The 57,671-nt window shown below is 64.3% G+C and carries 48 protein-coding genes (1 of these 48 only partly in view); 19 read left to right on the top strand and 29 right to left on the bottom strand.

Annotation, left to right across the window (positions count from 1 at the left end; translation table 11 throughout):
- The first annotated feature begins 88 nt into the window (after positions 1 to 88).
- Entirely contained in the window at positions 89 to 1,396 is a 1,308-nt protein-coding gene (locus VSR68_RS27200; protein WP_342942798.1) for an MFS transporter, read from the top strand.
- A 217-nt stretch (positions 1,397 to 1,613) separates the two neighbouring features.
- Positions 1,614 to 3,101: an MFS transporter gene (locus VSR68_RS27195; RefSeq protein ID WP_342942797.1), complete on the top strand. Its 1,488-nt coding sequence runs from the start codon at positions 1,614 to 1,616 to the stop codon at positions 3,099 to 3,101.
- A gap of 183 nt (positions 3,102 to 3,284) precedes the next feature.
- Here the strand turns inward: VSR68_RS27195 and VSR68_RS27190 are convergent, their stop codons facing one another.
- Positions 3,285 to 3,557, bottom strand: a complete 273-nt coding sequence (locus VSR68_RS27190; protein WP_342942796.1) for a hypothetical protein — start codon at positions 3,555 to 3,557, stop codon at positions 3,285 to 3,287.
- A 148-nt stretch (positions 3,558 to 3,705) separates the two neighbouring features.
- Positions 3,706 to 4,143 (bottom strand): DoxX family protein, encoded by a 438-nt coding sequence (locus VSR68_RS27185; protein WP_342942795.1) that lies wholly within the window; start codon positions 4,141 to 4,143, stop codon positions 3,706 to 3,708.
- 311 nt (positions 4,144 to 4,454) lie between these two features.
- Between VSR68_RS27185 and VSR68_RS27180 the strand changes: the two genes are divergently transcribed.
- Positions 4,455 to 5,177, top strand: a complete 723-nt coding sequence (locus VSR68_RS27180) for a DeoR/GlpR family DNA-binding transcription regulator (RefSeq protein ID WP_342942794.1) — start codon at positions 4,455 to 4,457, stop codon at positions 5,175 to 5,177.
- An 898-nt stretch (positions 5,178 to 6,075) separates the two neighbouring features.
- Here the strand turns inward: VSR68_RS27180 and VSR68_RS27175 are convergent.
- The 8 genes from VSR68_RS27175 to deoC form a co-directional block, all read right to left on the bottom strand.
- A complete protein-coding gene (locus tag VSR68_RS27175; protein WP_342942793.1) occupies positions 6,076 to 7,122 on the bottom strand; it encodes an ABC transporter permease in 1,047 nt (348 codons plus the stop codon).
- Position 7,123: 1 nt separating this feature from the next.
- Positions 7,124 to 8,656 carry a sugar ABC transporter ATP-binding protein gene (locus tag VSR68_RS27170; protein ID WP_342942792.1) on the bottom strand — a complete coding sequence of 511 codons (1,533 nt, stop codon included), beginning with the start codon at positions 8,654 to 8,656 and terminating at the stop codon, positions 7,124 to 7,126.
- Between the two features lie 75 nt (positions 8,657 to 8,731).
- The gene (locus VSR68_RS27165) at positions 8,732 to 9,736 is read right to left on the bottom strand and encodes an autoinducer 2 ABC transporter substrate-binding protein (RefSeq protein WP_342942791.1); all 1,005 of its coding nucleotides are present in this window, start codon (positions 9,734 to 9,736) and stop codon (positions 8,732 to 8,734) included.
- 107 nt (positions 9,737 to 9,843) lie between these two features.
- Positions 9,844 to 10,863: an ABC transporter permease gene (locus VSR68_RS27160; RefSeq protein WP_342942790.1), complete on the bottom strand. Its 1,020-nt coding sequence runs from the start codon at positions 10,861 to 10,863 to the stop codon at positions 9,844 to 9,846.
- 49 nt (positions 10,864 to 10,912) lie between these two features.
- The gene (rbsK, locus tag VSR68_RS27155) at positions 10,913 to 11,872 is read right to left on the bottom strand and encodes a ribokinase (RefSeq protein ID WP_342942789.1); all 960 of its coding nucleotides are present in this window, start codon (positions 11,870 to 11,872) and stop codon (positions 10,913 to 10,915) included.
- A gap of 5 nt (positions 11,873 to 11,877) precedes the next feature.
- Positions 11,878 to 12,342, bottom strand: coding sequence for an RbsD/FucU family protein (locus VSR68_RS27150; protein WP_342942788.1), 465 nt, complete (start codon positions 12,340 to 12,342; stop codon positions 11,878 to 11,880).
- 47 nt (positions 12,343 to 12,389) lie between these two features.
- Positions 12,390 to 14,810 carry an aldehyde dehydrogenase family protein gene (locus tag VSR68_RS27145; RefSeq protein ID WP_342942787.1) on the bottom strand — a complete coding sequence of 807 codons (2,421 nt, stop codon included), beginning with the start codon at positions 14,808 to 14,810 and terminating at the stop codon, positions 12,390 to 12,392.
- 13 nt (positions 14,811 to 14,823) lie between these two features.
- The gene (gene deoC, locus VSR68_RS27140) at positions 14,824 to 15,831 is read right to left on the bottom strand and encodes a deoxyribose-phosphate aldolase (protein WP_342942786.1); all 1,008 of its coding nucleotides are present in this window, start codon (positions 15,829 to 15,831) and stop codon (positions 14,824 to 14,826) included.
- An 839-nt stretch (positions 15,832 to 16,670) separates the two neighbouring features.
- On the opposite strand from deoC, the gene VSR68_RS27135 reads away from it, so the two are divergent.
- Both VSR68_RS27135 and VSR68_RS27130 read left to right on the top strand, forming a co-directional pair.
- Entirely contained in the window at positions 16,671 to 17,111 is a 441-nt protein-coding gene (locus VSR68_RS27135; protein ID WP_342942785.1) for an Hsp20/alpha crystallin family protein, read from the top strand.
- Between the two features lie 13 nt (positions 17,112 to 17,124).
- A complete protein-coding gene (locus tag VSR68_RS27130) occupies positions 17,125 to 17,532 on the top strand; it encodes an Hsp20/alpha crystallin family protein (protein WP_342942784.1) in 408 nt (135 codons plus the stop codon).
- A gap of 95 nt (positions 17,533 to 17,627) precedes the next feature.
- Here the strand turns inward: VSR68_RS27130 and VSR68_RS27125 are convergent, their stop codons facing one another.
- The 4 genes from VSR68_RS27125 to VSR68_RS27110 form a co-directional block, all read right to left on the bottom strand.
- Positions 17,628 to 19,190: a tetratricopeptide repeat protein gene (locus VSR68_RS27125; RefSeq protein WP_342942783.1), complete on the bottom strand. Its 1,563-nt coding sequence runs from the start codon at positions 19,188 to 19,190 to the stop codon at positions 17,628 to 17,630.
- A gap of 66 nt (positions 19,191 to 19,256) precedes the next feature.
- Positions 19,257 to 19,490, bottom strand: a complete 234-nt coding sequence (locus VSR68_RS27120; RefSeq protein WP_342942782.1) for a hypothetical protein — start codon at positions 19,488 to 19,490, stop codon at positions 19,257 to 19,259.
- A gap of 53 nt (positions 19,491 to 19,543) precedes the next feature.
- Positions 19,544 to 19,912: a nuclear transport factor 2 family protein gene (locus VSR68_RS27115; protein WP_342942781.1), complete on the bottom strand. Its 369-nt coding sequence runs from the start codon at positions 19,910 to 19,912 to the stop codon at positions 19,544 to 19,546.
- Positions 19,913 to 20,102: 190 nt separating this feature from the next.
- Positions 20,103 to 20,357, bottom strand: a complete 255-nt coding sequence (locus VSR68_RS27110) for a hypothetical protein (RefSeq protein WP_342942780.1) — start codon at positions 20,355 to 20,357, stop codon at positions 20,103 to 20,105.
- Between the two features lie 151 nt (positions 20,358 to 20,508).
- On the opposite strand from VSR68_RS27110, the gene VSR68_RS27105 reads away from it, so the two are divergent.
- The 6 genes from VSR68_RS27105 to flhC all read left to right on the top strand — a co-directional run bounded on the left by VSR68_RS27105 (position 20,509) and on the right by flhC (position 25,968).
- A complete protein-coding gene (locus VSR68_RS27105) occupies positions 20,509 to 21,414 on the top strand; it encodes a helix-turn-helix transcriptional regulator (protein WP_342942779.1) in 906 nt (301 codons plus the stop codon).
- 9 nt (positions 21,415 to 21,423) lie between these two features.
- Complete coding sequence (locus VSR68_RS27100) at positions 21,424 to 21,978, top strand: GNAT family N-acetyltransferase (RefSeq protein ID WP_342942778.1); 555 nt, start codon at positions 21,424 to 21,426, stop codon at positions 21,976 to 21,978.
- 124 nt (positions 21,979 to 22,102) lie between these two features.
- Positions 22,103 to 22,945 (top strand): 2OG-Fe(II) oxygenase, encoded by an 843-nt coding sequence (locus VSR68_RS27095; RefSeq protein ID WP_342942777.1) that lies wholly within the window; start codon positions 22,103 to 22,105, stop codon positions 22,943 to 22,945.
- Positions 22,946 to 23,223: 278 nt separating this feature from the next.
- Positions 23,224 to 24,438, top strand: a complete 1,215-nt coding sequence (locus VSR68_RS27090; RefSeq protein WP_342942776.1) for a YeeE/YedE family protein — start codon at positions 23,224 to 23,226, stop codon at positions 24,436 to 24,438.
- Between the two features lie 569 nt (positions 24,439 to 25,007).
- Complete coding sequence (gene flhD, locus VSR68_RS27085; RefSeq protein ID WP_342942775.1) at positions 25,008 to 25,328, top strand: flagellar transcriptional regulator FlhD; 321 nt, start codon at positions 25,008 to 25,010, stop codon at positions 25,326 to 25,328.
- A gap of 16 nt (positions 25,329 to 25,344) precedes the next feature.
- Positions 25,345 to 25,968 (top strand): flagellar transcriptional regulator FlhC, encoded by a 624-nt coding sequence (gene flhC, locus VSR68_RS27080; protein WP_342942774.1) that lies wholly within the window; start codon positions 25,345 to 25,347, stop codon positions 25,966 to 25,968.
- A gap of 138 nt (positions 25,969 to 26,106) precedes the next feature.
- Here the strand turns inward: flhC and VSR68_RS27075 are convergent, their stop codons facing one another.
- The 5 genes from VSR68_RS27075 to VSR68_RS27055 form a co-directional block, all read right to left on the bottom strand.
- A complete protein-coding gene (locus tag VSR68_RS27075; RefSeq protein ID WP_342942773.1) occupies positions 26,107 to 27,435 on the bottom strand; it encodes an Nramp family divalent metal transporter in 1,329 nt (442 codons plus the stop codon).
- Positions 27,436 to 27,666: 231 nt separating this feature from the next.
- Positions 27,667 to 29,226, bottom strand: coding sequence for an efflux transporter outer membrane subunit (locus VSR68_RS27070; protein WP_342942772.1), 1,560 nt, complete (start codon positions 29,224 to 29,226; stop codon positions 27,667 to 27,669).
- 14 nt (positions 29,227 to 29,240) lie between these two features.
- Positions 29,241 to 32,426: an efflux RND transporter permease subunit gene (locus VSR68_RS27065; protein WP_342942771.1), complete on the bottom strand. Its 3,186-nt coding sequence runs from the start codon at positions 32,424 to 32,426 to the stop codon at positions 29,241 to 29,243.
- A 73-nt stretch (positions 32,427 to 32,499) separates the two neighbouring features.
- Positions 32,500 to 33,846 carry an efflux RND transporter periplasmic adaptor subunit gene (locus VSR68_RS27060; protein ID WP_342942770.1) on the bottom strand — a complete coding sequence of 449 codons (1,347 nt, stop codon included), beginning with the start codon at positions 33,844 to 33,846 and terminating at the stop codon, positions 32,500 to 32,502.
- 32 nt (positions 33,847 to 33,878) lie between these two features.
- Positions 33,879 to 34,733 (bottom strand): alpha/beta hydrolase, encoded by an 855-nt coding sequence (locus tag VSR68_RS27055; protein ID WP_342942769.1) that lies wholly within the window; start codon positions 34,731 to 34,733, stop codon positions 33,879 to 33,881.
- 186 nt (positions 34,734 to 34,919) lie between these two features.
- On the opposite strand from VSR68_RS27055, the gene VSR68_RS27050 reads away from it, so the two are divergent.
- Together VSR68_RS27050 and VSR68_RS27045 are read left to right on the top strand one after the other, a co-directional pair.
- Entirely contained in the window at positions 34,920 to 35,924 is a 1,005-nt protein-coding gene (locus tag VSR68_RS27050; RefSeq protein ID WP_342942768.1) for a LysR family transcriptional regulator, read from the top strand.
- Between the two features lie 171 nt (positions 35,925 to 36,095).
- Positions 36,096 to 36,410, top strand: a complete 315-nt coding sequence (locus VSR68_RS27045) for a DUF4148 domain-containing protein (protein ID WP_342942767.1) — start codon at positions 36,096 to 36,098, stop codon at positions 36,408 to 36,410.
- A 225-nt stretch (positions 36,411 to 36,635) separates the two neighbouring features.
- Here VSR68_RS27045 and VSR68_RS27040 read toward each other — a convergent pair whose 3' ends face one another.
- The 6 genes from VSR68_RS27040 to VSR68_RS27015 all read right to left on the bottom strand — a co-directional run bounded on the left by VSR68_RS27040 (position 36,636) and on the right by VSR68_RS27015 (position 47,114).
- Positions 36,636 to 37,706 (bottom strand): purine nucleoside permease, encoded by a 1,071-nt coding sequence (locus VSR68_RS27040; RefSeq protein ID WP_342942766.1) that lies wholly within the window; start codon positions 37,704 to 37,706, stop codon positions 36,636 to 36,638.
- Positions 37,707 to 37,883: 177 nt separating this feature from the next.
- Complete coding sequence (locus tag VSR68_RS27035; RefSeq protein ID WP_342942765.1) at positions 37,884 to 38,810, bottom strand: cation diffusion facilitator family transporter; 927 nt, start codon at positions 38,808 to 38,810, stop codon at positions 37,884 to 37,886.
- A gap of 42 nt (positions 38,811 to 38,852) precedes the next feature.
- Positions 38,853 to 39,926 (bottom strand): selenide, water dikinase SelD, encoded by a 1,074-nt coding sequence (gene selD, locus VSR68_RS27030; protein WP_342942764.1) that lies wholly within the window; start codon positions 39,924 to 39,926, stop codon positions 38,853 to 38,855.
- Between the two features lie 140 nt (positions 39,927 to 40,066).
- The gene (locus tag VSR68_RS27025) at positions 40,067 to 44,911 is read right to left on the bottom strand and encodes an NAD-glutamate dehydrogenase (protein ID WP_342942763.1); all 4,845 of its coding nucleotides are present in this window, start codon (positions 44,909 to 44,911) and stop codon (positions 40,067 to 40,069) included.
- Between the two features lie 329 nt (positions 44,912 to 45,240).
- Complete coding sequence (locus VSR68_RS27020; RefSeq protein WP_342942762.1) at positions 45,241 to 46,080, bottom strand: alpha/beta hydrolase; 840 nt, start codon at positions 46,078 to 46,080, stop codon at positions 45,241 to 45,243.
- Positions 46,077 to 47,114 (bottom strand): M14 family zinc carboxypeptidase, encoded by a 1,038-nt coding sequence (locus VSR68_RS27015; RefSeq protein ID WP_342942761.1) that lies wholly within the window; start codon positions 47,112 to 47,114, stop codon positions 46,077 to 46,079. Before VSR68_RS27015 ends, VSR68_RS27020 begins: the two co-directional genes overlap by 4 nt.
- Before the next feature lie 272 nt (positions 47,115 to 47,386).
- On the opposite strand from VSR68_RS27015, the gene phnC reads away from it, so the two are divergent.
- From phnC to VSR68_RS26995, 4 genes are all read left to right on the top strand, one after another.
- Positions 47,387 to 48,238 (top strand): phosphonate ABC transporter ATP-binding protein, encoded by an 852-nt coding sequence (gene phnC, locus VSR68_RS27010; RefSeq protein ID WP_342942760.1) that lies wholly within the window; start codon positions 47,387 to 47,389, stop codon positions 48,236 to 48,238.
- 57 nt (positions 48,239 to 48,295) lie between these two features.
- Positions 48,296 to 49,267, top strand: coding sequence for a phosphonate ABC transporter substrate-binding protein (gene phnD / locus VSR68_RS27005; RefSeq protein WP_342942759.1), 972 nt, complete (start codon positions 48,296 to 48,298; stop codon positions 49,265 to 49,267).
- On the top strand, positions 49,264 to 50,097 hold the full coding sequence (gene phnE, locus VSR68_RS27000; protein ID WP_342942758.1) for a phosphonate ABC transporter, permease protein PhnE: 834 nt from the start codon (positions 49,264 to 49,266) through the stop codon (positions 50,095 to 50,097). The genes phnD and phnE overlap by 4 nt, the downstream gene beginning before the upstream one ends.
- A gap of 234 nt (positions 50,098 to 50,331) precedes the next feature.
- Positions 50,332 to 51,168, top strand: a complete 837-nt coding sequence (locus tag VSR68_RS26995; protein ID WP_342942757.1) for a DMT family transporter — start codon at positions 50,332 to 50,334, stop codon at positions 51,166 to 51,168.
- Positions 51,169 to 51,228: 60 nt separating this feature from the next.
- Here VSR68_RS26995 and VSR68_RS26990 read toward each other — a convergent pair whose 3' ends face one another.
- A complete protein-coding gene (locus tag VSR68_RS26990; RefSeq protein ID WP_342942756.1) occupies positions 51,229 to 52,785 on the bottom strand; it encodes a PLP-dependent aminotransferase family protein in 1,557 nt (518 codons plus the stop codon).
- A gap of 119 nt (positions 52,786 to 52,904) precedes the next feature.
- Here VSR68_RS26990 and VSR68_RS26985 point away from each other — a divergent pair, with 119 nt between their 5' ends.
- Both VSR68_RS26985 and VSR68_RS26980 read left to right on the top strand, forming a co-directional pair.
- Positions 52,905 to 54,188, top strand: a complete 1,284-nt coding sequence (locus tag VSR68_RS26985; protein ID WP_342942755.1) for a 4-aminobutyrate--2-oxoglutarate transaminase — start codon at positions 52,905 to 52,907, stop codon at positions 54,186 to 54,188.
- Positions 54,189 to 54,217: 29 nt separating this feature from the next.
- Positions 54,218 to 55,684 carry an NAD-dependent succinate-semialdehyde dehydrogenase gene (locus VSR68_RS26980; RefSeq protein WP_342942754.1) on the top strand — a complete coding sequence of 489 codons (1,467 nt, stop codon included), beginning with the start codon at positions 54,218 to 54,220 and terminating at the stop codon, positions 55,682 to 55,684.
- Positions 55,685 to 55,781: 97 nt separating this feature from the next.
- Here the strand turns inward: VSR68_RS26980 and VSR68_RS26975 are convergent, their stop codons facing one another.
- The 3 genes from VSR68_RS26975 to VSR68_RS26965 form a co-directional block, all read right to left on the bottom strand.
- Positions 55,782 to 56,093, bottom strand: coding sequence for a helix-turn-helix domain-containing protein (locus tag VSR68_RS26975; RefSeq protein WP_342942815.1), 312 nt, complete (start codon positions 56,091 to 56,093; stop codon positions 55,782 to 55,784).
- Between the two features lie 141 nt (positions 56,094 to 56,234).
- Positions 56,235 to 56,357, bottom strand: coding sequence for a hypothetical protein (locus VSR68_RS26970; protein WP_342942753.1), 123 nt, complete (start codon positions 56,355 to 56,357; stop codon positions 56,235 to 56,237).
- A gap of 432 nt (positions 56,358 to 56,789) precedes the next feature.
- A protein-coding gene (locus tag VSR68_RS26965; RefSeq protein ID WP_342942752.1) for an acetoin dehydrogenase dihydrolipoyllysine-residue acetyltransferase subunit crosses the window boundary here: on the bottom strand, positions 56,790 to 57,671 show its 3' portion. The gene runs 231 nt beyond the window's last position; 882 of the gene's 1,113 nt are visible here — the last part of the coding sequence; its start codon lies off the right edge, out of view — the gene reads right to left on this strand; it ends in the stop codon at positions 56,790 to 56,792.

Here is a 57,671-nt window from a genome sequence, read left to right as displayed (position 1 = left end):
GCGCTACCCCGCACCGTCGCACTTCCCGCCTGACGACCGCCGTACTCCGCGCGCAACGCGCGGCTTTTCTCTTTCATTACGACAGGCAATGCAAGCAACACAACTGGGTAGCCCACACGCCAGGGACATCGCGCACGCGCGTCCCCTGACCCGCCACGACTACAAGACGCTCAGCCTCGCCGCGCTCGGCGGCGCGCTCGAGTTCTACGACTTCATCATCTTCGTGTTCTTCGCCCCGGCGATCGGACAGCTGTTCTTCCCGCAATCGATTCCCGACTGGCTGCGCCAGTTGCAGACCTTCGGCATCTTCGCCGCCGGCTATCTCGCGCGGCCGCTCGGCGGCATCGTGATGGCGCACTTCGGCGACCTGCTCGGGCGCAAGCGCATGTTCACGCTGAGCGTGCTGCTGATGTCGCTGCCGACGCTGCTGATGGGCGTGCTGCCCACCTACGCGAGCATCGGCATCATGGCGCCCGTGCTGCTGCTCGCGTTCCGCGTGATGCAGGGCGCGGCCGTCGGCGGCGAAGTGCCGGGCGCATGGGTGTTCGTCTCCGAGCACGTGCCGCAGCGTCACGTCGGCTATGCATGCGGCACGCTGACGGCGGGCCTCACGGCAGGCATCCTGCTCGGATCGCTGGTCGCGTCGGCCGTGAACCGCCATTTCGCGCCCGCCGATATCGCCGCTTTCGGGTGGCGCATTCCGTTCCTGCTCGGCGGCGTGTTCGGCCTGTTCTCGGTTTATCTGCGCCGCTGGCTGCACGAGACGCCCGTGTTCGCCGAGATGAAGCAGCGCAAGTCGCTCGCCGGAGAAATCCCGCTGAAGGCCGTGCTGCGCGATCATGGCCGCGCCGTGATCGTGTCGATGCTGCTCACGTGGATGCTGTCGGCCGCGATCGTCGTCGTGATCCTGATGACGCCGACGCTGCTGCAAAAGCAGTTTCACATCGCGCCGTCGACGGCCCTCTTCGCCAACAGCATCGCGACGCTGTGCCTGACCATCGGCTGCGTGCTCGCCGGTTCGCTCGCGGGGCGCTTCGGCGCGGGCCGCACGATTTTCGTCGGCTGCGTCGCGCTCGGCATTGCGTACTTCGCGCTCTTCCAGCAACTCGCCGTCGATAGCGCGATGCTCGTGCCGCTCTATGCAATCGCGGGCCTGTTCGTCGGCGTAATCGGCGCGGTGCCGTTCGTGATGGTCAAGGCGTTTCCGCCCGTCGTGCGCTTCTCGGGCATTTCGTTTTCGTACAACGTCGCGTATGCAGTGTTCGGCGGCCTTACGCCGATCGTCGTGTCGCTGATGATGAAGTCGAATCCGATGGCGCCCACGCTCTACGTCGGCGCGCTGTGCGCAATCGGCGCGCTGACCGCTTGCTTCGTGAAGCGAGACGCGGCGCGATAAGCCGCATGCAGTGGCGTGCGTGGGCACGCCACTTGCGTCCGACGACGCATCGTCTGCCGGCCGCATCGGGACGGCAATCGGCAAGTCGATCGGCAAAACAATCGACACTTCGCGCCGGGCCGAAACGTCGCATGGCGCGGCAGTCCTATCATCGACGCATGGAAATTTCTGTCGACAGGAGTTGGCGCTTTCTCGCATGCTCCGCGTCCCATGCCAAATGACCCACACATCTCGTTTCACGCCGACGCTCGCGCGCATCGTCGCGACCGTCAGCATCGGCTTCGTCGTCACGCAGCTCGACGTGACGATCGTCAATATCGCGCTGGCGCAGATCGGCTCTGACCTGCACGCGAACGTCACCGGACTGCAATGGATCGTCGATGCGTACACGCTTGCGTTCGCGGTGCTGATGCTGTCGGCGGGCGTGCTCGGCGACCGCTTCGGCGCACGGCGTCTCTTCGCGTTCGGCCTTGGTCTCTTTGCGGCGGCGTCGCTTGCGTGCGGACTCGCATTCGACGCATCGACGCTCGTCGCCGCGCGCGCCGTGCAAGGCATCGGCGCGGCGGCGATGCTGCCCAATTCGCTCGCGCTGCTCAACCAGGCCTGCGGCCATGATCCGAAGCTGCGCGCCCGCGCGGTCGGCTTGTGGACGGCGGCGGGCGCGGTTGCGATTGCGGCAGGCCCCGTGATCGGCGGGCTGCTGATCGCCGCGTTCGGCTGGCGCGCGATCTTTCTCGTGAATCTCCCCATCTGCGCGCTCGGGCTCTTCGCGACGTTCGCGTGGGTGCCGGCATCACAGTCCGCTTCGCCGTCGTCGCACGATGCCGCGCACGACCGCCCGGCCGTGCGCGGCATCGATCCATCGGGTCAGATACTCGCGATTGTCGCGTTGACGGCCTTCACGGGCGCCGTCATCGAATGGCGGCCGCTCGGCTTCATGCATCCCCTCGTCGGCGGCAGCTTCGTGCTCGCACTCGTCGCGGCGGCCGCGTTCATCGTCAGCGAGCGGCGCGCCCACACGCCGATGCTGCCGCTCGCGCTCTTTGGCAACCGCACGTTCAGCGCGGCCGTGCTGTTCGGCATCTGCGTGAACCTGACGTACTACGGCGTCGTGTTCGTGCTGAGCCTCTATCTGCAACACGCGCGCGGCGAGACGGCGCTGCAGGCGGGCCTCGCGTTCCTGCCGCTGACGGGCGGCTTCCTGATTTCGAATGTCGCGAGCGGCTGGGTGGTCGGGCGGCTCGGCGTGCGCGTGCCGATGATCGCAGGCGCGATCACGGCCGCGCTCGGCTACGGGCTGCTGCATTTCGCCGAAGCCGCATCGCCGCTCTGGACGCTGCTCGTGCCCTTCCTGCTGATCCCGTCCGGCATGGGCCTCGCGGTGCCCGCGATGACGACGGCCGTGCTCGCCAGCGTCGACGCAAAGCGCGCGGGCACGGCCTCGGCTGTTCTGAACACGGCGCGCCAGGCGGGCGGCGCGGTCGGCGTCGCGCTGTTCGGCGCACTCGCGAGCGCGTCGGCGGCGAGTAGCACGGGCGCGGCGCATATCGTCAGCGGTCTCAAGGCATCGACGCTGATATCCGCGTGCCTGCTGCTGATTGCGCTCGTGCTCGCGTGCCTCGTGCATCCGCAGCCGCATGCGCACGCGCACGGCCGACAACGCAGCGCTGCTGGCGGCGCGCGGCCCGCCAGCGCAAACGAATGACGAACGTGCGACCGCTATACGGCCTATGCAGGGCCTACGCATGGCCTACGCGCGGCCCAAGCGCCTCTCAAGCACGGCCCACGTGCGACTGCTGCACTGCCCACGCACGACGCCCTGAAAGCACAACACCCACGATGCACGCGCATCGTGGGTGTTGCAATCTCCGGCAATCCCGGAAAAGGGCTACAGCGTAGCCTGCTGAATCACGCCTGTTTCAAGCGCTTTCTCGATGAGCCCATCGCTCTGCGCCTTGCTGATCGCATCGGCGATCTGCTTGTCGGGCTCTTCCATATCCGCCTTGATCGAGCCGATCAATCCGGCTGCATCGAAAACGACGAGTGTCTCCGCTGTGTCGGCCCGGCTGATGATCACGCGGTGGTGCATCGGCCCTTCGCCGAGACTCGCGCAAAACCGCATGACCGTGCCGCCGATCGTATGGTCGAAAGCTTGAATCATCGCGTGCTCCTTTAAGTCGAACAGGCTTGTCCGGATGCTGCATCCGGAAATGACGCAGGAATGATGCCCGCTCCCACCCGGTACCGCGAACCGGCTGCGGCATGAACCTGCCCCGTCGCGACGCTTCGCGCCGCTGCGCGCGCAACGATCACAGGCTGCTGCTCAGGCCGCCCCTCGGTGCGCGCGCGCCGTCGATGCTGATCCGTCCCGCGCCCGTCACGCACAGCAACAGAAAGCCGCCCGCGATGCCGACGTTCTTCCAGAAATGGATGACCATGTCGCGTTGCACGGCTGCATCGGTGATGTTCCAGAAGTCGTGCCCGAGGATGGCCGTCGCCACCGTGTACACGGCCATGAACAGCCCTAGCGCGCGAATCTTGAAGCCGACCACCAGAAAGATGCCGCCCAACACCTCGACGGCCGTCGCCACCGGTGCGGCGATCTGCACGAGCGGCACGCCCTTCGCGTGCAGATAGCCGACGAAGCCTGCATACCCGATCAGCTTCATCACGCCGCCCCAAAGAAAAAGTGCGGCAAGCATGAGCCGGGCAAGAAGAATTACGCCGGAATCGACGGGACGCGTCATGGGTGTGGCTCCTGAATTGAATAAGCAGCAGACCGACCGGCACGTCATCAGTTCCCGGACGCTGCAGTCAGAATAAGTGCAATGTTCGAGTTTTCCAAGGCGACAGATTAGGCCGAGTCTGCCTGAATTCCTGGGTTTGCGTGCGCGGAGCAAGACAGAAATGAATACGCGTCGCAGACCGTCAACCGGCAAATTCCTCGACCCGTCGATGCACGCGTTTGTTATAATCCTCTCAGGAAATCGAACAAAATCTAACGCGCGTTTTTCACCGCCGTCGTGCGCCATCCCATTGCGTTAGCGAGACCTTCCCCATGCTGAAAACCGAACGTCTGCGCATGCTCGCCGATGCGCTGGCCAAACAGAACGTGATGCGCCTGCGCGACGCGGCGACGCTGCTCGGCGTGTCGGAAATGACGGTGCGGCGCGACATCGCGGCGAGCCCGGACCATTTCACGTATCTGGGCGGCTATATCGTCAGCGCGACGGACGTGCCCAACACGGCCGGTTATTCGCTGGACCAGGAAAAGGACCACTTTGCGCAGGCCAAGGCGGAGGCGTCGGCCATCGCGGCGAAGCTGATCGGCAACAACGAGACTCTTTTCATCGATTGCGGCACGACGCTCACGACGCTCGCCCGCCTGATTCCGAACGACATGCACGTGACGGTCGTCTGCTATTCGCTTAACGTCGCGGAAATTCTGCGGCGCAAGCCGAACGTGCGGATGATTCTGCTGGGCGGCGTCTATGTGCCGTCGTCGGATTCGTTCTCCGGCGACGAGAGCATCGAAGTGCTGCGGCGCATGGGCATCAACAAGGCGTTCATCTCGGCGGGCGGCGTCGACGAGGCGCGCGGCGTGACGTGCTGGAACTTTCACGAAGTCGCGCTGAAACAGGCGGCGATGGCGAGTGCGGTGGAAAGCCATCTGGTCGTGGACAGCAGCAAGTTCGGCGTTGTGAAGGCTGTGCGGTTTTCGAAGATCGAAGACTTTACGTCGATCATCACTGAGAAGGGGCAGGAGGTACGGAAGCGTTAGTTTTTTGTCTGCGACGCGCTTTGTTTTTTGCCTTTGCGCTGGCATCCGCGATTGCGGTTTGTGTCTGCGACGCGCTTTGTTTTTTGCCCTTTCGCTGGCATCCGCGATGCGCCTCGCGGCGCGGGCGTTGCCCCTGTGCGGGGCGGCACTTGCTTTTGTTTGCAACGGCTTTTGTTTGTTTTTGCCTTTGCGCTGGCATCCGCGATAGCGCCTCGCGGCGCAGGCATTGCCCCTGTGCGGGGCGGCACCTACTTTTCTTTGCAGCGGCAAAGAAAAGTAGGCAAAAGAAAGCCGCTCACACCGCCAGTGCTCTGTATTTACCCACGGGCTCTCAACGTCCCCGCGCTTCGCACGGCAGTGTGCTCACTGATGTTTGTTGCCAACGTTCCGGCTAAACGCCTCACCCGCTTCTTGCACATGTGGCGCAGCAAAAGGGCATTGAAGATTTCAGCGCCGCATGTCGGTAGTGAATGAGGTTGCTGTGTCGTACAGGACGCCGCCCGCACTCAAAGCCGTATCGCGTAGCGAAGAAGGTGTCCTGTGCGGTGCGAATGCCTACACACAGTTTGCCGCAAAGGGGCACCGGCTATTCGATATCGCGAGCCGCGATGCGGATGCATGAAGCAGGTGAGGCGCTTGAGTAGTGCGCTGGCAACGAATGCAAGCCAGCACACTGCCACATGAAGGATGGGGACGTTGAGAGCCCGTGGGTAATTGTCAAGCACTGGCGGTGTGAGCCCGCTTTCTTTGCTTACTTTCTTTGCGGCGGCAAAGAAAGTGAGTGCCGCCCCGCACAGGGGCAACGCCTGCGCCGCGAGGCGCTATCGCGGATGCCAGCGAAAAGGCAAAAGCCAAAGCGCGTCGCAGACAACAACCAGACAATAACCAGACAACAACCCTACCCCTTCCGCTGCAAAGCAAACAACGTCCCCGCGATCAGAATGAACGCGCCGATAATCACCTTCTGCCACGTGCTCGGCACGCCGACGAGAATCAGCACGCTATTGATCAGCGTCACCAGCACGACGCCGAGCAGCGTGCCCGCCACCGTGCCCGTGCCGCCCGTGATGCGCGCGCCGCCGAGTATCACGGCCGCGATCACATCGAGCTCAGTGCCCACGAGATCGAACGGATTCGCAAGCCGGTTGTTCGACACGTGCAGAATGCCCGCAATGCCCGCGAGCATGCCCGTATAGCCGAACACGAACAGATGGATCGCCCGCAGGTTGTAGCCGAGGCGCTCAGCAATCGCGAGACTGCCGCCCATCGCATAGACGCCGCGTCCCATCATCGTGCGGTTCAGCAGCCACCACGTGACGACGGCAGCGATCACGAGCGCGAGCACCGACGCAGGCAACACCGCGCGCAAGCCGTCCACCGTGTGATAGAAAAAGAGCGGAATGCGGCCGAAGCGATCCATGCTGTGCGGAATGTTCATGAAGAACGTTGTGCCGATGAACGTCAGCAGGATGCCGCGATACAGATACTGCGTGCCGATCGTCACGATCAGCGAAGGCGCCTTCAGCCGATGCACGAGCACGCCGTTGATCACGCCGAGCACGATGCCGCCCACTGCGCCCGCAATCAGGATCAGCGCGAACGGCGCATCGGGCCACCATGCGAATACGGCCTTCGTGATCGCATACATCGTCAGCGCGCCGATCGCTGTGAACGACACGTCGATGCCACCCGACGCGAGCACGACCAGCGTGCCGAGCGCGAACAGCGAGATCGTCGTCGCCGAATGCAGCAGATCGAACAGCGTCGCGAACTGGAAGAAGCGCGGGTTGATCGCGCCGACGATCACGCACATCGCGACGATCAGCGCCACGGTGAACCACTCCGGGTTGCGCGAGAGCTTCGCGCGCCATGTCGGCGGCTTGATCTCGGGCGCGATTTCGGCGACGTTGGGGGTAGTCATGGTCCGGTTCATGATAGACGACATCTCATGCAGCCTCTGACAACAGAGCGTGATACAGCTCGGCTTCGTTCAACTGATCCGCGCGATACTGGCTCGCCACGCGGCCTTTCTTCATCATCAGAATGCGGTCGCAATTCTGCAGCAGCTCGGGCAGGTCATCGCTGATCAGAATGATGCCGATGCCACGCTGCGACAGCTTCTGCATGATCCTGTAGATGATGTCCTTCGAGCCCACATCCACACCGACAGTCGGCCCATGCAGGATCAGCACGCGCGGATCGATCGCGAGCCAGCGGCCGATCAGCACGCGCTGCTGGTTGCCGCCCGACAGCGACTGCACCGGCTTGTCGACGCCGGGCGTCGCGATCTGCAAGTCCTTCACCGTCTGTTCGGCAAGCTGTTGCGCGCGCATGCGGTCGATCTGGCCGAAGCGGTCGCGCAGACTCGCGATCATCGCGGTGATCACGTTGTCGCGAATCGGCTTGTCGAGAAAGAGCCCTTCGTTCAGGCGGTCTTCGGGCACATAGCCGATCCGGTGATTCTTTGCATCCGACGGCGTGTGCAACACGACGGGCTTGCCGTCAAGCGCGACCTTGCCGCCCTCGGCGGGCGCGACGCCCGCGAGCGCACGCGCAAGTTCGTTGCGGCCCGAATCGAGCAGACCCGTCACGCCGAGAATCTCGCCGCGATGCAGCTTGAGCGACACGTCGCGAAACTGCGTGCCGCGCGTGAAGCCCTGCACGTCGAGCACGACTTCATCACCGACCGCGCCATCGCGATAACGCTCGTTCGACAAATGCCGTCCCGTCATCAGTTCGCTGATCTGCGCTTTCGTGTAGTCGCCAATAGGGCCTTGCGCCATCTTCTGACCATCGCGCAGCACGATCACTTCGCCGCCGATCGCATAGCACTCGTCGAGCTTGTGGCTCACGAACAGCACGGTCACGCCCTGCGCGCGCAGATTGCCGAGCACGGCGATCAGGTTGTCAACTTCCTTTTGTGTGAGCGACGTGGTCGGCTCGTCCATGATGACGAACTTCGCTTCGCTCGCAATCGCGCGCGCGATCGCCACGAGTTGACGCGTCGCGAGCGGCAACTGTTCGATCAGCGTCGACTGGAATTCCGCATCGCCGGGCAGGCCAACGGCTTCGAGCGCTTTCGCCGCCGTGCGCGCGAGCGCCTTGCGGTCGAACGTGCGCGTGAGACGGCCGTTGTGCTCGGCAAGCTCGGACGTCAGCGCGACGTTCTCCGCGACGCTCATGTTCGGCAGCAGCGACAGATCCTGATAGACCGTCTCGATGCCCGCCGCCAGCGATTCGAGGGCCGACAGCCGCGCATGATGCACGCCTTCGATGATCAGCTCGCCTTCATCGGGCGGCTGCGCGCCGGAGATGATCTTGATGAGCGTGCTCTTGCCGCAGCCGTTTTCACCGAGCAGGTGATAGATCTGTCCGCGCTCGAACGAAAGGCTCACGCCGCGCAGCGCATGCACGCCTGTGAACCGCTTGTGTACGCCGACCACCTGCAAAAACGGCGTGGAGGAAACGTTTTGATTCATGCCGAAAGCCGTGCTCCAGATGAATATCGCCGCATGCCGGCTTTGATCGAAAGCCGGCACGCGGTCATGCCGCGCTCAGAAGTTGTACTGCTTGTAGTTCGACTTGTCGACGTTCACCCAGCCCTGGCCGCGCACGATGATGCCCTTGCCCGGCCCCTTCTCGACCGTCACCTTCGTATAGCCCGGAATGCCGAGATCGGCGCCGTTCTGCACGGTCTTGCCGTCGACCAGCATCTGCGCGACCTTGTTCATCGCGATGCCCGCGAGCTTCGGGTCCCAGAACGCGATGCCGTTCACTGCGCCGCTTTCGAGGAACTTGCCCGCTTCCGTCGGCAGGCCCGTACCGTACACGCAGATCTTGCCCTGCATGCCAGCTTCTTCGACGGCGCGCCCAATGCCGATCACATCCAGCGACGACGAGCCCTGGAAGCCCTTCAGATCAGGATGCTTGCGCAGCACTTCTTTCGCGACTTCATACGCCTTCTCGCCGTCGTTGTTCGTTTCGAGCTTTGGCTCGACGAGATTCATCTTCGGGTACTTGGCCTTTGCGTTGTTGATGCCGCCGTCGGCCCACTGCACTTGCGAGCGGCTGCCGAGCGAGCCGACCAGCACGGCCCACTTGCCGTCGTCGTGCATGCACGATGCGAGGCGCTCGTTCAGGCCCGCGCCATACGCGCTGTTGTCGAACGCCTCGATGTCGACCATCGTGTTCTTCGCGTTGTCCGCTTCATGCGTGACGACCTTGATGCCGCGATCCATCGCTTTCTTCAGCGCCGGTTCGAGCGTCGGCGGATCGTATGGCACGACCGCGATCGCCGTCACTTTCTTCGCGATCAGGTCTTCGATGATCTTCAGCTGCTGCGCGGCGTCGGCGCGGCCCGGGCCCGTCTGATACGCCTGCACGCCGGGGTTGTCCTTCGCGAATTGCTTGACGCCCTCGTCCATCCGGTTGAACCAGTTGATGCCCGTCACCTTGACGACGGTGACGATCGTTTCGTTGGTTGCGGCCTGCGCGGCGGCGATCACGCCCACCGCGAGTGCGCCGGCAGCGAGTGCAGTGCTCAGTCGAGTCAGTTTCATGCGTTTGTCTCCTTTGTCTTTGGTCGTTCAATGTCGCCCCTTCATCTGCATGTGTACGCCGGCGGATATCCGGGGCTCCGATGTCCGCTTGAACCGGTGATACCGCGCTAACGCCTCTGGTTCGGCTGCGCGAAGCCGAAGATCGCGCGCACCCGCTCGCCGCCCGCGAACGCGAGCGACAGCAGCAGCAGAAAACCCCACGCGCAATCGCCGAAAAACTGCGAAACGCCGAGCAGATTGAAGAGGCTCGACAGGAACTGTAAAACCGTCGCCGCGAAAAACACGCAGATGATGCGGCCATAGCCGCCCGCCGGATTCACGCCGCCCATCACGGCAATCAGGATCGCGATCAGCAGATACGAATTGCCGTAGTCCCACTTCGCGCTCGACGTATGCGTGACGCTGATCAGCCCCGCGAGCGACGCGAGCACGCCGCACATCGTGTACGTGAGAATGAGCATCCGCGCGCGCGGAATGCCCGTGTAGAACGCGGCCTTCGGGTTCGTGCCCATCAGATAGAGACGCAAGCCGAACGGGCTGCGCCGCAACAGCCAGCCGAGCACGACGACGGCCGCGATGAAGATCACGAACGAAACGGGTACCTGAAACCACGTGCCATTGCCGATATCCGACAGCGGCTCGACATAATCGACGTGCACCGACGCGCCGTTGCTCAGCACGACCGCGCAGCCCGTGAACAGCAACTGCGTGCCGAGCGTGCAGAGAATGGGCGTCAGGCGCAGCCGCGCGATCACGACGCCGTTCAGAAAGCCGCCGATCAGCCCCATGCACGCGACGATCGCGCAGAACGCACTGGTGTAGAGCATCGGCGAGTCGTCGCCGCTGATGAACTTCGGCACGATCAGCGCCGCGACCATGCCCGACAGGTTCGCGAGCCCGACACCCGACAGATCGATGCCGCCGTTGCCCGACACCATCGACAGCATGATGCCGAGCGCGAGCAGCCCGAGTTCGGGCAACTGCCCGCCCATCGACTGAAGATTGTCGAGCGAGACGAACTGGCCTTGCGATACCCACGTCGCGACGAGCACGACGAGCACGTTGACGGCGAGCAGAAAATTCAGTTGCCGGTCGCGAAAGAGGCCAGTGAAAAGCGAGGACTTCATGTCGAAACGAACTCCTTCAGACTGCGCACCGCGCGAGCGGCGCGCTCGCTCAATGCGTTGAAAGCGGATCGCGCGACTGCGCGAGCACGGCGTTGACTTCCGCGAGCATCGGCATCGACGGTGCGGTGCCGGCGCGCGTCACCGAAATGCCCGCAAGCGCGCAGCCGAAGCGCGTCGCCTCGACGGCATCCGCGCCGCGCGCGAGCGCCGCTGCGAAGCCGCCCGTAAAGCCGTCGCCCGCGCCCGCCGTTTCCACCACGCGTCCGCACTGGAACGCCGGCACGAACACCGACTGTTCAGCCGAATGCAGCAAGGCGCCCGCTTCGCCGAGCGTCACGATCACGTTGCGCACGCCCTTTCTGAGCAGCACGTCGGCGGCGCGGCGCGCGTCGTCGACGTTGTTGACCTCGATGCCCGTCAGCGCGGCCGTCTCCGTTTCGTTCGGCGTGATGTACTCGCACAACGGGAAGATGTTGTCGTCGAGCGGCAGCGCGGGCGCGGGATTGAACACGGTCGTCACGCCGTGCCTGCGCGCGACTTCGAGTCCGCGCCGAGCGGCGGCGACGGGCTGCTCCAGCTGCGTGACGAACACGCGCGCCGACGCGATGTCTTTTTCGATCGCATCGACGTCGCTCGCGTTCATCGTTCCCGCCGCGCCCGACGCGACGATGATCGCGTTCTTGCCGGTGATGTCGTCGACGAAGATGTGGGCCGCGCCCGTCGATGCGCCTTCGATCACCGACGCGCGCGCCGTGATGCCTTCCGCGGCCCACGTCGAACGGGCGATCGCACCGAACGCGTCGTTGCCGATGCGCGTGCAGAACACGACGTCGGCGCCCGCGCGCGCCGCCGCGACGGCCTGATTCGAGCCCTTGCCGCCCGGCCCCATCTTGAACGCGGAGCCCGCGATCGTTTCGCCGATCAGCGGCATGCGGTCCGCGCGGAACGTGAGATCGGTCACGTAGATGCCGAGAATGACGACGCGGCCTTCTTTCTGTTGCGTGGCCATCGGCGTTATTCCCTTGGAGCGTCCGGCGCGAGCAGCACGCCCTTCTTGAACACGAAGCAGCCGTAGCCGCGTTGCTCGCCCGTTGCGATCACGCAGTACGCTTTTTTCGCGCGCGCATAGAACGCAAAGCGCTCGATGCCGACGAACGGCACGTCGCGCCCTTCCGCGTTGTTCACTTCGGCTTGCGCTTCGCGCTGCACGGCGGGAATGGTGTTGGGCTCGCCGACCACTTCCATGCGCAGCGCCGGATCGTCGACAAACGTATCGAGCGGCAGCACGGAAAGCACAGCGCGAATCGCGCGCGGCGCATCGACGCCGTCGAGCCGCAGCAGCTTGCCGGTAATGGTTTCGCGCGCAACGGAGTCGCCCGGGAAATTCGCGTCGCAGATCACGACTTCGTCGCCGTGGCCCATCGCGCGCAGCGCGTGCAGCACATCGGCATTCAACAGCGGGTCCAGATTCTTCAGCACGTTGTCTCCTCCGTTTTCGGTTGGCGCGCTGTCGCTTTGTCTAGCGATCAGTCGCCGTACGGTATCCAGATGTTCTTCACTTGTGTTGCCTGCCGCAGGAACGCCGGGCCTTCGCTCGATGCGTCGAGCCAGTCGAACGCGCGGCCATGATCGACGAACGTGCGCTTCAGGTTGCCGACCGACTCGCGCTCGGCCAGCGCCGCATCTTTCGCGGAGCCGAAGCACCACAGCGCATCGACGTCGTCGTGCTTCGCAAGCGCCGACAGCAGCGGACCGCGTTCGCCCGTCACGATGTTGAGCACGCCCGCGGGCACGTCCGACGTCTCGACGACCTGATAGAAGTCGGTCACTGTAAGCGGACTCGACGAACTCGGCAAGACGACGACGCGATTGCCCATCGCGAGCGCGGGTGCCACCAGCGAGATGAACGACAGCAGCGGCGCCTCGTCCGGGCATGCAATGCCGATCACGCCGAGCGGCTCGTTCATCGCAAGCGCGACGCCGCGCAACGGCGGCGCATGCACCGCGCCGTCGAACTTGTCGGCCCACGCAGCATACGTGAAGAGGCGAGCCACCGAGGCGTCCACTTCGCGGCGCGCAGCCGTTTCGCCGGCGCCCGTGCGAACGGCGAGCTGATGCGCGAATTCATGCGCGCGCACGGCTACATTTTCGGCGAGATAGTAGAGCACTTGCGCGCGGTTGTGCGCGCTCGCCTGCGACCACTTCTGCGCGCCGCGCGCCGCCGCGACGGCGTTGCGAATGTCCTTGCGATTGCCGTCGCCCACTTCGCCGACGACCGCACCATCGGGTCCGTAGACGGCCAGCGAATAGCCGCTGTCGGGCCGCGCCTGCTTGCCGCCGATGAAGAGCTTCGCGGTGCGGTCGATCGCGAACGCGTCGGCCTGATTCGACTCGCGATGCGGCCCCTCGTTCGATTGCGACGACACATCACGCACGCGCTGCACGGGCCGCCGTTCTTCGAGCGCGAGCCACGCCTTCGGCTTCACATATTCGTAGATGCCTTCGCGGCCGCCTTCGCGTCCATAGCCCGACTCGCGATAGCCGCCGAAGCCGACGGCCGCGTCGAACAGGTTCGTCGCGTTGACCCACACGACGCCGCACACGAGACGCGGCGCGATGTCGAGCGCGCGGCCGATCGTCTCGCTCCAGATGCTCGCCGCAAGCCCATAGCGCGTGTTGTTCGCGAGCGCGACGGCTTCATCGGGCGTGCGGAACGTCATCGTCACGAGCACGGGGCCGAAGATTTCTTCCTGCGCGAGCGTCGATGCGGGCGCGACGCCCGTGACGAGCGTCGGCGGATAGAAGCTGCCGTGGGCGGGCATGCTGCTGCCGTCAGTCTCCGGCGACTGGTAGATCGCGCAACCTTCGCGGCGGCCCGCTTCCACCAGCGCTTCGATGCGCTCGAGCTGAACCTTGTCGACGATCGCGCCAATATCGATGCACTTGTCGAGCGACGGCCCGACCCGCAGCGTCGCCATGCGGCGCTTGAGCTTGTCGATGAAACGCGCCTCGACGCCTTCCTGCACCAGCAGACGCGAGCCCGCGCAGCACACCTGCCCCTGGTTGAACCAGATCGCGTCCACGACGCCTTCGACGGCGCCGTCGAGGTCCGCATCGTCGAACACGATGAACGGCGACTTGCCACCCAGTTCGAGCGTCAACGATTTGCCCGTGCCCGCCGTGGCCGCGCGGATCAACCGACCCACTTCCGTCGAACCCGTGAACGCGATCTTGTCGACGCCGGCATGATCGACGAGCGCCGCGCCCGTGCGCCCGTCGCCCGTGACGACGTTCAGCACGCCCTTCGGCAGGCCCGCGCGATGCGCAAGCTCGGCGAACAGCAGCGCCGTGAGCGGCGTGTATTCAGCAGGCTTCAACACGACGCAGTTGCCCGTCGCGATCGCGGGCGCGATCTTCCACGCGAGCATCAGCAGCGGGAAATTCCACGGCACGATCTGGCCGATCACGCCCAACGGCGCGAAGCTCGCGAACTCGCTGTCCTGCAGCTGCGCCCAGCCCGCGTGATGCAGAAAGTGCCTTGCTACAAGGGGAATATCGATATCGCGCGTCTCGCGAATCGGCTTGCCGTTGTCGAGCGCTTCGAGCACGGCGAAGAGGCGGCTGTGACGCTGCACCATCCGCGACAGCGCATACAGATGACGCGCGCGCCCCGCGCCGCCGAGCGCGGACCACGCGGGCTGCGCGGCACGCGCGGCGGCGACGGCGGCGTCGATGTCGACGGCGTCGCCTTGCGCGACGTGCGCGAGCAGTTCGCCCGTCGCGGGCTCATGCGTCGGGAAGCGCTCGCTCGCAGCGGGCGCGCGCCATCCGCCGTCGACGAAATGGCCGAACGTCGCGTCGTGCTGCGCGAGCCACGCGCGCGCGGGCTGATCGTCCTCGAGTGCGGGACCGTACTCCATCGAAGAAAAATACTCGGCTACGCTCATGGGATCGGTCTGCTCAGGCTACAGGGTGACGGTTGAAGGCGGAATAGCGGCCAGTCGCGTGATGCTCCAACTGGCGTTCGATATCGGCGAGCAGGCTCGATGCGCCGATGCGGAACAGTTCGGGTTCGAGCCACGGACGGCCCAGTTCTTCTTTCATCAGGATCTGATACGACAGCGCCGTCTTCGCATTCGATACGCCGCCTGCGGGCTTGAAGCCGATCAGGATGCCCGTGCGCGCGTGGTATTCGCGGATCATGCGCGCCATCACGAGCGACACGTCGAGCGTCGCGTTCACGCCTTCCTTGCCCGTCGACGTCTTGATGAAATCGGCGCCCGCCATCATGCAGATCATCGATGCGCGTGCAACGTTCGACAGCGTCTGGATATCGCCCGTCGCGAGAATCGCCTTCAGATGCGCTTCGCCGCACGCGGCGCGAAAGTCGCGCACTTCGTCGTGGAGCGCCTGCCAGTTGCCCGTCAGCACATGCTCGCGCGTAACGACGATATCGATTTCCCGCGCGCCGTCGGCCACCGATGCCTCGATCTCCTTCAGCTTCAGCGGATGCGGAACGAGGCCGGCGGGAAAGCCCGTCGACACGGCGGCCACGGGAATGCCGCTGCCCGCGAGCGCATCGACGGCGGCGGCGACATAGCGGTGATACACGCACACGGCGCCCGTCGTGATGCTGCGCGGCGGCACGCCGAGCGCCGCGAGAATGTCGTCGCGGACCGGCTGCTTCGCCTTCGCGCACAGGCGGCGCACGCGGCCTTCCGTGTCGTCGCCGCTGAGCGTCGTGAGGTCGATGCACGTGATGGCCTTCAACAGCCACGCGGCCTGCGCATCCTTCTTCACGGTGCGGCGCGCGCCGAGCGTCGCCGTGCGGCGCTCGACGGCCGACTGGTTCACGCGCAGTCCGTCGAGCCACGCAAGGTCGAAAGGTACGCCGGGATTGCGCACGGGATGAACGTGGGCTGCGCGCCGCAACGCGATCACCGACGAGGGCATGGAAAGTTCAGGCATGAGACGTCCGCAGGTTTGTGCAATGCACAGCAACGGCTGATGGTTTATTCGCAGTCATCGTACATCGCTTGATAGGATTCTAACAAGCGTCGTTATGATCGTTTCCATGCGCGACGGCACGGGAGAAATGTCGCGCGACACGGCGAAAGCGCCGCCTGGCGGCGCTTCGGTCGTCGTCGGAGGAAGAAGTTGGTGTTTTCACCAGGGCGAGTGGCCCGCCTGGATAGTGAGAAATCCGTGCCGCGCGCGGGCGGCGTAACAGACGCGGTAACAGCGAAGGCAATCGAACGGGCCGTGCTCGCGCGACGACACTTTCCATCGCGGGCGATCATGGCGGCGCCGCGCGTCGTTGCATTCGTCGGTGCCCAATTCGGGCTCGCGGCACGCGCGGGAGCGCTGTTCGGCGATCGAGCACGCAATGACATCTCATGCCACTTCGCCGATCAGCGCGACGCAGTGATCAGCGGCTTGTGTCCGTGCCGCGTATCACGACGAAATGCAGCGACAAATCGCGGCGACCCAGCGCGGCGACATAATGCGGCGACCCCGCGCCGCCGGATGTGAATCGCCAGTCGATGGCGCTCTCACTCGTTGGCATCCAATTCCGTTTCGGCATGACAGAGCCGCCACGGCGCCGCGATATAAGGTCGCCCACCGCGCTTTTCAAGGGCCTGATTTTTGCAGAAATCGCGCTTGAAAATTTGCAGAGGCTTCCTATTTACCGATCACAAGGCAGATGCCGCGTCGACGTGACGGGCACTGCGCGTATCCACTTCGTTCGTCGCGGCACGACAGGCATTCAGCCCGGAATGTCTTGCCGCTCAGAGGAGAGAGCGACCATGAGTGACTATTACTTCGGAACCGACCTGTTCGCCGAACTCGACCGCTTGCAGCGGCACATGTCGAGCCGCTTCGGCGCGTTTCCGTCCAGCATCCGTTCGAGCCGTCTCGGTGCGTTTCCGAGCCTAAACATCGGCGTAACGGACGATGCGATCGAGATCGTTGCGTTCGCACCCGGCATCGATCCGTCGAAGCTCGAACTGTCGATCGACAAGGGCCTGCTGACGATCGCAGGCGAGCGCCCTTCGGCGCGCGCCGCGTCGGACGAAGGCGCCCGCGCGTATGCACAGGAGCGCTTCAACGGCGCGTTCCGCCGGGTCGTCGAGTTGCCGCAGCACGCGGACCCCGACAACGTGCAGGCGCGCTATGTCGATGGCTGTCTGCTGATCACGGTCGGCAAGCGCGAAGCGTCGAAACCGCGCGCGATCACGGTTCAATAAGCGAGGTGAAATCATGAGCGACAACACTCAAGTGACCCAGCGCGACGACAGCGCAGTGACCCGCAACGGCGCACGCGAGCAGGAACGCCGCGCGACGCTCACGCCGCCCGTCGATATCGTCGAGGACAGCAAGGCGGTGACGCTATGGGCCGACTTGCCCGGCGTGTCGAAGGACAAGCTCGACGTGCGCGTGCATGACGGCAGTCTGACGATCGAAGGTGAATCGGCGCTGCCCGTGCCCGCGAACGTGCGGCTCTCGCATGCGGAAGTGCGCGCGCCGTTTTTTGCGCGGCGCTTCACGATCAGCGACGACTTCGACACGTCGAAGATCGAAGCGAATCTGAAGGACGGCGTGCTGAAGCTCGTCATTCCGCGACGCGAGCAGGCGCAGCCCCGGCGTATCGACGTGAAGCTCAGCTAACGCGTTTGCCTGAGCGCATCGACGAATGCAAATGAAAACGGAGCACTCGCGAAGTGCTCCGTTTTTTATGCGCGCACCGCCCGATGGCGCTTCGTTCAAGCCCGCACTTCCAATGCCGCTTGCAGATCGCGCACAACGTCGCTCCAGTCGTTGCGCTTCGACTGGCGGAAGAGGCGCATGTGCGGATACCACGGACTGTCGTCGCGATTCAGTTGCCAGCGCCAGTCCGGTGTAAACGGCAACGCGAGCCATACGGGCTTGCCGAGCGCGCCCGCAAGATGCGCGACGGCCGTATCGACGGAGATCACGAGATCGAGTTGCGTGACGAGCGCGGCCGTGTCCGCGAACGTCGTCAGGCGACCGGACACGTCGCGTAGCACGCCGCGCTGCACGAGCCCGTCGATGCCGGCGCGATCGATGTCGCGCACGTCCTTCACCAGCGAGACGAACTGCGCGTTCGCATCGAACAGCGGCGACAGTTGCTCGAGCGGAATCGAGCGGTTGCGGTCGTTCAGATGCGTGCGGCTGCCCGACCACACGATACCGACGCGCAGTCGGGTGCCGCCTTGCCTGAACACGTCGTCCCATTGCTCGACCCATTGCTGATCCGCGTGAACGTACGGACTCTCGCCGACAAAGTGGGCCTCGCGAATCTTCAGCGCGAACGCGAGACTCAGCATCGGAATGTGATAGTCGAACGCGGGCAGCGGCGCCGTTTCGCCGATCACGTCCGCTGGGCCCGGATAGCCGTGCAACAGCGGCAGCAACGCGTCCTGAACGCGCACGATGACGCGCGCCCCTTTCGCGCTCAAGCGGTCGACGAAGCGAATGAACTGCAGCGTATCGCCGTAGCCCTGCTCGCAATGCACGAGCACGGTCTTGTGTTCGAGCGGCTGCTTGCCCGTCCACAGCGTCGCGTCGGGCAGGCCGTGGCTCATCGTGCCGTCGAGCCAGCGCCATTCGTACTCGCGCCAGCCGTGCTCGAATTCGCCGAGCAGCAGATTGGTCTGCGCGCGGTTGGTGCGCGCGCCGGCATCGTGGGTGTCGATCGACACGGCCTTCTTGAACTGCTGCAACGCTTCGTCGAAGCGATGCAGATCGCGCAGCGCGACGCCGAGGTTCACGTGGGCGCGCACGAAATTCGGTTTGAGCGCGATCGCCTGCCGATACGCCGCGAGTTCTTCTTCATGGCGCTCCATCTGGCCGAGCAGCGTGCCGCGGTTGTACTGCGCCTCCGCGGATCGCGGATAGCGTTGCGTGAGCCGCGCGAGATATTGCAGCGCGCGCTCGTGATCGCCCGTTTGCACGAGCGACATCGCCGCGCCATGCAGCGCTTCGGCGTGGTCGGGATAGGCGGCGAGAACGCGGTCGTACAGCGCGACGGCATCCGCGTGACGCCCAGCCATCTGGCAAAGATGCGCGGCGAAATGTAGTTGCTGCGCATTCGTCGATGCGGGCTGCGCGGCGCGCATCGCGTAATCAGCGGCGCGCGCGTAATTGCCCTGTTTCGCGGCGACGTAACCGAGCGCTTCGAGCGCCTCGTTGTGATCCGGCTCGATCGACAGGATGTCGTGCAGCAGCGCAGCGGCTCCGTCGAACTGGCCGGCCGTGAACTTCTGCTGCGCGTCTGCGAGCCGTTGGGCGATGTCGTGATTCATGATGCAGCGCTTGCGCGCAGCGCGTTGCTGCGCGATGGGACGGAGAGGTCGATTGTACGCGACGCCCTACGCCGGCCGCACGTTGCCGCGCCAGCACCACCGGATCCAGCCGACGAGCGCGAGCAGCATGAGCCCCGCGCCGCCGAGCACGGGCTCGCGCCACGCGACGAGCGCGATGAACGTGAACGCCCGGGCGCCCGCGAGCAGCGCGAATCCGGCGACGACGCCCGATGCCGTATCGATTGCGTCCTGCACGCGTTCATACGCGGCGGGGTTCGACGTGACGGCAGGCTCATGCATGATTTTTCTCCTTGTGTATGCGGACAGACGGTAACGCGTCAGGTATCGACGTCTCAGGCGGCGCCGGGTGCTTCGTCGAGAAAGCCGGTGACAGCCTGCAACCGCCCGGCCGCATCGACGACGCCGAAGTCAGAGCCCTTCACGATCGAAGCACCCGAGGGCGTCAGCAGTTCCCACGAGAAGCGCAGACGGTTCGCGAAGCCGTCGACCTGCGTCGTGCGGCGAAACGTGTGATGAGGAAAGCGCTCATGGACGGCGCGAATCATCGCGTCGATGCCGTCGTGTCCGTCGCCCGTCAGCAGGGGATCGGCGTAAGCGGCGTCGTTCGCCCACGTCGCCGCGATCAGCTCGCGGCGGCGGCCGGCGTCGGTTTCGTTCCAGGCGTCGAAGTAACGGTCGATCAGTGCGGTATGCGCGTTCATCAGAAACTCCTTCAGTCGGTGGAGGGTCGAGGCGTGCGCCGCTTGCATGATGTCGGCGGCGGCCTCGGACTGAAGATTCGTCGATGAACGGATGCGAGTCGATTACCCGGAAGGTAATGATCGGTCGGCACCAGCGTCGTCGAGGCACGCTGGTGCGGTGGAAAAGATGTGAAGCGTTGCGGACGGCGCGCTAGCCCTTCGCGCCGGACAGGCCGTCAGCGAGCCGTCTGCCCTCGGCATACCCGGCTTCGCGAGCCTCTTCTTCGCTGCGGAACGTCGCGACGAGCTCCTGAAAGCGCTGGCTTTGCCCTTCGAGATGCGCATCCGCGCCATGCCGGCACACGTAGCCGACGTAGTGCCACAAGGTTTCCGGCACGGGCGGCCCATAGGCCGTGACGGGGAGGACCCAGACTTCACGTCCGTTGTGCTCGATCTTGTCCCACATGTTCGCCTCCGCAGCGGTAGCAAGGGTCTCCAGTATGACTGCCTTTGCGCGCGCCAGCGACGGGAGGGCGCGCTGCATCTCGATCCCTACGCCGGACTCGAAGGCAGCTCATGCTCATGCTCATGCGCGGCGGCACATTACCTCACGGGTAATGGAATCGCGGCGCACTTTGGCTATCATCGTCGGCATGGACACGATCACCGCCCCCTTCCGTGCGCCGTCCGGCGCTCTCCCATTGAGCCGCACCGTCGGCGACATGCTGCGCGAATGGCGTCAGCGACGCCGGATGAGCCAGTTGCTGCTCGCTTCCGAAGCCGACATTTCGACGCGCCATCTGAGCTTCGTCGAATCGGGCCGCGCGCTGCCGAGCCGCGAGATGGTCATGCATCTCGCCGAGCGGCTCGACGTGCCGCTGCGCTCGCGCAATGCGCTGCTCGTCGCGGCCGGTTACGCGCCGCTCTATCGCGAGCGTCAGCTGAGCGATCCGCAACTGGGCGCCGCGCGCGAAGCCGTCGAGCTCGTGCTCAAGGGTCACGAGCCCTTCCCGGCCGTGGCCGTCGACCGGCATTGGACCATCGTCGCCGCGAACAACGCGCTCGCGCCGTTGCTGACGAGCGCTAAACCCGCGCTGCTCGAAGCGCCCGTCAACGCGCTGCGCCTTTCGATGCACCCGGACGGCATCGCGTCGCAGATCGCCAACTGGCATGCATGGCGCGCGCATCTGCTGTCGCGCCTGCAGCGGCAGATCGACGTGAGCGCCGACTCGACGCTCGCCGCGCTCTACGACGAGCTCGCCGCCTACCCGACGCCGCCGAACGCCGAGCCCGCCGACGAGAGCCCCGCCTGCACGCTCGAGCAGATCGCCGTGCCGCTGCGCCTGCGCACGGAGCTTGGCGTGCTGTCGTTCTTCAGCACGACGACCGTGTTCGGCACGCCCGTCGACGTGACGCTGTCGGAACTGGCGATCGAGGCGTTCTTCCCCGCCGATCCGCAAACGGGCGAAGCGCTGCGCAAGCTCGCGGATGCGCGCGCGTCGTCCGCCGCCGCTGGTGCCTGAGGGCCGCGCATGGCTTCGGACGTCACGATTCGCCAACTGGGCCCCGCCGATCGCGACGCGTTTTTCGCGCTGCGTCTGCGCGGGCTGAAAGCGCATCCCGCCGCGTTCGCGCAAAGCTACGACGAAGCCGTCGAGCGCGGCGCGTCGCAGCACGACGCGATGCTCGCCGGCACGCATGCGGCGCTCGGCAACTTCCTGCTGGGCGCGTTTTCGTCGACGGATGGCGCGCTCGTCGGCACCGTCGGGCTGATGCGCGAGACGCGGCAGAAGGAACGGCACAAGGGCTTCGTGATCGGCATGTACGTCGCGGACGAAGCGGCGGGACAGGGCATCGGACGCGCGCTGTTGACGGAGCTGCTCGCGCGCGCCGCGCAGATCGACGGGCTGCGGCAGATCGCGCTGCTCGTCACGAGCGCGAACGCATCCGCCTGCGCGCTATACGCATCGCTAGGCTTTCGCTTGTATGGACGCGAACCCGATTCAATGTGCGTCGACGGCACGTATCACGACGCCGATCTGATGATGCGGTTTATCGACGCGCCAGCGCCGCCGACAGGCGAATAACGCTGGCAAATAGCCCCGGCGAATAACAGAGCAAGACCCGGAGTGTTCGCGGATGCGCGTCTGCGTAGACTGGGCGGCATGGATATGGCAAAAGCCTTTGGCAAAAGCCGTCACGGAGCCGCTCATGCAGGAAGCCTCATTCGATCCACAAGCCGCGCTGTTCGACCTCGACACGCCACCGGGCAACGACGCGCGCAAGCCCGCACCCAGGTCCGCACGCAAGGGCACGCGCCACGACGCGCCCGCGATCGCCACGACGCAGTCGATCGGGCCGCGCATCGACGCAATCGACTGGACGCGCGCCGCAGCCGGGCTCGACGCGCACGGCTGCGCGATGCTGCAAGGCTTGCTGCGCGCCGACGAGTGCGACGCGCTCAGCGCGCTCTACACGCGCGACGACCTGTACCGCAGCCGCGTCGTGATGGCGCGGCACGGCTTCGGACGCGGCGAATACAAGTACTACGGCTATCCGTTGCCCGACGTCGTCGGCGCGTTGCGCACGGCGATCTATCCGCGTCTCGCACCCATCGCGAACGGATGGAACCAGACGCTAGGCAACGACGTGCGCTATCCGCCGACGCACGCCGCCTTCCTGCGACGCTGCCACGAAGCGGGCCAGTTGCGCCCGACGCCGCTGATCCTCCAATACGCGGCGGGCGACTTCAACTGCCTGCATCAGGACCTGTACGGCGAGCACGTCTTCCCGATCCAGCTCGCGATCCTGCTGTCCGAGCCCGGCAAGGACTTCACGGGCGGCGACTTCGTGCTGACCGAGCAGCGTCCGCGGATGCAGTCGCGCGTCGAAGTCGTGCCGCTGCGCAAGGGCGATGCTGTGCTGTTTGCCGTGCATCACCGGCCCGTGCAGGGCACGCGCGGCGCGTATCGCGTGAACATGCGGCATGGCGTGAGCCGGCTGCATGCTGGCCATCGGCACACGCTCGGCATCATCTTTCACGACGCAACTTAAGTGCACCGGCGTGCATTCGGGCCGCTGCGAGCGCTCGCATGCCGCGATCAAAGCCGTTGTCGGACGGGCGAGGCGCGCTCAGCAACATCTGGCATAACGTGATATGTTTTTCCACTGGCCTTCGGTTGCGCTTCGTTTGCCTTCGTTTGCCATTACCGTCGCAAGCACGCAGACGAGGCCGCGTTTCCATCAACACGGGTCGCGGCGCCATGCCGCCTAGCACGGCGCCCGCGCACTGCACCGCGCTCTACGACTCACACGCTCGCCCAACGTTTCTCATGTCCGATCTCGCTACACCGCTTCCGCGCCGCTTCGACATCAATCCGAAGCCGCTCGTCTTCTCCCTCGTCCTGATCGCGCTCGGCGCGGTCTATCTCGCGCATACCGTCAGCGGCCGACAGGCGGCCCTCTATGTGGTCGGCGCGCTGCTCGGCGTGTCGCTGTATCACGCGGCGTTCGGCTTCACGTCGGCGTGGCGCGTGTTCATCGCCGACGGCCGCGGCGCGGGCCTGCGCGCGCAGATGCTGATGCTCGCCATCGGCGTGCTGCTGTTCTTCCCGGCGCTGTCGGCGGGATCGCTGTTCGGCCATCCCGTCGCGGGCCTGGTGTCGCCGGCAGGCACATCCGTCGTGGTCGGCGCGTTCATGTTCGGCATCGGCATGCAGCTCGGCGGCGGCTGCGCGTCGGGCACGCTGTACACGGTCGGCGGCGGCAGCACGCGCATGCTCGTGACGCTCGCCGCGTTCGTCGTCGGCTCCGTCGTCGCGACCGCGCACATGCCGTTCTGGACCGCGCTGCCGTCGCTCAAGCCGACTTCGCTCGTGACGACGCTCGGCGCGGGCTGGGCCATCGCGATCAACCTGGCGATCTTCGCGACGATCGCCGCGCTGACCGTCGCGATCGAGCGGCGCCGCCACGGACGCCTCGTCGACTCGCCGCTGCGCACCGCGAACGCATCGCCGTGGCTGCACGGACCGTGGCCGCTGTTCGCGGGCGCGATCGCGCTCGCGCTGCTCAACTTCGCGACGCTCGCGCTGTCGGGTCGTCCGTGGGGCGTGACGTCGGCATTCGCGCTGTGGGGCGCGAAGCTGTTTTCGGTGGCGGGCATCGACGTCGCCAACTGGCCTTACTGGAATGCCCATGCGAACGCGGCGGCGCTCGCGGCGCCCGTTACACGCGACGTGACGAGCGTGATGGACGCGGGGATCATCCTCGGCGCAATGACCGCGGCGGCTCTGGCGGGCCGCTATGCGCCCATCTGGCGGCTGCCCGCACGCTCGCTCGTCGCGGCCGTCGTCGGCGGCTTGTTGCTCGGCTACGGGGCCCGGCTGGCCTATGGTTGTAACATCGGCGCCTACTTCAGCGGCATCGTGTCAGGCAGCTTGCATGGCTGGCTGTGGCTCGCCGCCGCGTTCGCGGGCAACGTGATCGGCACGCGCCTGCGCCCCCTTTTCGGACTCGAAGTCGAACGCGTCCGTCCGACCGGCTGCTGACCTGCCGCAAACTCCCATCAGATTCTGTAACAGGGTTCGTCCAAACCAGTTACAAACTCCCCCGGATTTGTAACTGGCCTCGGCGTTTTTTTGTTACATCTCGGGTTATCCCTGAACCGCCATCCGGCAGCGTATTTTTTACCTGCCGGCTTTGCGTTTTCTTTCTTTATCCTTTCCAGAATTCATATCGATTTCGCATAACTCGCGGATAACGGGCGACGCGCGAGCAAATCGGAAGAAATTGCTCAAGACCTTGCCTGACAAGGCTTTGCGGGTGGCCATCGGCAAACGTTTTCGCGCTATCAGCCGATTATGACGGCGACATGAAAGAGTTACCGAAATTACCGTTGTTTTGTCGTATCTTTTTTTTGAGACAGGGATTGATTTTTGTAAAACCTGTTCATACAATTCCGCCCAAGCTGTTACGAAATGTAACGGCTTGTATCAAAGGTTGGCTGCGGTAACTGCACTCAACTTGACGCCGGAGATCTTCAGTGTCCGGCGGGGCATAAGACCAAAACGGCATATAAAGCCGGCATAAGTAATTCGGGGCTTCGGAAACAGAGAAAATGGACCGTAGCAGCGAGACGCTGGATTCTATCCGCGAGATCAATTTGTCTTACATCATGCTCGCACAACGCATGTTGCGTGAGGACAAGGCAGTCGGGATGTTCCGTCTGGGCTTGTCGTCGGAGCTGGCCGATATTCTTGCCGGGCTGTCGCTCGCGCAGATCGTCAAGCTGGCCAGTTCCGATCAGCTTTTGTGCTTCTTCCGCTTCAACGACCACGCGATGCTGTCGGCGTTGACGCACACGTCCCGCAATGCAGAAGTGGCATCGACGCATGCCGCGATCCTGCTGGCGGGGCAGCCCGCAGAGCAGTTCGCTTAACCCGCCGAGGACTGCCATGCAGAAAAAGAGCCTCACCGAAGACGCGCAGGAAGTATTCCGCGCGATCGCGCTGATCGAACTGGGCGCGCGCATGCAGGTGCTCGAAAGCGAGCTGACGCTGTCGCGCGACCGGATGATCCGCCTGTACCGCGAGGTCAAGGGCGTATCGCCGCCGAAGGGCATGCTGCCGTTTTCGGCCGACTGGTACATGACGTGGCTCGCGAACATTCATGCTTCGCTCTTCTACAACACGTACCTGTTCCTGAAGAACGAAGCGCGCTGCACGCATCTGGACGCGCTGACCAAGGGTTATCGTCTGTATCTGGAACACTGCCGCCATAGCGAGACGGAACCCGTCCTCGACTTGACGCGCGCATGGACGCTCGTGCGCTTCTTCGACGCCGACATCCTGCAACTCACGCGCTGCTGCCGTTGCACCGGCAAGTTCGTCGCGCACAAGCACGACTTGCAGCACAACGTCGTGTGCGGCGCGTGCCAGCCGCCGTCGCGCGCGGGCAAGACGAAGAAGGCCGCAGCCGCGAAGCGCGAGGCGCTGCGCGAAGTCGCACCCGTGCCGCAGATCGTGGAGATCGCTCTGCCCGAAGAGCAAGTTGTCGAGGAAGCCGCGTTGGCGGCCTAGCGACGCGCATCGCACAGTCCATCCGAAGCTACGCATCACGTTGAAGCCGGTCTCTCGAGACCGGCTTTTTTTATGCCTTCGGCGTTTGCGTCCTCCGCTATTGAGTCGTCGGCTTTCGCGTCGTCGGCTTTTGCGTCGTCATCCAGCGAAGCCGAACGTCTGCACCACGAGCCACAGATTGGCCGCGCTGATCACCACGAAGAGCGCCCATGCGAGGATGCGCGTCGGCAGCCGGTTCGCGAATTCGCCCATCAGCGCGCGGTCGTCGGTCATGCGGATCAGCGGATACAGCGCGAACGGCAATTGCAGGCTCAACACGACCTGGCTCGCGACGAGCAGTTGACCGACCGCGCCGTTGCCGAGCATCTGCACGCCGACGAGCGCGGGAATCAGCGCCAGCGCGCGCGTGATGAAGCGCCGCTGATAGCACGGGATCTTCAGTTGCAGAAAGCCTTCCATGATCACCTGCCCCGCGACCGTGCCCGTGAACGTCGAGCTTTGCCCCGACGCAAGCAGCGTGATCGCGAACAGCACGGCCGCGAAACCCGTGCCGACGATAGGCGCGAGCAGCCGGTACGCGTCCTCGATTTCGGTGACGGCCGTGTGCCCCGTCGAATGAAACGCGGCGCCCGCGAGGATCAGGATCGCCGCGTTGATCAGCAGCGCGAGAAAGAGCGCGACGATCGTGTCGATGCGCGACAGCGAGATCGCGCCGGCGAGTCCTTCGCGATCGCGCTTGACGGCGCGCGTCTGCACGACGGACGAATGCAGATACAGGTTATGCGGCATCACCGTCGCGCCGAGAATGCCGATCGCGAGATAAAGCGGCTCGCGCTCGCTGAGCGCCTGCCACGACGGTGCAAGCCCCGCTGCCACGGACGGCCAGTGCGGCTTGACGAGCGCCAGCTCGATCACGTAGCCGATGCCGATGGTCGCGATCAGCGCAAGCATGATCGCTTCGAGATCGCGGAAGTTCTTGCCCTTGAGACCGAGCACGATCAGCGTATCGAACGCGGTGAGGATCACGCCGACCGTCAGCGAGCATTTGAACAGCAGATGAAACGCGAGCGCGCCGCCGAGCACTTCGGCGAGATCGCAGGCGACGATCGACAGCTCGGCAAGCAGCCATTGAACGCGCGCGACGCCGGGCGAGTAACGCGTGCGCGACAGCTCCGCGAGATTGCGGCCCGTCACGATGCCGAGGCGCATGCTCAGGCATTGCAGCACCATCGCCGACAGGCTCGACAGCACGACTACAAATAGCAGGTTGTAGCCGTAGCGCGAACCGGCTTCGATATCGGTGGCCCAGTTGCCCGGGTCCATGTAGCCGATCGACACCAGCAAGCCGGGGCCCGCGAACTGGAAGAGCTTTTTCCACCACGGCGCGGACTGCGAGACGGCGACGGTGCCCTGCACTTCGGACGGGCAGAACGGTGCGGTTGCTGTAGTAGGAAGTTTGAACTGCAAAGCCGATAACCTCGCGGTGGATGACCTGCGGCATGACTGGCGTGGCGCGCAACTGGTGGTGCCTGACGGTGCCGCTGAAGGTGGCGCGAACCGGCTCCAAGTGTACAAAGAAACGTGCGGCAGTGTCCCATCAGGGCCGGCGCGCCGCTCACCCGCGAGCAGACGAAAAAAAGCGGACCGCAAAAGGTCCGCCTTCTGGGTCCGCTTCTTCGAACGACACATCGGCGCCGCTTACTGCTTCGCGACTTGCTCCCGTGCATCCGCGCTGCCGACGTCCGTCTTCACGTCGCCCCACCCGCCGCCGAGCGCGCGTATCAGGTTCACCGTCGCGACCGCTTGCGTGCCCGACAGATGGCTCAACTGCAACTGCGATTGCAGAACTTGCCGCTGCGAGTCGATCACGTCGAGATAGCTGACCTGCCCTTCCTGATACTGCGTCTGCGAAAGATGCTCGGCGCGCTGCGACGCGTTGACGGCATCCGTCTGCTCGCGCGTCTGATCGCCGAGCAGACGCAGATCCGACAGGTTGTCCTCAACCTCGCGGAACGCCACGAGCACCTGCTGACGATACGACGCGACGTCCTCGTCATACTTCGCGCGCGCGTTCGCGAGATTCGCCTTGCGTCGCCCACCGTCGAAGATCGGCACGGTCAGCGCCGTGCCCGCGAACGGCCCGAGCAGGAACGCGCGGCTCGACCACTGGAACAGATCGCCGAGCGTCGCCGACTCGAAGCCGAACGCACCCGTGATATCGAGCTTCGGGAAGAACGCCGATTTCGCGAGACCGACACGCGCGTTCGCCGCAGCCATCGCGCGCTCGGCCGCCGCGATGTCGGGACGGCGCTCCAGCAGCGCGGACGGCAAGCCGGCCGGCACGCGCGCCAGCACGGGCGCAAGCGGCGTCTCAGGGAACGAGAAGTCCGCCGGCGGCTTGCCCAGCAGGATCGCGAGACTGTGCTCGGATGCCGCGCGCTGACGCGCGACGCCGACGGCATCGGCGCGCGCCGTCGCCAGTTCGTTGCGTGCGCGAGAGACGTCCAGCTCGTTGATGTCGCCTTCCTTGAAGCGGCGCTCGACGAGCTTCAGCGCGTTCTCGCGCAGCGTCACTGTCTGACGATACAGGCTCAGCTGCGTATCGAACTCGCGCAACTGAAAGTAGTTCTGCGCGACATCCGCCTGCAACGCGAGCTGCACCGAGCGGAACAGCGCTTCGCTTTGCGCCTGGTCGGCGCGCGCCGCGTTCACGTTCGAACTGACGCGGCCGAACAGATCGACCTCATACGATGCCGTCGCCTGCGCGCGCCAGAGCGTTTGCGTCGGCACTTGCGCGTTGTTCGGCAGATTCTGCGAAGCGGGCGACAGACGTTCGCGCGTCGGCCCGAAGCCCGCGTCGATCGACGGGAACCAGTCGGCGCGCGCCGCCTGCGTCAGCGCTCTCGATTGCTGCACGCGCGCGGTGGCCGCCTTCAGGTCCTGGTTCGCATCGGCTGCCTGCTTCTCCAGATCGTTCAGCGTCGTATCGCCGAAGATCGCCCACCATTCACCCCGCTGCGCTTCTTCATTCGGCTCCGCGGGCTTCCACGTGCCGGCTTCGCTGGCTGGCAATGCCGCGGCGGGAGCCGATGCGCCACTCGTCGTTGCCGCCGATACGGGCGCTTCCTTGAATGCAGCGGGAGTCGGCGCGTCGGGCCGGTGATACGTCGGCTCGACCGAGCACGCCGCCAACAGCAGCATCAGCAACGCGCTCGCCGCCACGCGGCCCGCGCCGCGCATCTGTTCAAATCTTGTCATTATCATTTTCTCCGTCATGCATCCGTCGTATGCGCGACGAGATGCGGCGAGTCCTTTTGCGCGACGTGAATCTTGCCGCCCGCCAATGTACGCAGCACCACGTAGAACACGGGCGTCAGCATCAAGCCGAAGAGCGTCACACCGAGCATCCCGAAGAACACGGCCACGCCCATCGCGTGACGCATTTCCGAACCCGCCCCGCTCGACAGGACCAGCGGCACCACGCCCATGATGAACGCGATCGACGTCATCAGAATCGGACGCAGACGCATGCGGCTCGCTTCGATCGCGGCTGCCATCGGCGTGCGCCCGTCGTGCTCAAGCTCACGTGCGAACTCGACGATCAGGATCGCGTTCTTCGATGCAAGCCCCACGAGCACCATCAAGCCGATCTGCGTGAAGATGTTGTTGTCGCCCTGCGTGAGCCACACGCCGGTGAGCGCGGACAGCACGCTCATCGGCACGATCAGGATCACCGCGAGCGGCAGCGTCAGGCTCTCGTACAGCGCGGCGAGCACAAGGAACACCAGCAGCACGCTGATCGGGAACACCCACAGCCCCGCATTGCCCGCGAGAATCTGCTGGTACGTGAGGTCGGTCCATTCGAACTTCACGCCCTTCGGCAGCACTTGTGCGGCGATGCGCTCGGCGGCCGCCTGCGCTTCACCCGACGAGAAGCCCGGTGCCGGACCGCCGTTGATGTCGGCGGCCGTATAGCCGTTGTAGCGCACGACCATTTCGGGGCCATACGTCGGCGTCACCGTGACGAGCGACGACAACGGCACCATCTCGCCATTCACGTTGCGCGTCTTCAGTTGCAGGATGTCGTCGGCGCGTTGACGGAACGGCGCATCCGCCTGCACGCGCACCTGGTACACGCGGCCGAAGCGGTTGAAGTCGTTCACATACAGCGAGCCGAGATACACCTGCATCGTGTTGAACACATCCGTCACGGGCACGCCCAGTTGCTTCGCCTTCACGCGGTCGAGATCGACGTTCAGTTGCGGCACGTTGATCTGATAGCTCGAGAACGTCGGGCCAAGCTCGGGTGTCGCCGAGGCTTTCTTGATGAACGCTTCCGTCGCCTTGTTCAACTCTGCATAGCCGAGCGCGCCGTGGTCCTCGAGCTGCATCTTGAAGCCGCCCAGCGTACCGAGACCGAGCACGGGCGGCGGCGGGAACACCGCGACGAACGAGTCCTTGATCGCGCCGTATTGCTGGTTCAATGCGCCCGCAATCGCGCCCGCCGACAGCGCCTTGCCCTTGCGATGATCGAACGGCTTGAGCGTGACGAACACGATGCCCGCGCTCGAACTGTTCGTGAAGCCGTTCACCGAAAGCCCCGGGAACGCCACGGCGCTTTCGACGCCAGGCTGCTTGAGCGCAATCGCGCTCATGTCGCGGATCACCTTCTCGGTGCGGTCGAGCGAAGCGCCGTTCGGCAGTTGCGCGAACGCGATCAGATACTCCTTGTCCTGCGCCGGCACGAAGCCGCCGGGCACGATGCGCGACACGAGGACCGTCAGGCCGAGCAGCACCGCATAGACGACGAGCATCGCGCCCTTGCGCTTGAGCACGCCGTTCACGCCGCGTCCGTAGCTGTCCGAGCCGCGATGGAAGACCTTGTTGAACGCGTTGAAGAAGCGTCCCAGCACGCGGTTCATCACACGCGTGACGATGTCCTCTTTCTCGCCGTGGCCGCGCAGCAGCATCGCCGACAACGCAGGCGACAGCGTCAGCGAATTGAACGCGGAGATCACCGTCGAAATGGCGATCGTCATCGCGAACTGCTTGTAGAACTGGCCCGTCAGACCGCTCATGAACGCAAGCGGCACGAACACGGCGACGAGCGTGAGCGCGATCGCGATGATCGGCCCGCTCACTTCCTGCATCGCCTTATAGGTCGCATCGCGCGCGCTGAGCCCGCGCTCGATGTTGCGCTCGACGTTCTCCACGACCACGATCGCATCGTCGACCACGATACCGATCGCGAGCACCATCCCGAACAGCGACAGCGCGTTGATCGAGAAGCCGAACGCGAGCAGCAGCGAGAACGTGCCGACGATCGACACAGGCACCGCGATCAACGGAATGATCGACGCGCGCCATGTTTGCAGGAAAACGATCACGACGATCACGACGAGCGCAATCGCTTCGAGCAGCGTATGCACGACGGCTTCGATACTCGAGCGCACGAACTGCGTCGGGTCATAGACGATCTTGTACTCGACGCCCGCCGGGAAGTCCTCGTGCAGCTCCTTCATCGTCTTGCGGACTTCGTCGGAAATCTGCAGCGAGTTCGCGCCCGGCGACTGGTTGATCGCCATTGCCACGGCCGGCTTGTTGTCGAGCAGCGAGCGCAACCCATATTCCGAAGCAGCAAGTTCGATGCGTGCGATGTCGCGCAGATACGTGACGGCGCCATCGGGTGCGGTCTTCACGACGATGTCCCCGAACTCGCCTTCCGTCCTCAGACGGCCGCGCGCATTGACGGACAATTGCAGCGGCGTGCCCGGCACCGAAGGCGACGCGCCGATCACGCCCGCCGCGACCTGAATGTTCTGCTCGCGAATCGCGTTGACGACTTCCATTGCCGTCAGATTGCGCTGTGCGACCTTCTGTGGATCGAGCCACACGCGCATCGAATAGTCGCCCGCGCCCCACAACTGCACCTCGCCCACGCCCTTGATCCGCTCGAGGCGGTCCTTCACGTTGAGCAGCGCGTAGTTGCGCAGATACGTCATGTCGTAGCGGTCGTTCGGCGAAATCAGGTGGACGACCATCGTCAGCGTCGGCGAACTCTTGATCGTCGTCACGCCGAGACGCTGCACGTCTTCCGGCAGACGCGGCAATGCCTGGTTCACGCGGTTCTGCACGAGTTGCGTCGCGAGGTCCGGGTTCGTGCCGAGCTTGAACGTGACCGTCAGCGTGAGATTGCCGTCGCTATTCGCCTGCGACTGCATGTACAGCATGTTTTCTACGCCGTTGATCTGCTCTTCGAGCGGTGATGCGACGGCTTCTGCGATCACCTTCGGGTTCGCGCCCGGATACTGCGCATGCACCACCACGGAAGGCGGCACCACTTCCGGGTACTCGGAGATCGGCAGCTGGAACAGCGCGATCATACCCGCGAGCAGGATCACGACCGATAGGACACCAGCAAAGATGGGCCGGTCGATGAAGAATTTGGATATGTTCATGTGAAGCTCTTGATGTTGGAGCGCCTACGGCTTTCTACGCATGCATCGAATAATTGCGTCGACTGACTGGCGCTCACGACGCCTTGTGCGCCTTCGCGCGCGGCTGCGATTGCGCCTGCGTTTGCGTAGTCGATTGCGTGGTCGATTGCGTGGTCGATTGCGTCGTCGATTGCGCTTGCGGTTCGGTGTGCTTCTGCTTCGTTGCGTCGAGCTGCGCGTCCTTTTCTGCCTTCGCGTCGTCGGCAACGGATGCGCTGTCCGCGTCGCCGTTGCCCATCGCCACCATGTGTGCGCGAACCTGCGCACCTGGTCGAACGCGCTGCGTGCCGTTCACGACGATGCGGTCGCCCGGCTGCAAGCCGCTCTTCACGACGCGCAGATTGCCTTGCAGATCGCCGATCTGCACTTCGCGATACGCAACGTGCTCGTCCTTGTCGACGACGAACACGAACTTCTTGTCCTGGTCCGTACCGACGGCGGCATCGTCGATCAGCAACGCCGAATGCGGCACGCTGCCGCCCACTTTCACACGCGCATACAGGCCCGGCACCAGCGAGCCGTCGCCGTTGTCGAAACGCGCACGTACGCGGATCGTGCCCGACGACGTATCCAGCCGGTTGTCGACGGATTCGATCGTGCCCTTGCGCGAATAGCCTGTTTCGTTCGCGAGGCCCAGTTCGACGGGCACCTTGCTGTCGTTCTTCACCTGGCTGATGTAGCGCAGATACGTCTGCTCGTCGGCGTCGAACTCCGCGTAGATCGGCGACACGGACACGAGCGTCGTGAGCGGTGCGGCATTCGCGCCCGCGTTCACGACGTTGCCGACCGTGATTTCCGCGCGCGACACGCGGCCCGCGACGGGCGCGACGATCTTCGTGTACCCGAGATTGATCTGCGCAGCTTCGAGCGCCGCTTGCGCCGCCTTGACGTTCGCGTTCGCTTCGCGCGCGCCGTTCTGCTTCTCGTCGTAATCGCGCTTTGCAATCGCGCTATCGCCGATCAGTCGCTGCGCGCGCTCCCAATCGCTTTGCGCGTAGCCCGCGCGCGATTGCGCGGCCGCGAGCTGCGCCGCCGCGCGATCGACTTCCGCCTGATACGGGCGCGGATCGATTACGAACAGCACGTCGCCCTTTTTCACGAGCGCGCCGTCCTGAAAGTTCACGGACACGATCGTGCCCGACACGAGCGGCCGCACGTCGACTCGTTCGACGGCCTGAAGACGACCCGAATAGGTTTGCCAGTCGGTGATGGTCTTCTGCACGACAGTGGCGACATCGACTTCGGGGACGATCGTCGCCGCGGATTGCGCGGGCGCGCGCGCATCGACGCGAATCGCGCCGAATGTGCCGAGCCCCGCGATCACGATGACGGCCAGCGCGGCGAGCGCCAGCTTCGAACGCGAGAGAGGAAAAACAGACATGTCAGACTCCGGAATTTAGTTGAGAAGTTTGTTTATCGGAGTGAGCGCTCGTCGAAGCGCCACTGGAAGAATCGAACGGCCTCGAGCAGCGCCGGCGAATGGTTGGCGAGCGCCGCGTGCGACACACTCGGATAGCGCACCACCTGCGTCTGCACGCCCGCCTCGATCAGGTTGCTCGCGTACTTCTCCGCCTCGACGTGCAGCACGTCGTTTTGCGCGGTCGCGATCAGCGTCGCGGGCAAGCCCTTGAGCCGCACCGATTCGAGAGGCGCCGCATACGGATGCATGCGCTGCGCCGCTTGCGGCAGATACGCGCGATAACACGCCGCGCATTCGCTCGCGGTGATGTCCGAGCTCAAGCGCTTCTCGTCGCCAAGACGCGTGAGACTCGGGTCGAGCATCGGGCCGAACAGCGCCTGCGCATCGATGCGCACATCGCCGCGATCGCGGCCGATGAACGCAAGGCAATTCGCAAGCGAGCCGCCCGCATCGTGACCCGCGACGCCGATCTTTTTCGTGTTGCCGCCGAACGCTCGTGCGCGTGTCTGCACCCACAGCGCCGCGCGATGTGCATCTTCGGGCGCGGCGGGAAACGGAAACTGCGGCGCGAGCGAATAGCCGACCGACACGACGAGTGCGGGCGTGTGCTGCGCGAAATAACGCGCGGCGTAATCGGCTTCTTCGAGCGAACCGCGCACGAAACCGCCGCCGTGGAAATAGAGCAGGATCGGCAAGCCATTTTTTGCCGCGGCCCGCCGGTAGAGGCGCAATGTGATGTCCTGCGCGTAGCCTTCTATCTGCACGTCGGTGACATCGAGCGACGCAGCGTTTTCCGCCAGGCTCGCGGCCGGCGGGACAAAGGTGTGGCGCGGGTTGAATGCATCCATGTCGAACAGCGCAATGCGCGAAACTATCGAATGGTGCGAATTGTGGGTCCAGCAGACTTCCAAATAAATGCCTATAATCCGGCAACACAATTCGGTGCACCTGAACAATCGAAAGGCTTTATTCGGCGCCATCAGCCAACTAAAGCGGATGCTTCACCAGTGCTCCGGCTCTTTCGGAGGTTTGCAATGGACCGGCTTCAGGCCATGCAAGTGTTCACCCGGGTCGTCGATACGAACAGCTTCACCCGGGCTGCGGAAACGCTCGATCTGCCACGCGCTTCCGTCACGACGATCATCCAGAATCTCGAAGCTTTTCTCGGCACGCGCCTGTTGCACCGTACGACGCGCCGTCTGTCGCTGACGCCCGATGGCGCCGCGTATTACGAGCGCTGCGTGCGCATTCTTGCCGACGTCGAAGAGACGGAAGCGAGTTTCCAGAGCGGCAATAAAAAGCCGAGCGGCAAGCTGCGCATCGATATGCCGGGATCGATCGGACGTTTGCTCGTCATTCCCGCGTTGTGCGAATTCCACACGAAGTACCCGGACATCGATCTGCAACTCGGCTTGTCGGATCGCCCTGTCGATCTGTTGCAGGAAGGCGTCGATTGCGTGGTGCGCGTCGGCGCGCTGCAGGATTCGTCTTTGGTCGCACGGCGAATAGGGTTATTCGAAGGCGTGTCGTGCGCTGCACCCGCGTATGTGGAGCGCGCGGGCATTCCGCAGACGATCGAAGATCTCGAACACCACAAGGCCGTCAATTATTTTTCGAGCCGCACGGGCCGCATTATGGACTGGTCGTTCCTCGTCGACGGCAAAGAAGTCGAAGTGAAAATGAAGAGCCTCGTGTCCGTGAATGATGCGGACGCTTACGTGACGTGCGGGCTCGAAGGTTTCGGCCTGATCCAACCGCCGCTCTTCATGGTGCTGCCGCATCTGCGCTCGGGCCAGCTGGTCGAAGTGCTGCCCGATCTGAAACCGCTGCCGATGCCGATTTCCGTCGTGTATCCGCATAGCCGGCATCTGTCGTCGAAGGTGCGTGTATTCGTCGACTGGATTGCGGAGCTGTTCGACCGTTGTCCGCTGCTGAGCGGCCGTGCGAGCCTCGACAAGACCTGCTCGCAGCGCACGTTCGAGCAGAAAGAATCCGCGCCGGACCTCAAAACACCCGTCATGTCGGAGTGGGTCGCCTGATCCGCGCGGCCTTTGTCTAAAAGGACGATCGCGGCTTCGCGCCGCGATTGTTCCGAAATCACGACAATTCATTTCACGAAAGTCGGGTTTATCGCCCGCACGTCAAAGCCTACATTTCACCCTGTCGCGGCGCCTATCGAGGCGCAGCAATTGAACCGATAGGAGTGAATCATGAAGCGCAATCTACTGGCAGGTCTCGTTCTCTCGCTGCTCGTCAGCGCACCGGCATTCGCTCAAGGCGGCGGCGGCATCGGCCGCGCGGGTTCGTACAACGATCAGTGGTGGCAACATACGGAGAGCGCATCGGCGCAGAAGTCGCGCGCTGAAGTTCGCGCGGAACTGACGGACGCGTATCGCGACGGCACGCTGCCCTCGTTGAACAAGACCTCATATCCGGAACAAGGCCTCGTTGGCCGCACGCAAGCGGAGCGACTCGCCGTGCAGAACGACGAACAGCGCAGCGTGCGCGTCGCTCGCGGCGAATAAGCCCAATCTTCGTTTTAATTCCAGGAGCCGATCATGAGCCCGTCAGAACTCGATAACTGGAACACGGACATTCCCGTGTGGACGCCTTATCGCGCACATTGAGTTGCCTACAGTGCACGGTAAGCGTGCACAAAAGCACTGCGCAAAAGCAAAGCGCTCAATCGCTTTAAACGATTGAGCGCTTTGCGCTTACAGATACGGATTTGCTGCCTCGCGTTTTTGCCGCTAGCGTTGCGGCACGCCATCGCGCCATTCGCCCCAATGCGAAACGATATCCTGCACGAGCGGATTACCCGCGCGATACAGGTTCTCGAGTGCAATGTTGAAGCCGCCTTGCGCAGCGTAGTTGAGCAGATTGTCCGCGCTCGTCTGGCCATCGTATGGACGATCGAAATCCGAGCCCGCGCGCAACACGGCGACGCGATTGAGATCGACACGATGCGCACTCGCCGCGCGTTTCAGCGCTTCATACGTTGCGTTGTCTTCCTGCTGCGTCGTGCAGTAGACGCCCTTGCCGTCCGTGAGAATCTTCGTCCATTCGCGCGCGCGTTCGCCTAGCTTCGTGCCCGACCACCACGTATCGCCCGCAAGCGTGTCGCACTGAATGACAGTGGGCGGGCGATTGGCGGGCGCGTAATTGTATTTGGCGCGCGCCGCCTGTGCTTGCGGATTGTCCGAAAGCACCACGCTACGCGACAGCGCAAAAGCCGTATCGGCGAGTCGCGGATTCAACTGGAACACTTCCGTTCTGTAATCGAGCGGCGGCTTGTCTGTCGGGCTTTTCGTATTGATGCCGAGATAACCTGTATTCCAGCCTGGAGGAATTTCGCGCCCGTCTATTTCCCATTGAATGCCGAAATCGACAAGGTATTTGGCCCATGCCGCCGAGCCGACCGTGCCCCGAATCGGATCGATACCTGCAATGCCCGCGACCATGAAATACGTATGCCGCAAATCGAAGCGCGATGAGAACGCGAGCGCCATCGTCGATGCAGCGGCATTCGCGTGACCCATGCCCGTCGTCATCACGCAGATATCCTGCTTGTTGCAATGAATGACGGGATAATCGGGCGATAGACCCGCGACGGAAATGTCTTGCCACGGGCCCAGCTTGTCGAGCCACACCTGCCCTTCCGGCCCGAACATCGAAATGATCATCACCTTGACGGGACGGCCTTTCGACTCGCCATTGCCTTGAGAGAAGCCGTCGTCATCCTGCGCGTTCGCGAGAGGCGAAATGGCCGAGCATGCGGCCAATGCCAATACCGTTAAAGCTCCAGCCGTGCGAGTCACCATGACAAATCCTTCCTTTATGCGTATTCGTCGATTGGGAATGGAATGCATGCCCTCGCGGAAAAGGGCGGAGCTAAGTATAGAAGGCATTCAATTGTTTTCCATTAGCCGATTTCCGAATTAGCGAATTGAATAGCTATTACGCATAAAAGAAAGGCGAATTTAATAAATCATCAAGCTCTAATCAAGCGAAGCCTCGGTGCGCACTCTCGGCACATCCGGCTCGAAAAACACCCACCGCACCTGCGGAAACTTCTCTTGAAGATCTGCTTCGACGATATTGATCGCATCGACCATTGCACGGCCGCTTTCGTAATCGATCATCTCCGCCTGCACCGCGACCACCACGTGTTTGCCCCATTGCAGCGTGATCAGATTGATGATGCTGCGAATCTCCTTGCGCGTGCGCAGATGCGCTTCGATCGCGCGCCGCACTTCCGGGCTCGCGGATTCGCCGATGATCATCGACTTCACTTCGCGCGCAACGAGGAACGCGATCACCATCAGCAGCACGCCGACGCCGATCGAGCCCCATGCGTCATACGCGGGATTGCCCGTCATCATCGTCGCAAGCACAGCGGCGAAGGCGATCGCGAGACCGAGCAGCGCGGCGACGTCCTCACCCGTGACGACGAGCAGCTCCGACTCGCGCGTCTCGCGAAACCATCGCCACATCGACTTGTCGGGATTCGTCTTGCGGATTTCCTTGAGCGCGCCCATCAGCGAAAACGCTTCGAGCACGACCGACACGCCCAGCACGCCGAGCGCGATATACGCATGCGACAGCGGCTCGCGCGCAACGAGCCGATGCGCGCCTTCATAGACGGAAAACACACCGCCGACGAAGAACAGCAGCAACGCGACGATCAGCGAGTAGAAGTAGATCGCGCGTCCCGCGCCGAGCGGATGCAACATGCTGGCCGGCCGGCGCGCCTGCTTCAGGCCGAACAGCAGCAGCACCTGATTGCCGCAATCGGCCGTCGAGTGAATCGCTTCGGCGAACATCGAGCCCGAGCCCGTGAATGCTGCTGCGGCGAACTTGCACAGCGCAATGCCGATGTTCGCCGCGAGCGCGTAAAAAATGGCCTTCGGTGATTCTTCTTTCATAGGCTCTTCGTGTTGTCGTGATGCAAGGGGAGCGACGCAGGATCAGACGACTTCAATGCGCGACGCGCCATCGTGCAGTTCGCCGATCACGGCCGCGCGATCGAAACCGTCGGCGCGGAAGAGCGCGAGCACGTCATCGACGACGGACGGCGAGCACGACACGAGCAGGCCGCCCGACGTCTGCGGATCGGTGAGCAACGTGCGTGCCGTAGCGGGCAGGCTGTCGGCGAGACGCACGTCTTCGCCATACGAAGCCCAGTTGCGGCCCGATGCGCCCGTGAACGTGCCCGCGGCGGCGAGCGCATCGACGCCCGCGATCCACGGCAGATCGGCGTAGCGCACGCGCGCCGTCAGTTTCGCGCCGCGCGCGAGTTCGAGCGCATGGCCGAGCAGGCCGAAGCCCGTCACGTCCGTCATCGCGTGAACGCCGTCGAGCGCGGCAAGTTCGGCGCCTGGGCGATTGAGCTTCGTCGTCGCGGCGATCATCGCGGCGTAGCCCGCTTCGTCGAGCTGATTCTTCTTGAGCGCCGCCGATAGCACGCCCACGCCGAGCGGCTTGCCGAGCACCAGCACGTCGCCGGCCTGCGCCGACGCATTGCGCTTCACGCGCTTCGGATGCACGACGCCGAGCGCGGCGAGACCGTAGATCGGCTCGACGGAATCGATCGAATGGCCGCCCGCGACGGGAATGCCCGCCTGCGCGCAGACGTCCTCGCCGCCGCGCAGCACGGCCGCGATCACGTCGTGCGGCAACACGTTGATCGGCATGCCCACGAGCGCAAGCGCGAGGATCGGCTTGCCGCCCATCGCGTAGACGTCGGAGAGCGCGTTGGTGGCGGCGATGCGGCCGAAATCGTACGGATCGTCGACGATCGGCATGAAGAAATCGGTGGTGGCGATGATCGCCTGCTCGTCGTTCAGGCGATAGACGGCCGCGTCGTCAGCCGTTTCCGTGCCCACCAGCAGGTCGGGAAACGACGGCATCGGCAAGTTGCGCTTCAACAGATCGGACAGCACGCCGGGCGCGATCTTGCACCCGCAGCCGCCGCCATGCGACAGGCTCGTCAGACGCGGTGCATTGGACGCAACATTGGAAGTAGCAGCGGATTCGGTCATGGTCGTTTAGCGAAGGATTGTCGGTAACGACTATTATCGGGCAATCCGCCGCATCGCTGCCGAACAGGGCGCACGGGCACAGGCCGCCGCGGCATGCGCGGCGGCGCGCGCCGTCATCGGGCGCGCCGCTCTTCCCTGCTTCAATGGCGTTCGAGCGTCGCCATCGCGCCGACCACGACGAGCAGCATCGACAGACTCGCGCCGCCTGCCGCGCGCAGCTCCGTCAGCAGCTGCGCGTAGCGTCCGAGCACGGCTTCACGCTTGCTGCGCCATGCGTCGACGATGGCTTGCGCGTCGTTCGCATCGGGCGTTTCGGCGAGCGCGCCCGTCGTCAGCGCGCGCTTCAGGCGCCCGAGTTCGGCCAGCGCGCCCGCGCGCGCGATCACGTCCCAGTTCGCCGGCGTCGGCAGCTCCGCCGCGCGTTCGCCGATCCAGCCGTAGTTCAGCTGCGTGCCCAACGCGAAATACACGCCTGCCACGAGCTCGATACCGCGCTGCGTCGCCGATGCGACTTCGGCGATGTCGAGCAACGCGGCGGGAATGTCGCCGCTCGCCACGCGCACGGCAAGCTCGCTGTCGACGCCCGCATCGACGAGCACGTGCTGGCGCTCGGACAACGCTTCGATATCCGCTGCGGGCAGCAGCATCGGCAGTTGCGGCGCGAGACGTTGCGCGGCATCGCGGCAGCGCGTAATCAGGTCGGTCACGCTCGCATCCTTCACGTCGCCCGACTTCAGATGACGCAGAATCCACAGCGCCGCGCGCTCCAGCAGCTTCGTGATCTCGACGAACATGCGCGCCTGCACGTCGTCGGCGACGCGGTTGTCGAGCGCGTCGATGTTGCGCCACACGTCGTTCAGATCGAAGATGTCGCGCGCGACGATGCACGCGCGCACGATGTCGCCGGGACTCACATCGGCTTCTTCCATCATCCGCAGCACGAACGCGGGGCCGACGCGGTTGATCAGCGCGTTCGTCAGATGCGTCGCGAGAATTTCGCGGCGCAACGGATGGCGCCGCATCGGCTCGCCGAAGCGCTGACGCAGCGGCTTCGGAAAGTAATCGACGAGCATGTCCGCGACGAGGGGATCTTCGGGCACATCGGATTCGAGCAGCGCATCGTAGAGCCACATCTTGCTGTACGCGAGCAGCACCGCGCGCTCGGGCGACGTCAGACCCTGTTTCGCCGCATGACGTTCGTTGATTTCATCGTCGGTGGGCAGGAACTCGATCACGCGATTCAGGCGGCCGTTGCGTTCGAGGTAACGCATCATCCGCGTTTCGGCCTCGAGCATCTCGGCGGCGTAGCGCCCTGCAATCGACAACGCCTGGGTCTGATAGTAGTTGTCCTGCAACACGAGCAGGCCGACTTCCTCTGTCATTTCCGCGAGCAGCGCATTGCGCTGCTTCTCCGTCATCTCGCCGTCCGCGACCACGAGGCCGAGCAGAATCTTGATGTTCACTTCGTGGTCGGAGCAATCGACGCCCGCCGAATTGTCGATCGCATCCGTATTCACGCGGCCGCCGTGCTGCGCGAATTCGATGCGCCCCAGTTGCGTGAGGCCGAGGTTGCCGCCTTCCGCGACCACCTTGCAGCGCAGATCGCTACCGTTCACGCGCACTGCGTCGTTGGTCTTGTCCCCGACCTGCGCATGCGTTTCGCGGCTCGCCTTCACGTAGGTGCCGATGCCGCCGTTGTACAGAAGATCGACGGGCGCATGAAGGATCGCGCGTATCAGTTCAGTCGGCGCCAGCGCGGCGACGGTGATGCCGAGCATCGATTGCACGGCGGCCGAAAGCGGGATCGTCTTTGCGCTGCGCGCGAACACGCCGCCGCCCGCCGAGATCAGCGACGGGTCATAGTCGGCCCAGCTCGAGCGTTCCAGTGCGAACAGACGCGCGCGCTCGGCGAAGCTCGCGGCAGGATCGGGATTCGGATCGAGAAAGATGTGCCGGTGATCGAACGCGGCAATGAGGCGGATGTGCGGCGACAGCAGCGTGCCGTTGCCGAACACGTCGCCCGACATGTCGCCGACGCCGACCACCGTGAAATCGGTCGATTGCGTATCGACGCCCATTTCGCGGAAATGGCGCTTCACCGATTCCCACGCGCCGCGCGCGGTGATGCCCATCTTCTTGTGGTCGTAGCCGACCGAGCCGCCCGACGCGAACGCATCGTCGAGCCAGAAACCGTACTCCTGCGAAATCGCGTTCGCGTAATCGGAGAACGTGGCCGTGCCCTTGTCGGCGGCGACGACGAGATACGGATCGTCGGGATCGTGCCGCACGATATCGGGCGGCGGCACGATCGCGCCGGCCGACAGATTGTCGGTGAGATCGAGCAGGCCGCGCAGGAACGTCTGGTAGCACGCGACGCCTTCGCGCATCCACGCTTCGCGATCGGTCGGCGGCGGCGGGTTCTTCACGACGAAGCCGCCCTTCGATCCGACAGGCACGATCACGACGTTCTTCACCATCTGCGCCTTCATCAGACCGAGTACTTCGGTACGGAAATCTTCACGCCGGTCGGACCAGCGCAAGCCGCCGCGCGCGACGCGTCCGCCGCGCAGATGCACGCCTTCGACGCGCGGCGAGTACACCCAGATTTCGAACATCGGCTTGGGCTCGGGCAGGCCCGGCACCTTCGCCGGATCGAACTTGAACGACAGATACGGACGAGGCTTCCCGACCGCGTCGCGCCGATAGTAGTTCGTGCGCTGCGTCGCGTTGATTACGCCGAGGAACTGGCGCAGGATGCGGTCCTCGTCGAGATTGGGCACCTGGTCCAGCGCGGCTTCGATCGTTTGCAGCATCTTGTCGATGCGCGCGTCGCGCGTCGCGCCCGTCGCCGGTTCTGAGCGCGCGACGAACAGTTCGACCAGCATGCGCGCGATGGCCGGATTGCCCGTCAATGCGCGCTCGATATACGCGTCGCTGAACGTCGAGCCGACCTGCCGCAAGTACTTCGCATATGCGCGCAAGATCGTCACTTCGCGCGCGCTCAATTGCGCGCGCAGCACGAGGCGATTGAAGTTGTCGTTCTCGATGTCGCCTGTCCATACGCGCTCGAATGCATCTTCGAACAGGTCCTTCGCGCGCTCGATATCGAACTCCGTGTCGTCGGCGAGTTCCAGGCCGAAGTCGTGAATCCACGCGGGCGCGGCGCCCTGCACCTGGATCAGATAAGGCCGCTCTTCATCGACGCGCACGCCGAGATGCTCGAGCATCGGCAGGCTGCGCGACAGCGCGATCGGCTCGCCGACGCGATACACCTTGAAGCGGAATGAGCGCGGCCCCGATTCGATGGGACGGTACAGGTTCATCGCGAGATGCTCGGTGCCCTGCACGCGCTCGATCAGCTCGATGTCGCGTACAGCCGTGCGCGCCGGATAGTCGTCGCGATAGCCGGCGGGAAACGAATCGCCGTACTGCTGCAACAGGCGGTTGCCCTGCTCTTCGCCGAACGCGTCGAGCAATGCGTCAGCGAGATCGTCCTGCCAGCGGCGCGCCACCTGGATGAGCCGCGCTTCGAGTTCGCGCGTATCGACGTCGGGCATCGCGCCCGGCTCCGCATGCACGACGAAGTGAATGCGCGCGAGCGTCGACTCGGACAAGAGCGGCGTGAACTCGGCGTTGGTGCCGTTGAACGCGGCCATCAGCAGCCTCGCGATGCGCCGGCGCAGATCGGTGTTGTACTTGTCGCGCGGCACGAACACGAGGCACGACACGAAACGGTCGAAGCGGTCGCGCCGCACGAACATCCGCGTGCGCTGATGCTCCTGCAAGCGCAGCACGCCGATCGCGGTGTCGTAGAGCTGGTTTTCGTCGGCCTGGAAAAGCTCGTCGCGCGGGTACGTCTCCAGCACGGTCACGAGCGATTTGCCGAGATGCCCTTTCGGCAGAAAGCCCGCGCGCCGCACGATGTTCGCGCATTTGCGGCGCACGATCGGAATCTCCGACGCCGACGCGGTATAGGCCGTCGACGTGTACAGCCCGATGAACCGGCGTTCGCCCGAAATCTTGCCGTCCGGCCCGACGAGCTTCACGCCGACATAGTCGAGATAGCCCGGACGATGCACCGTCGCGCGCGAATTGGCCTTGGTCAGAAAGATAGGGAAGGCGCCGGAGATGATGTCGGCGGCGGCGGGCGGCAACGGCGTCACATCGGAGCCGCCCTGCGGCCGCATCGACTCGCGCAGAATGCCGAAGCCCGAGCCCGCCACGCCGCGCAAGCCGTACTGGCCGTCGTCCGTGATGAGTTCGTAGTCGCGCTGGCCCAGAAACGTGAAGTGGTCCGCGACCATCCATTCGAGAAACGCGCGCGCTTCGACGCCTTCCGGACTCGTTTCGCGCACGGCCATGTCCTTGATCGTCGCGCGCGCGATCTCGACGATCTTCGGCCAGTCTTCGACAGCGGCGCGCACATCGCCGAGCACCTTGGCGATGTCGTTGCGCAATGCGTCGAGCTTTGCGGCATCGCCGCAGCGATCCACTTCGAAATGTATGAACGACGCGAGTTGCGAGCGGCCGTCGTCGGAAGAAGAAGCGCCTCCCGGCGCGACGCGTTCGATGCCGCCGTCGCTGCCGCGCCAGATGCGAAACACCGGGTGCAGCACCGAATGCAGCGAAAGGCCGAGCCGGTTGACGGCCATCGCGACGGAATCGACGAGGAACGGCATGTCGTCGTTGACGATCTCGATCACCGTGTGATCGGAGTGCCAGCCGTGCTGCTCGAGTATCGGGTTGTAGACGCGCAGGCGTTCGCTGCCTGGCACGAAGCGCTGCGCGGTTTGCCAGTGCGCCATCGCGGCGCCGTACAGATCCGCGATGCCGCGGCTTTGCAGATCGTCTGCATCCGCGAAGTCGTAATAGCGGCGCAGAAGTGGCTCGACGGCTGTGAACGCCGGTTCGGGCAATCGCCCTCTTGCGAACTCGACGACATCGTTGAGCAGATGTACAACGGCTTCTTCGTTCTTCGCTTGCATGACGTCCTCCGCAATGGGCGACAATCGACTGCATCGATAGAAGCGCATTATGCACCCGTCGGGTCGAAACCGATTGTGCGCGCGCACATCGAGCGACATCGAACACGCTTGCTTGCGGCTGTGACAGAAGCGTGTCGAATCCACGGCATAGAAGCGCTGCAAAGCCCTTTGGAAACGGATAAAAACGCTTTGTTCCGTTACCTGACGAACATGGCCTGGGGTTCTTCTTATTGGCGTCACCAGCATCGATGCATTAGGCTTTTAGATTCGCTTTAAAGCGTGCATCGAATGCGTATCATCGAATGCGTATAAAAGCCCTATTGCGGATTTCACGGCCGCATTGAGCGGCTAATCGAATGCTCTGCATTTTCATCACACCCCGCTGTCTGCACGAGCCAGGCGCGAATGCGCTCGACGGTCCAGGCGGGGTCGTCGTGCGGCAGGTCGTGGCCGGCCCACGGATGCATCCAGTGATCCGCGCCCCACGCCGCCGCCAGCGATGCCGAGCACACGGGATCGACGAGCCCATCCTCTCGCGACGACAGCACGAGCGTCGCGCACTCGGGCCGCCGCTTTCCCGCGCTGAAGCGCGCCGCCGCCAGCAGCTGGCGCAGCGCGTTCGCGCGGCTCACGGGCGCGCTCGTGCGAATGTCCGTCCACGTTTTCAGGTCGGCGGCGCGCGTCTCGCCGTTGTTGCAGGTCAGACGATGAATCACGGCCTCGGCGACGGACGGCGCATCCCAGTGCCACGCAGCGCGCAAGAACTCCGGCCACGCCTGGGGACGCAACCTTTCGTCGAAGCGGCTGAACGGCCGCATGCTGGTGTTGATCAGCACGAGCCGCGCGATTTCGCCAGGATGCCGCTGCGCCCAGCAGGTCGCGACCATGCCGCCCAGCGACATCGCCAGCACGCAGTACGGCCCCGGCCCGCCGCGTTCGCGCGCGACGGCGCGCACGAAATCGACCATTTCCGCCACGCGCAGCGGCGCGCGCAACTGCGCGTATCCGCCGTTGCCGGGCAGGTCGATCGTGAGCACGCGCTCGCGCGGGCTTTCCCCCGCCGGCGCGTCGCCAGCGATGCCGTCCAGTCCCTCGCGCAACGCATCGGGCAGCACGCCCCAGTGCCTCGCTTCGCGTGTCAGGCCACGCAGCAGGATCCACGTGTTCATTTGCGCTCGGACTTGTACCAGTGATCGATCGCGTGATCGAGCAGCTCGTCGCGGCGGTGGCCTTGCGGCAGCCAGCGCTGCGGCGCATACGCGGCGCGCGTCAGGAAATCGAGCAGGTTCGCGTGACGCCGCAACACGCGCGCGGTGCGATGCGCTTTCACGGGATTGAACATCCCCTGCCGCGAAAAGATCTGCCGCGGATTCTTCTTGATCCACAGCCACGAGCCGAGTTCGAGCGTCATCGGCAGAAAGATGTTGGGCGGCGGCGTGCGGTCGTAGGCCCAGTCCCACAGGTCGCCGTGCAGCAGGTATTGATGGCTCTGCGGCTCGAAGATGTAGCCGTGATGCGGATGCGCGCGCTCGAACATCGTCTTGAGCGCGTACATCTCCGGCAGATGCGCCATCGCGCGGCGCGTCTTCGCGTACGGAAACCAGATGCTGTCGGTCCAGCCGTAGCCCGAATGGCAATCGAGCGCGAACGACAGCGGCCGCGCCGCGAGGTCTTCTTCGACGACGCGCAGCAGCGCCTCCGCCTCCACCTCCATCGGCGAGCCGCGCCGCCCGCGATACCACGGCAGCCACGAACCGACCCGTTGCCCGCCCGCGAGCCAGGGCACGCGCTCCTCGGCGTCCTGCGGCGCGTTGCGCATCAGGTCGACGCCGTTCGGATTCGCGCGCGTCGCGGCCCACATGCCACCGGGGTTGACGATCGGCATGAAGATGAGGCGGATCGATTGAAGCTGGCGCACGAGCAGCTCGTCCCATTCGAGCCGCCCGAGCAGCGCGCGCATGTAGTCGAGGACGAGTTGCGTGCCGATCCGTTCGAGCCCGTGGATGCCGCCGAAAAAGCCGATTGCGGGCGCCCGCGGATCGCGCGAGCCGATGCTCGCGGTGTGCACGGCAAAGGTCCTGCCGTGAACGTGCGTTTCGCAAACGGTATGAATCTCGAAGCTGCCGCTGCCGACGTCGAGTATCGCCTTCAGATCTTCGTACTCCGTGAACGTATCGGGCAGAAAGCTGAGAGCGTGTGGCATGGGCGGCGCCCGTTGTGGTTGGGTTATTGGAGACGGCTCACGCGCTGATGCCCCAACTATAGCGGTTAGAGCTTGCCAATGGATGACAGGCGATCGATCGCGCCGCGCATGTCATATGAGTGACACATTGCAGCGCTTTTCTCGCCGTTTTTGGGCTCCTGCCGAAAAGATATAGTCGTCTAGATGTTGCGACGCCTTCACTCAACCGTCATACACGCTTTCTAGAATGTCCCACATTCCGGCAAAGCACCGGAGTCATCGACAGGACACACATGGACGCAATCCGCATCGAACGTCTGAGCAAGACTTTCAGCAATGGTCGCAAGGCGCTCGACGAAATCGACCTGCGGGTCGAACAAGGCGAAATGGTCGCGTTGATCGGCGCGTCCGGCTCGGGCAAATCGACATTGCTGCGTCACATCGCCGGCTTCACGGCATCGGATGCGCAGCCTTCGCAGATTTCGATACTCGGCCGCCCGATCCAGCAGAACGGCCGCATCGTGCGCGAGGTGCGCAGCATTCGCCGCGACATCGGCTTCGTGTTTCAGCAGTTCAATCTCGTGAACAGGCTGAGCGTCGAAGCCAACGTGCTGATTGGCGCGCTCGCGCGGCTGCCGTTGTGGCGCCGGCTCACGGGCGCCTTTCCGCGCGGCGAGCGCGAGCTGTCGATGTCGGCGCTCAATGAGGTCGGCATCGGCGAGCATGCGCGCGAACGCGCGTCGAATCTGTCGGGCGGGCAGCAGCAGCGCGCGGCGCTGGCGCGCACGCTCGTGCAGCAGGCGCGCATCATTCTCGCCGACGAGCCGATCGCATCGCTCGACCCCGAGTCGTCGCGCCGCGTGATGGACATGCTGCGCACGCTGAACATCGAGCACCAGTTGACGGTGCTGGTGTCGCTGCATCAGGTCGATATCGCGATGCAGTACTGCAAGCGCACGATCGCGATGCGGCGCGGCAAGGTCGTCTATGACGGGCCTTCGTCTGCGCTCACGCCCGCGCTCTTGCAAAAGCTGTATGGCGACGACGCGCGCGAGTTGCTCGAAGACAATCCCGCCGCCGACAGCACGCAAGGCACGACGTCCCGCGCGCGCGTCATACCGTTCGATGCAGCGCGTTCCGCCTGATCGCTTCCTTTACAACAGCAACGCAGTATCCGACTCACTCACCTGGATCAGAAACTCATGAAATTTTTGCGCTCTCTGCTCGTCGGCGTCGCGGCCGTGTCGGCATTCGCCAGCTTCGCCGCTCACGCTGAAGATCTGAACCTCGGCATCATCTCGACCGATTCATCGTCGGTGCTCAAGCAACGCTGGCAGCCGCTCATCGACGACATGAACAAGCAGACGGGGCTGAACGTCAAGGCGTTCTTCGCGACCGACTACGCGGGCATCATCGAAGGCATGCGTTTCAACAAGGTGCAGGTCGCGTATCTCGGCAACGCATCGGCGATGGAAGCCGTCGACCGCTCGAACGGCGAAGTGTTCGCGAAGACGACGTATGCGAACGGCGAGGCCGGCTACTACTCGCTGCTGATCACGAACGTGAACAGCCGCTTCAAGACGCTCGACGACGTGTTCAAGAACACGAAGGACGTGACGCTCGGCTTCGGCGATCCGAACTCGACGTCGGGCACGCTGATCCCCGGCTACTACCTGTTCGCGAAGAACAACGTGAACGTGCGCACGGGCTTCAAGACGGTGATGCCCGCAAGCCACGAAGCGAACCTGCTCGCCGTCGTGAACAACAAGGTCGACATCGCGACGAACAACACCGAGCAGATCGACTCGCTGAAGAAGCACCACCCCGAGCAGTTCGCGCAGGTGCGCGTGCTGTGGAAATCGCCGCTGATTCCGTCGGACCCGCTCGTGTATCGCAAGGATCTGCCGGACGCGACGAAGGAAAAGGTGCGCAAGTTCTTCTACAACTACGGCAAGACCGACGCGCACGAAAAGGCCGTGCTGGCGAACATCTTCGGCTATAGCGGCTTCGCGCCGTCGACGGATGCGCAGCTCGCGCCCGTTCGCCAGGTCGCGCTGTTCCAGCAGAAGCAGAAGATCGAAGCCGACACGTCGCTGTCCGACGCGGACCGCAAGACGCAGACGGCCGCGATCGACGCAAAGCTCTCCGCACTCAGCGCAGCACAAAAGCAATGAACGCAGCCGACCTGAGCGCCGACCGCTCGACCACTTCGTCCGCGCAGCCGTCGAAGGCGACGGTTGCCGCGGCGGGCAAGCGCAGCTGGACATCGCTCGTCGGCTGGATTGCCTTGATCGCCGTGCTGGGCCTGTCGTGGCATCCCGCCGACATGCGCCCGCTCGATCTGCTGACCGATTCGGGCAACATGGGCCAGTTCGCGCGGGACTTCTTTCCACCCGACTTCAGCGACTGGCGCACGTACCTGCACGAAATGATGGTGACGCTCGCCGTCGCGGTGTGGGGCACCGCACTGTCGCTCGTGTGCGCGGTGCCGTTCGGCCTGCTGTCCGCGCACAACATGGCGCCCGCGTGGGTCGTGCAGCCCGTGCGCCGCATGATGGACGCGTGCCGCGCGATCAACGAAATGGTGTTCGCGATGCTGTTCATCGTCGCGGTCGGGCTCGGGCCGTTTGCGGGCGTGCTGGCGCTGTGGGTACACACGACGGGCGTGCTCGCGAAGCTCTTCGCCGAAGCCGTCGAAGCGATCGACCCGCGTCCCGCCGAAGGCGTGCGCGCGACGGGCGCGACGAGCCTCGACGAGATCATCTATGGCGTGCTGCCGCAGGTGCTGCCGCTGTGGATTTCGTATGCGCTGTACCGCTTCGAATCGAACGTGCGCTCGGCGATGGTGGTCGGCATGGTCGGCGCGGGCGGCATCGGCGTCGTGCTGTACGAGTCGATCCGCTCGTTCAACTACGCGCAGACGGCAGCCGTCATGCTGATGGTGATCGTCGTCGTGACGGTGATCGATCTGCTGTCGGCCAAGCTGCGCGAGCACGTGATCTGAGCATTCGCGGCGCGTCGGCCGGACGCGGCGCTTGCGCGGGCCTCGATCGGTGCCCGCGCAAGCGCCGCGTTTTCTTTGGTTCTCTCCTTTCGGCACGGGCTTGAGCGTGGGTTCGGCGCGCTAGCACGCCGCCCGCGCAATTTCCACAAATCCCCTCCCGTTTGCACAAAAAGCCGCAATAAACCGCCCGACTACGGAATAATCACTCTTTTGCCGTCCCCTCTTTTTCCTTCGATGGATACCCTCATCGTTCTGCTCGTCCTGTTGTCCGCGATGCTCCACGCGAGCTGGAACGCGTTCCTGCGCCTCGCCGAAGACCGTATCTGGCTGCTCGGCATGATGTCGATTCCGTATGTCGCCGTCAGCGCGATCGGCGTGGCCGTGCTGCCGCTGCCCGCGCCTGGCGCGTGGCCGTATATCGCGGCGTCCGTCGTGCTCGAATTCGGCTATTGCCTCGCGCTGATCCGCGCGTATCGCAGCGGCGATTTCGGGCAGATCTATCCGATTGCGCGCGGGCTCTCGCCGCTGCTCGTGTTCGCCGGCGCGCTCGTGTTCGCGCACGAGTCGCTGAAGCCGCTCGCGGCGACGGGCGTCGCGCTGGTGTCGCTCGGCATCGTGTCGCTGGCGTTTCGCCGCGACATGCGCTTTTCCGGCGAGAGCGTGCCCTACGCGCTGCTGACGGGCCTCTTCATTGCGTCGTACTCGGTTGTCGACGGCATCGGCGCGCGCGTCGCGGGCAACGGCATGAGCTACATCATGTGGGTCTATCTGCTGTGGAACGTGCCGCAGTTCCTGCTCGTCTGGTATTGGCGCGGCGGCGCGAAGGGACTCTTCACGTCGCGCGAGACGATGGTCAAAGGGATGCTCTCGGGCGTGATCGCGCTGAGCGCGTATTGCCTGATCATCGAGGCGTACCGCTATCTGCCCATCGCGATGGTGTCGGCGTTGCGCGAGCTCAGTTCGATTTTCGCTGTGCTGATCGGCTTTTCGTTCATGCACGAAAGGCTGACGGCACGCCGTATCGTCGCGTGTACGCTCGTCACGCTCGGCGCGGTGCTGATCCGGCTATAGCGGCTGGACTCGCGCGGCTTTCGCGCGCAAACACGCGCATCGACACGGATTCACACGCATTCACGCGAAGAGCGGCAACGTCGCGTCGATCGCTTGCGCGAGCGTGTCGAACGCGGGCGCGATCTCCTCGTCGGGCACGCACGCGTAGCCGATCAACAGCCCCGACTGCGCGCGCGACGCCTGCGCGTAATACCCCGACAGCGGACGCACGACGATATTGCGTTCGAGCGCAGCCGCGGCGACGGCGCGGTCGTCGGTGCCTTCTGGCAGTTGCATCACCAGATGCAGGCCCGCGTCGCCGCCGACCGCAGGCAATGCGTCGCCATAGCGCCGCGCGGCGGCGTCGAGCAGCGCGGAACGCCGCTGGCCATAGAGCGTGCGCATCTTGCGGATGTGCGACGTGAAATGCCCTTCGCTGATGAACTCCGCGAGCATCGCCTGCTGCAGCAACTGCCCTTCGCGATACAGCTCGGCGCTCGCCGTCGCGAAGCTCTCGGCCAGCGCTTCGGGCGCGACGAGATAGCCGATCCGCAGCCCCGGAAACAGCGTCTTGCCGAAGCTGCCGACATAGATCACCTGTCCCGTCGTATCGAGCCCCTGCAACGAAGCGAGCGGCCGGTTGCCATAGCGGAATTCGCTGTCGTAGTCGTCTTCGATGATCCAGCAGTGGTGCTGCCGCGAGTATTCGAGCAGCATCCGCCGCCGCGCAAGACTCATCACCATGCCGAGCGGGTACTGATGCGACGGCGTCACGAGCATCAGCTTCGGCGGATGCGCGAGATCGTCGGGCGACGGCGCGATGCCTTCGTCGTCGACGGCAATCGGCCGCGACTTCAGCCCCGACACGTGCATCACGCTGCGCACGCCCCAATAGCACGGGTCTTCCGTCCAGATCACGTCGCCGGGATCGGTCAGCAGGCGCACGGCCAGATCGACGGACTGGTGAATGCCCGTCGTGATGACGATCTGCTCGGGCGTGCAGCGCACGGAGCGCGACGTGCGCAGATAGTCCGCGAGCGCGTGACGCAGCAAGGACAGGCCGCCGCCCGGCGCATACGTCAGCAGATCGGGCCGCAGACGCCGCCAGTACTTGTTGTGCAGACGGCTCCACACGCGCGCGGGAAAGCGCGTGACATCGGGCACGCCGGGCATGAACGCGCCCCATTGACGCTTGGACACGCCCGCGCCCGCGATCAGCCGCGAGCCGCGCTGCGACAGCGCCCGCGCGGCGGGCTGCGCGGGCGGCGCCCCTTTGGAGCGGGCCGGCGGCAGCGCCTGCTGCAACTGTTCCAGCGCGCTCGAACGGATCGGCGCGGGCTGCACATCGGGCGATCCGACGATTTCATCCGGCGACGTATCGGCGACGAACGTGCCGCGCCCCGTGGCGGACGTCACGTAGCCTTCGAGAGCCAGTTGCTCATAGACCTGCGTGACGGTATTGCGCGCGATGCCCAGTTCGTTCGCGAGCAGCCGCGACGACGGCACCTTGCTGCCCGCCGGCAACTCGCGCGTGAGAATCGCCTGCTGCAACAGCCGATGCAACTGCCGGTACACGGGCTGACCGTTGCCACGGTCCAGACGCTGGGCCAGCCAGTCGGACAACACGCTCGCGCGCATGAATTGGCTCCTGGTTTTTTATTGAAATGGCTCTGAAACCTAGAGCCAAATATAAGTATAGTCGCTGCATGTGCCGCAATGAACGCGAGCGCGCGAACGAACCCAACCAGGAGATCTCCGTGAAGAATGCCGAACTGAAGAGCCGCAAGGACGCCGCCACGCCGCGCGGCGTGGGCGTGATGTGCGATTTCTACGCCGCGCGCGCGGAGAACGCGGAGCTATGGGACATCGAGGGCCGCCGCGTGATCGACTTCGCGGCGGGCATTGCCGTGTGCAACACGGGCCATCGCCATCCGAAGATAGTCGAGGCCGTGCGCGCGCAACTGGACCAGTTCACGCACACGGCGTATCAGATCGTGCCGTACGCGTCGTATGTCGAGCTGGCCGAGAAGATCAACCAGCGCGCGCCGGGCGACTATCCGAAGAAGACGGCCTTCTTCACGACGGGCGCCGAGGCCGTCGAAAACGCGATCAAGATCGCGCGCGCGGCGACGGGTCGCTCGGGCGTGATCGCGTTCACGGGCGCCTTTCATGGCCGCACGATGATGGGCATGGCGCTGACGGGCAAGGTCGCACCGTACAAGCTGAGCTTCGGCCCGTTCCCGGCCGATGTTTTCCACGCGCCGTTCCCGAATCCGCTGCATGGCGTGACGACGGCCGACTCGCTGAAGGCGATCGAGCATCTGTTCAAGGCCGATATCGATCCGAAGCGCGTCGCGGCGATCATCTTCGAGCCGGTGCAAGGCGAAGGCGGCTTCTATCCGGCGCCCGCCGATTTCGTGCGCGCGCTGCGCAAGCTGTGCAACGAGCACGGCATTCTGCTGATCGCCGATGAAGTGCAAACGGGCTTTGCGCGCACTGGCAAGCTGTTCGCGATGCATCACTACGACGTCGTGCCCGATCTGATGACGATGGCCAAGAGTCTCGCGGGCGGCATGCCGCTGTCGGGCGTGGTCGGCCGCGCGGATGTGATGGATGCCGCCGCGCCCGGCGGACTGGGCGGCACGTATGCGGGCAATCCTTTGGCGGTGGCTGCGGCGCATGCCGTGCTGTCGATCATCGATGAAGAAAAGCTCTGCGAGCGCGCCGTCGAACTGGGCGACCGGCTCAAGGGCCGTCTCACCGCGTTGCAAGCGGAAGTGCCGCAGATGGCCGACGTGCGCGGGCCGGGCGGCATGGTGGCCGTCGAATTCTGCAAGCCGGGCACGTCGGAGCCGGATGCCGATTTCACGAAGCGCGTACAGACGCGCGCGCTCGAACGCGGGCTTCTGCTGCTGGTTTGCGGCGTCTATTCGAACGTCATCCGCTTCCTGTTCCCGCTGACGATTCAGGATGCCGTCTTCGACGAGGCGCTGGCCATTCTCGAAGATGCATTGAAAGAGACCGTGGGCGTCGCTGCCTGAAGTCGCCGACAAGCAAAGGACAAACCGAAATGACCGATCTGCGTAGCAAACTGAAAGACCCGTCGCTGCTGCAAGGCAACGCGTATATCGACGGCGAATGGCAAGGCGCCGACAACAACGAAACGTTCGAAGTGCTGAACCCGGCAACGGGCGAACTGGTCGCGCACGTCCCGCGCATGGGCGCGCAGGAAACGCGCCGCGCGATCGAAGCGGCGAACAAGGCGTGGCCCGCATGGAAGGCGAAGACGGGCAAGCAGCGCGCGGAAATCCTGCGCAAGTGGAACGACCTGATGCTCGCGAACGCCGACGATCTCGCGTTGATCCTGACGACGGAGCAAGGCAAGCCGCTCGCCGAAGCCAAGGGCGAAATCGGCTATGCGGCCTCGTTCCTCGAATGGTTCGGCGAAGAAGCGAAGCGGGTCTACGGCGACACGATCCCGACCGTGGCCAGCGACAAGCGCATCGTCGTGACGAAAGAGCCCGTCGGCGTGTGTGCAGCCATTACGCCGTGGAATTTCCCGGCCGCCATGATCACGCGCAAGGTCGGTCCGGCGCTCGCGGCCGGCTGCCCGATCATCGTCAAGCCCGCTGAAGCCACACCGCTGTCCGCGCTCGCGCTTGCCGTGCTCGCCGAGCGCGCGGGCGTGCCCGCCGGCATCTTCAGCGTCGTCACCGGCGATCCGAAACCGATCGGCGGCGAGATGACCAGCAACCCCATCGTGCGCAAGCTGTCGTTCACGGGCTCGACGGGCGTCGGGCGTCTGCTGATGGCGCAGTGCGCGCCGACCGTCAAGAAGGTGTCGCTCGAACTCGGGGGCAATGCGCCGTTCATCGTGTTCGACGATGCCGATCTCGATGCGGCCGTCGAGGGCGCCATTGCATCGAAGTACCGAAACAGCGGCCAGACCTGCGTGTGCACGAACCGCTTCTATGTGCACGACAGCGTCTACGATGCGTTCGCTCAAAAGCTGAGCGCGGCTGTCGCGAAGTTCAAGGTCGGATACGGCACCGAGCAAGGCGTGCAGCAAGGGCCGCTGATCAACGAGGCAGCGGTGCTCAAGGTCGAATCGCATATCGAAGATGCGCTCGGCAAAGGCGCTCGCGTCGTGACGGGCGGCAAGCGTCATGCGCTCGGTCACGGCTTCTTCGAGCCGACCGTGCTCGCCGATGTCACGCCCGACATGAAAGTGGCCCGCGACGAAACGTTCGGCCCGCTCGCGCCGCTGTTCCGCTTCACGTCGGATGCCGAAGTGATCGAGATGGCGAACAGCACCGAATTCGGCCTCGCGTCGTACTTCTATAGCCGCGATATCGGCCGCATCTGGCGCGTCGCGGAAGCACTGGAGTTCGGGATGGTCGGGATCAATACGGGCGCGATCTCGAATGAAGTCGCGCCGTTTGGCGGCGTCAAGCAGTCGGGCCTGGGCCGCGAAGGCTCGCACTATGGGATCGACGAGTATGTCGTGATCAAGTATATGTGCATGGGGGGCGTTTAAACTTCGTTCGGTCGGCTTCTATTTTGAAGCTGCGCCGAACTTGCCTCACGCTCGCGTGAGCATCCGACACAAAGGTCCGCTCGATGCGGACCTTGACTCACAAGGTCTCGAGCACCTTCAGCATCTCGGGATGCTTTTCCACGAGCTTGATCAGAATGGCAGCCTGCGCATTCGGCTTTGCGCGCCCCTGTTCCCAGTTCTGCCAGGTTCGCTCGTTCACGCGCAGACGGCGAGCCATGACAGCCTGCGAGGCATTCAGGCTTTCCCGCACGATCCGAATTTCTTCACCCGTTATTTCGACCTTGTCACGGATTTCCACCTTCACGGTGTGTAGCGTCGCCTTCCCCTTGTGCGCGGCCTTGAGTTCATTAAGGCCCTCCGTCAATTCGGCGAACAGATTCCGTTTCATCATGTGCTCCATTGCTTATCGATCCGCGAGCTTGATCGCTTGCCTCAGCATCTCTGACAGGGCCTCGCGCTCTTTTTTCGTCAGATCGTCGGCCTCGTCCTTGTCGTACAGCGTGAACATCCAGAACCGCGGCCCTTTAATCTAGTAGTAGTAGATCACCCGGAGTCCGCCGCGCTTTCCCTTCCCGCGACGCGCGTCGCCGAAGCGGACCTTGCGCAGACCACCTGCACCCTTGATCGCATCTCCCGCTTCCGGATTCGGCATAAGCGCAATTTGAAGCTCACGATATTCGTCGTCCGTGAGATATTTCTCGCGATATTTCCGGAATGGGACAGCTCGACGAAAGTCGCCTGCATGAGGCTATTATACGTTACTTGCGTATGATTCGGCAAATTCGACAATCCTCCCTTTTCCGCTCTGTTCCGAGACCGGGGCCAGTCGATGTGTGGCAAATCCGATCTGCTTATTAACAAGGTATCCGAATTAACTATAAGGCAAAACAGGCCGCAAAATGCGGCCTGTTTCGACTACCATGATTGCCTGACGGAAACCGGCTCAGGCAACTTTCATCGCACGGCGCTCACCCGAATCCCGCCGTCTGGCCCGCACGATCTTCAAGGCCGCGCGAACGCCTGCCGTGCTGCCCGAGCGCGGTGACGCCGTCGTGCGTGGCCGTTTGCGCCGCGTCATCCATCGTCAAGCCCCGAAGAAGTCGTTGAGCAAGCGGTTCACTTCGGATGCCGACTCCATCTGCACCATATGCCCCTTGCCTTGCAGCACATGCACGCGGATATCGCCGGACAATCCCTGCGCGTGGCTCGCCGGAATGATCTGGTCCAGCTCGCCCCAGATCACGAGCGTGCGCGGCGCGAGACTGTCGATACGATCGCGATAGTTGCGCTGCTGCACGCCCTCGTTGAACGACGACGACGCGATCTTCTGCAACGTCTCGCTCACGCCTTCGAGCCGCTTGTACTTCACGATGTCCTCGACGAGTTGCCGCGTGACGAGCGAGCCATCGGCGAAGAGCTTCGTCAGATGCGGCTTCAGCGTATTGCGGCTGTTGCCCGCGACGAATCCGTCGATGTACTCGCGGTTGATCTCGTCGCCCAGACCCGCGCCCGAGATCAACGCCAGCGACGCCACGCGCTGCGGCGCCCTGTCGGCCACCGTCATCGCAACGAGACTGCCCATCGAGTGCCCGACGAGATGCGCCCGCTCGATGCCGCGATCGTCGAGAAACGCGATCACGCTGTCGGCGAGTTCGTCCGCGCTGCCCGACTCGACGGCTTTCGTCGATTCGCCATGTCCCGGCAAATCGAGCGCATACACCGTGCGATGCGCGGCAAGGTCGGCGTGATTGAAGAGCCAGTTGTTCAGATCGCCGCCGAAGCCGTGGATCAGCACGGCGGGCGTGCCGCCGTCGCCGATCTTCAGGTAACGCACCGTGCGTCCGCCGATCTGCGCTTTCTCGGGCTGAGGGCCGGCGTCCGCCGAATCGGCGGCGAGCGGCACGAAGTCGCGCTGAAATGCTTCGACGGCTGCATCGATGTCGGCGTCCGGATCATCGGCGTCGGA

Source organism: Paraburkholderia phymatum (assembly GCF_038900715.1).
In the GTDB taxonomy this organism is placed as follows: Bacteria; Pseudomonadota; Gammaproteobacteria; order Burkholderiales; family Burkholderiaceae; genus Paraburkholderia; species Paraburkholderia phymatum_A.
This window is presented reverse-complemented; position numbering and strand designations above follow the sequence as displayed.

Bases quoted from the DNA above. Each gene is read 5' to 3' on its own strand.
- VSR68_RS27200 (WP_342942798.1), top strand. From the start codon at position 89: ATGCAAGCAACACAACTGGGTAGCCCACACGCCAGGGACATCGCGCAC.
- VSR68_RS27195 (WP_342942797.1), top strand. From the start codon at position 1,614: ATGACCCACACATCTCGTTTCACGCCGACGCTCGCGCGCATCGTCGCG.
- VSR68_RS27190 (WP_342942796.1), bottom strand. From the start codon at position 3,557: ATGATTCAAGCTTTCGACCATACGATCGGCGGCACGGTCATGCGGTTT.
- VSR68_RS27185 (WP_342942795.1), bottom strand. From the start codon at position 4,143: ATGACGCGTCCCGTCGATTCCGGCGTAATTCTTCTTGCCCGGCTCATG.
- VSR68_RS27180 (WP_342942794.1), top strand. From the start codon at position 4,455: ATGCTGAAAACCGAACGTCTGCGCATGCTCGCCGATGCGCTGGCCAAA.
- VSR68_RS27175 (WP_342942793.1), bottom strand. From the start codon at position 7,122: ATGTCGTCTATCATGAACCGGACCATGACTACCCCCAACGTCGCCGAA.
- VSR68_RS27170 (WP_342942792.1), bottom strand. From the start codon at position 8,656: ATGAATCAAAACGTTTCCTCCACGCCGTTTTTGCAGGTGGTCGGCGTA.
- VSR68_RS27165 (WP_342942791.1), bottom strand. From the start codon at position 9,736: ATGAAACTGACTCGACTGAGCACTGCACTCGCTGCCGGCGCACTCGCG.
- VSR68_RS27160 (WP_342942790.1), bottom strand. From the start codon at position 10,863: ATGAAGTCCTCGCTTTTCACTGGCCTCTTTCGCGACCGGCAACTGAAT.
- rbsK (WP_342942789.1), bottom strand. From the start codon at position 11,872: ATGGCCACGCAACAGAAAGAAGGCCGCGTCGTCATTCTCGGCATCTAC.
- VSR68_RS27145 (WP_342942787.1), bottom strand. From the start codon at position 14,810: ATGAGCGTAGCCGAGTATTTTTCTTCGATGGAGTACGGTCCCGCACTC.
- deoC (WP_342942786.1), bottom strand. From the start codon at position 15,831: ATGCCTGAACTTTCCATGCCCTCGTCGGTGATCGCGTTGCGGCGCGCA.
- VSR68_RS27135 (WP_342942785.1), top strand. From the start codon at position 16,671: ATGAGTGACTATTACTTCGGAACCGACCTGTTCGCCGAACTCGACCGC.
- VSR68_RS27130 (WP_342942784.1), top strand. From the start codon at position 17,125: ATGAGCGACAACACTCAAGTGACCCAGCGCGACGACAGCGCAGTGACC.
- VSR68_RS27125 (WP_342942783.1), bottom strand. From the start codon at position 19,190: ATGAATCACGACATCGCCCAACGGCTCGCAGACGCGCAGCAGAAGTTC.
- VSR68_RS27120 (WP_342942782.1), bottom strand. From the start codon at position 19,490: ATGCATGAGCCTGCCGTCACGTCGAACCCCGCCGCGTATGAACGCGTG.
- VSR68_RS27115 (WP_342942781.1), bottom strand. From the start codon at position 19,912: ATGAACGCGCATACCGCACTGATCGACCGTTACTTCGACGCCTGGAAC.
- VSR68_RS27110 (WP_342942780.1), bottom strand. From the start codon at position 20,357: ATGTGGGACAAGATCGAGCACAACGGACGTGAAGTCTGGGTCCTCCCC.
- VSR68_RS27105 (WP_342942779.1), top strand. From the start codon at position 20,509: ATGGAATCGCGGCGCACTTTGGCTATCATCGTCGGCATGGACACGATC.
- VSR68_RS27100 (WP_342942778.1), top strand. From the start codon at position 21,424: ATGGCTTCGGACGTCACGATTCGCCAACTGGGCCCCGCCGATCGCGAC.
- VSR68_RS27095 (WP_342942777.1), top strand. From the start codon at position 22,103: ATGCAGGAAGCCTCATTCGATCCACAAGCCGCGCTGTTCGACCTCGAC.
- VSR68_RS27090 (WP_342942776.1), top strand. From the start codon at position 23,224: ATGTCCGATCTCGCTACACCGCTTCCGCGCCGCTTCGACATCAATCCG.
- flhD (WP_342942775.1), top strand. From the start codon at position 25,008: ATGGACCGTAGCAGCGAGACGCTGGATTCTATCCGCGAGATCAATTTG.
- flhC (WP_342942774.1), top strand. From the start codon at position 25,345: ATGCAGAAAAAGAGCCTCACCGAAGACGCGCAGGAAGTATTCCGCGCG.
- VSR68_RS27070 (WP_342942772.1), bottom strand. From the start codon at position 29,226: ATGACAAGATTTGAACAGATGCGCGGCGCGGGCCGCGTGGCGGCGAGC.
- VSR68_RS27065 (WP_342942771.1), bottom strand. From the start codon at position 32,426: ATGAACATATCCAAATTCTTCATCGACCGGCCCATCTTTGCTGGTGTC.
- VSR68_RS27060 (WP_342942770.1), bottom strand. From the start codon at position 33,846: ATGTCTGTTTTTCCTCTCTCGCGTTCGAAGCTGGCGCTCGCCGCGCTG.
- VSR68_RS27055 (WP_342942769.1), bottom strand. From the start codon at position 34,733: ATGGATGCATTCAACCCGCGCCACACCTTTGTCCCGCCGGCCGCGAGC.
- VSR68_RS27050 (WP_342942768.1), top strand. From the start codon at position 34,920: ATGGACCGGCTTCAGGCCATGCAAGTGTTCACCCGGGTCGTCGATACG.
- VSR68_RS27045 (WP_342942767.1), top strand. From the start codon at position 36,096: ATGAAGCGCAATCTACTGGCAGGTCTCGTTCTCTCGCTGCTCGTCAGC.
- VSR68_RS27040 (WP_342942766.1), bottom strand. From the start codon at position 37,706: ATGGTGACTCGCACGGCTGGAGCTTTAACGGTATTGGCATTGGCCGCA.
- VSR68_RS27035 (WP_342942765.1), bottom strand. From the start codon at position 38,810: ATGAAAGAAGAATCACCGAAGGCCATTTTTTACGCGCTCGCGGCGAAC.
- selD (WP_342942764.1), bottom strand. From the start codon at position 39,926: ATGACCGAATCCGCTGCTACTTCCAATGTTGCGTCCAATGCACCGCGT.
- VSR68_RS27025 (WP_342942763.1), bottom strand. From the start codon at position 44,911: ATGCAAGCGAAGAACGAAGAAGCCGTTGTACATCTGCTCAACGATGTC.
- VSR68_RS27020 (WP_342942762.1), bottom strand. From the start codon at position 46,080: ATGAACACGTGGATCCTGCTGCGTGGCCTGACACGCGAAGCGAGGCAC.
- VSR68_RS27015 (WP_342942761.1), bottom strand. From the start codon at position 47,114: ATGCCACACGCTCTCAGCTTTCTGCCCGATACGTTCACGGAGTACGAA.
- phnC (WP_342942760.1), top strand. From the start codon at position 47,387: ATGGACGCAATCCGCATCGAACGTCTGAGCAAGACTTTCAGCAATGGT.
- phnD (WP_342942759.1), top strand. From the start codon at position 48,296: ATGAAATTTTTGCGCTCTCTGCTCGTCGGCGTCGCGGCCGTGTCGGCA.
- phnE (WP_342942758.1), top strand. From the start codon at position 49,264: ATGAACGCAGCCGACCTGAGCGCCGACCGCTCGACCACTTCGTCCGCG.
- VSR68_RS26995 (WP_342942757.1), top strand. From the start codon at position 50,332: ATGGATACCCTCATCGTTCTGCTCGTCCTGTTGTCCGCGATGCTCCAC.
- VSR68_RS26990 (WP_342942756.1), bottom strand. From the start codon at position 52,785: ATGCGCGCGAGCGTGTTGTCCGACTGGCTGGCCCAGCGTCTGGACCGT.
- VSR68_RS26980 (WP_342942754.1), top strand. From the start codon at position 54,218: ATGACCGATCTGCGTAGCAAACTGAAAGACCCGTCGCTGCTGCAAGGC.
- VSR68_RS26975 (WP_342942815.1), bottom strand. From the start codon at position 56,093: ATGAAACGGAATCTGTTCGCCGAATTGACGGAGGGCCTTAATGAACTC.
- VSR68_RS26970 (WP_342942753.1), bottom strand. From the start codon at position 56,357: ATGCCGAATCCGGAAGCGGGAGATGCGATCAAGGGTGCAGGTGGTCTG.